Source organism: Agrococcus sp. AC640b (assembly GCF_979255995.1).
On sequence record NZ_CEEDMM010000043.1, the window covers coordinates 144,240 to 201,176 of the forward strand.

47 protein-coding genes, 2 tRNA genes and 1 other RNA gene (2 of these 50 running past the window's edge) are annotated in these 56,937 nt (G+C 72.0%); 31 read left to right on the forward strand and 19 right to left on the reverse strand.

Features of this window, described 5'->3' with window-relative positions; all coding sequences use genetic code 11:
• A protein-coding gene (locus ACZ6H8_RS14630) for a DUF998 domain-containing protein (protein ID WP_464147643.1) crosses the window boundary here: on the forward strand, positions 1-307 show its final stretch. It extends 395 nt beyond the left edge of the window; only the last 307 of its 702 coding nucleotides appear in the window; its start codon lies off the left edge, out of view; it ends in the stop codon at positions 305-307.
• A gap of 27 nt (positions 308-334) precedes the next feature.
• Here the strand turns inward: ACZ6H8_RS14630 and ACZ6H8_RS14635 are convergent, their stop codons facing one another.
• Entirely contained in the window at positions 335-1,075 is a 741-nt protein-coding gene (locus ACZ6H8_RS14635) for an alpha/beta hydrolase (RefSeq protein ID WP_464147644.1), read from the reverse strand.
• Positions 1,076-1,093: 18 nt separating this feature from the next.
• On the reverse strand, positions 1,094-1,705 hold the full coding sequence (locus ACZ6H8_RS14640) for a YqaJ viral recombinase family protein (protein ID WP_464147645.1): 612 nt from the start codon (positions 1,703-1,705) through the stop codon (positions 1,094-1,096).
• Positions 1,706-1,884: 179 nt separating this feature from the next.
• On the opposite strand from ACZ6H8_RS14640, the gene ACZ6H8_RS14645 reads away from it, so the two are divergent.
• From ACZ6H8_RS14645 to ACZ6H8_RS14690, 10 genes are all read left to right on the forward strand, one after another.
• The gene (locus tag ACZ6H8_RS14645) at positions 1,885-2,628 is read left to right on the forward strand and encodes a response regulator transcription factor (RefSeq protein ID WP_464147646.1); all 744 of its coding nucleotides are present in this window, start codon (positions 1,885-1,887) and stop codon (positions 2,626-2,628) included.
• 17 nt (positions 2,629-2,645) lie between these two features.
• A complete protein-coding gene (locus ACZ6H8_RS14650; protein ID WP_464147647.1) occupies positions 2,646-4,154 on the forward strand; it encodes a sensor histidine kinase in 1,509 nt (502 codons plus the stop codon).
• Between the two features lie 277 nt (positions 4,155-4,431).
• Positions 4,432-6,270 carry a cell wall-binding repeat-containing protein gene (locus ACZ6H8_RS14655; protein WP_464147649.1) on the forward strand — a complete coding sequence of 613 codons (1,839 nt, stop codon included), beginning with the start codon at positions 4,432-4,434 and terminating at the stop codon, positions 6,268-6,270.
• Positions 6,271-6,507: 237 nt separating this feature from the next.
• On the forward strand, positions 6,508-7,026 hold the full coding sequence (gene rplJ, locus ACZ6H8_RS14660) for a 50S ribosomal protein L10 (protein WP_464147650.1): 519 nt from the start codon (positions 6,508-6,510) through the stop codon (positions 7,024-7,026).
• Between the two features lie 30 nt (positions 7,027-7,056).
• Positions 7,057-7,440 (forward strand): 50S ribosomal protein L7/L12, encoded by a 384-nt coding sequence (rplL, locus tag ACZ6H8_RS14665; protein WP_464147651.1) that lies wholly within the window; start codon positions 7,057-7,059, stop codon positions 7,438-7,440.
• 100 nt (positions 7,441-7,540) lie between these two features.
• Entirely contained in the window at positions 7,541-8,155 is a 615-nt protein-coding gene (locus tag ACZ6H8_RS14670; protein WP_464147653.1) for a DUF1684 domain-containing protein, read from the forward strand.
• Positions 8,156-8,180: 25 nt separating this feature from the next.
• A complete protein-coding gene (locus ACZ6H8_RS14675) occupies positions 8,181-8,399 on the forward strand; it encodes a helix-hairpin-helix domain-containing protein (RefSeq protein WP_464147654.1) in 219 nt (72 codons plus the stop codon).
• Positions 8,396-9,154: an MBL fold metallo-hydrolase gene (locus ACZ6H8_RS14680; RefSeq protein ID WP_464147656.1), complete on the forward strand. Its 759-nt coding sequence runs from the start codon at positions 8,396-8,398 to the stop codon at positions 9,152-9,154. Before ACZ6H8_RS14675 ends, ACZ6H8_RS14680 begins: the two co-directional genes overlap by 4 nt.
• A gap of 35 nt (positions 9,155-9,189) precedes the next feature.
• A complete protein-coding gene (locus ACZ6H8_RS14685) occupies positions 9,190-10,440 on the forward strand; it encodes a kynureninase (RefSeq protein WP_464147657.1) in 1,251 nt (416 codons plus the stop codon).
• Positions 10,441-10,560: 120 nt separating this feature from the next.
• The gene (locus ACZ6H8_RS14690) at positions 10,561-12,018 is read left to right on the forward strand and encodes a cryptochrome/photolyase family protein (RefSeq protein ID WP_464147658.1); all 1,458 of its coding nucleotides are present in this window, start codon (positions 10,561-10,563) and stop codon (positions 12,016-12,018) included.
• Between the two features lie 97 nt (positions 12,019-12,115).
• Here the strand turns inward: ACZ6H8_RS14690 and ACZ6H8_RS14695 are convergent, their stop codons facing one another.
• The 4 genes from ACZ6H8_RS14695 to ACZ6H8_RS14710 are packed head-to-tail and all read right to left on the reverse strand — an operon-like array spanning position 12,116 to position 16,030.
• Complete coding sequence (locus ACZ6H8_RS14695) at positions 12,116-13,198, reverse strand: ABC transporter ATP-binding protein (protein WP_464147659.1); 1,083 nt, start codon at positions 13,196-13,198, stop codon at positions 12,116-12,118.
• The gene (locus tag ACZ6H8_RS14700; RefSeq protein WP_464147660.1) at positions 13,195-14,046 is read right to left on the reverse strand and encodes an ABC transporter permease; all 852 of its coding nucleotides are present in this window, start codon (positions 14,044-14,046) and stop codon (positions 13,195-13,197) included. The genes ACZ6H8_RS14695 and ACZ6H8_RS14700 overlap by 4 nt, the downstream gene beginning before the upstream one ends.
• Positions 14,043-14,927 (reverse strand): ABC transporter permease, encoded by an 885-nt coding sequence (locus tag ACZ6H8_RS14705; RefSeq protein ID WP_464147661.1) that lies wholly within the window; start codon positions 14,925-14,927, stop codon positions 14,043-14,045. The genes ACZ6H8_RS14700 and ACZ6H8_RS14705 overlap by 4 nt, the downstream gene beginning before the upstream one ends.
• Positions 14,906-16,030, reverse strand: a complete 1,125-nt coding sequence (locus ACZ6H8_RS14710; RefSeq protein ID WP_464147662.1) for an ABC transporter substrate-binding protein — start codon at positions 16,028-16,030, stop codon at positions 14,906-14,908. Before ACZ6H8_RS14710 ends, ACZ6H8_RS14705 begins: the two co-directional genes overlap by 22 nt.
• A 191-nt stretch (positions 16,031-16,221) precedes the next feature.
• Between ACZ6H8_RS14710 and ACZ6H8_RS14715 the strand changes: the two genes are divergently transcribed.
• The 7 genes from ACZ6H8_RS14715 (at position 16,222) to ACZ6H8_RS14745 (ending at position 26,038) form a co-directional block, all read left to right on the forward strand.
• Entirely contained in the window at positions 16,222-18,087 is a 1,866-nt protein-coding gene (locus ACZ6H8_RS14715) for an ABC transporter ATP-binding protein (protein ID WP_464147752.1), read from the forward strand.
• A 50-nt stretch (positions 18,088-18,137) separates the two neighbouring features.
• A complete protein-coding gene (locus ACZ6H8_RS14720) occupies positions 18,138-19,304 on the forward strand; it encodes an ROK family transcriptional regulator (RefSeq protein WP_464147663.1) in 1,167 nt (388 codons plus the stop codon).
• A 178-nt stretch (positions 19,305-19,482) separates the two neighbouring features.
• Positions 19,483-21,000: a multiple monosaccharide ABC transporter ATP-binding protein gene (gene mmsA, locus ACZ6H8_RS14725; protein WP_464147664.1), complete on the forward strand. Its 1,518-nt coding sequence runs from the start codon at positions 19,483-19,485 to the stop codon at positions 20,998-21,000.
• Positions 20,997-22,268, forward strand: coding sequence for a multiple monosaccharide ABC transporter permease (gene mmsB / locus ACZ6H8_RS14730; RefSeq protein WP_464147665.1), 1,272 nt, complete (start codon positions 20,997-20,999; stop codon positions 22,266-22,268). The genes mmsA and mmsB overlap by 4 nt, the downstream gene beginning before the upstream one ends.
• A gap of 25 nt (positions 22,269-22,293) precedes the next feature.
• Entirely contained in the window at positions 22,294-23,388 is a 1,095-nt protein-coding gene (locus ACZ6H8_RS14735; RefSeq protein ID WP_464147666.1) for a substrate-binding domain-containing protein, read from the forward strand.
• A 137-nt stretch (positions 23,389-23,525) separates the two neighbouring features.
• Entirely contained in the window at positions 23,526-24,896 is a 1,371-nt protein-coding gene (locus ACZ6H8_RS14740) for a cystathionine beta-synthase (RefSeq protein ID WP_464147667.1), read from the forward strand.
• On the forward strand, positions 24,893-26,038 hold the full coding sequence (locus ACZ6H8_RS14745) for a cystathionine gamma-synthase (RefSeq protein WP_464147668.1): 1,146 nt from the start codon (positions 24,893-24,895) through the stop codon (positions 26,036-26,038). The genes ACZ6H8_RS14740 and ACZ6H8_RS14745 overlap by 4 nt, the downstream gene beginning before the upstream one ends.
• A gap of 52 nt (positions 26,039-26,090) precedes the next feature.
• Here the strand turns inward: ACZ6H8_RS14745 and ACZ6H8_RS14750 are convergent, their stop codons facing one another.
• Positions 26,091-27,026, reverse strand: a complete 936-nt coding sequence (locus tag ACZ6H8_RS14750; RefSeq protein WP_464147669.1) for a hypothetical protein — start codon at positions 27,024-27,026, stop codon at positions 26,091-26,093.
• 152 nt (positions 27,027-27,178) lie between these two features.
• Positions 27,179-28,537: an MFS transporter gene (locus ACZ6H8_RS14755; RefSeq protein ID WP_464147670.1), complete on the reverse strand. Its 1,359-nt coding sequence runs from the start codon at positions 28,535-28,537 to the stop codon at positions 27,179-27,181.
• A 192-nt stretch (positions 28,538-28,729) separates the two neighbouring features.
• Between ACZ6H8_RS14755 and ACZ6H8_RS14760 the strand changes: the two genes are divergently transcribed.
• Positions 28,730-29,908: an amidohydrolase gene (locus ACZ6H8_RS14760; RefSeq protein ID WP_464147671.1), complete on the forward strand. Its 1,179-nt coding sequence runs from the start codon at positions 28,730-28,732 to the stop codon at positions 29,906-29,908.
• Complete coding sequence (locus tag ACZ6H8_RS14765; RefSeq protein WP_464147672.1) at positions 29,905-31,134, forward strand: multidrug effflux MFS transporter; 1,230 nt, start codon at positions 29,905-29,907, stop codon at positions 31,132-31,134. The genes ACZ6H8_RS14760 and ACZ6H8_RS14765 overlap by 4 nt, the downstream gene beginning before the upstream one ends.
• On the opposite strand, the gene ACZ6H8_RS14770 is transcribed toward ACZ6H8_RS14765, so the two are convergent.
• Entirely contained in the window at positions 31,124-33,412 is a 2,289-nt protein-coding gene (locus tag ACZ6H8_RS14770; RefSeq protein WP_464147673.1) for a hypothetical protein, read from the reverse strand. The two genes, ACZ6H8_RS14765 and ACZ6H8_RS14770, sit on opposite strands and share 11 nt — an antisense overlap.
• 273 nt (positions 33,413-33,685) lie before the next feature.
• Between ACZ6H8_RS14770 and ACZ6H8_RS14775 the strand changes: the two genes are divergently transcribed.
• The gene (locus tag ACZ6H8_RS14775) at positions 33,686-35,431 is read left to right on the forward strand and encodes a helicase HerA-like domain-containing protein (protein WP_464147674.1); all 1,746 of its coding nucleotides are present in this window, start codon (positions 33,686-33,688) and stop codon (positions 35,429-35,431) included.
• A gap of 52 nt (positions 35,432-35,483) precedes the next feature.
• On the opposite strand, the gene ACZ6H8_RS14780 is transcribed toward ACZ6H8_RS14775, so the two are convergent.
• Together ACZ6H8_RS14780 and ACZ6H8_RS14785 are read right to left on the reverse strand one after the other, a co-directional pair.
• Positions 35,484-35,571, reverse strand: a tRNA-Ser gene (locus ACZ6H8_RS14780).
• A gap of 100 nt (positions 35,572-35,671) precedes the next feature.
• Entirely contained in the window at positions 35,672-39,556 is a 3,885-nt protein-coding gene (locus ACZ6H8_RS14785; RefSeq protein WP_464147676.1) for a cell wall-binding repeat-containing protein, read from the reverse strand.
• A gap of 271 nt (positions 39,557-39,827) precedes the next feature.
• Between ACZ6H8_RS14785 and pta the strand changes: the two genes are divergently transcribed.
• From pta to ACZ6H8_RS14800, 3 genes are read left to right on the forward strand one after another with little or no spacing between them, the layout of a single operon-like run.
• Entirely contained in the window at positions 39,828-41,936 is a 2,109-nt protein-coding gene (gene pta / locus ACZ6H8_RS14790) for a phosphate acetyltransferase (RefSeq protein ID WP_464147677.1), read from the forward strand.
• On the forward strand, positions 41,933-43,120 hold the full coding sequence (locus ACZ6H8_RS14795; protein ID WP_464147678.1) for an acetate/propionate family kinase: 1,188 nt from the start codon (positions 41,933-41,935) through the stop codon (positions 43,118-43,120). The genes pta and ACZ6H8_RS14795 overlap by 4 nt, the downstream gene beginning before the upstream one ends.
• Before the next feature lie 9 nt (positions 43,121-43,129).
• Positions 43,130-43,303 (forward strand): hypothetical protein, encoded by a 174-nt coding sequence (locus ACZ6H8_RS14800; RefSeq protein WP_464147679.1) that lies wholly within the window; start codon positions 43,130-43,132, stop codon positions 43,301-43,303.
• Positions 43,304-43,306: 3 nt separating this feature from the next.
• Here ACZ6H8_RS14800 and ACZ6H8_RS14805 read toward each other — a convergent pair whose 3' ends face one another.
• From ACZ6H8_RS14805 to ACZ6H8_RS14820, 4 genes are all read right to left on the reverse strand, one after another.
• Positions 43,307-44,050, reverse strand: a complete 744-nt coding sequence (locus ACZ6H8_RS14805; protein WP_464147680.1) for a class I SAM-dependent methyltransferase — start codon at positions 44,048-44,050, stop codon at positions 43,307-43,309.
• On the reverse strand, positions 44,047-44,604 hold the full coding sequence (locus ACZ6H8_RS14810) for an isochorismatase family protein (protein ID WP_464147681.1): 558 nt from the start codon (positions 44,602-44,604) through the stop codon (positions 44,047-44,049). The genes ACZ6H8_RS14805 and ACZ6H8_RS14810 overlap by 4 nt, the downstream gene beginning before the upstream one ends.
• Before the next feature lie 97 nt (positions 44,605-44,701).
• An RNA gene (ffs, locus tag ACZ6H8_RS14815) (signal recognition particle sRNA small type) lies at positions 44,702-44,798 on the reverse strand.
• Between the two features lie 44 nt (positions 44,799-44,842).
• Entirely contained in the window at positions 44,843-45,751 is a 909-nt protein-coding gene (locus tag ACZ6H8_RS14820; protein WP_464147682.1) for an aldo/keto reductase, read from the reverse strand.
• 120 nt (positions 45,752-45,871) lie between these two features.
• Here ACZ6H8_RS14820 and ACZ6H8_RS14825 point away from each other — a divergent pair, with 120 nt between their 5' ends.
• The 4 genes from ACZ6H8_RS14825 to ACZ6H8_RS14840 all read left to right on the forward strand — a co-directional run bounded on the left by ACZ6H8_RS14825 (position 45,872) and on the right by ACZ6H8_RS14840 (position 51,247).
• Positions 45,872-48,262 carry a DNA polymerase III subunit gamma and tau gene (locus ACZ6H8_RS14825; RefSeq protein WP_464147683.1) on the forward strand — a complete coding sequence of 797 codons (2,391 nt, stop codon included), beginning with the start codon at positions 45,872-45,874 and terminating at the stop codon, positions 48,260-48,262.
• Positions 48,263-48,862, forward strand: coding sequence for a recombination mediator RecR (gene recR / locus ACZ6H8_RS14830; RefSeq protein ID WP_464147684.1), 600 nt, complete (start codon positions 48,263-48,265; stop codon positions 48,860-48,862). It begins immediately after the preceding gene.
• 73 nt (positions 48,863-48,935) lie between these two features.
• Positions 48,936-50,207, forward strand: coding sequence for an aspartate kinase (locus tag ACZ6H8_RS14835; RefSeq protein ID WP_464147685.1), 1,272 nt, complete (start codon positions 48,936-48,938; stop codon positions 50,205-50,207).
• Positions 50,204-51,247, forward strand: a complete 1,044-nt coding sequence (locus ACZ6H8_RS14840) for an aspartate-semialdehyde dehydrogenase (RefSeq protein WP_464147686.1) — start codon at positions 50,204-50,206, stop codon at positions 51,245-51,247. The genes ACZ6H8_RS14835 and ACZ6H8_RS14840 overlap by 4 nt, the downstream gene beginning before the upstream one ends.
• Before the next feature lie 45 nt (positions 51,248-51,292).
• On the opposite strand, the gene ACZ6H8_RS14845 is transcribed toward ACZ6H8_RS14840, so the two are convergent.
• A complete protein-coding gene (locus ACZ6H8_RS14845; protein WP_464147687.1) occupies positions 51,293-51,601 on the reverse strand; it encodes a hypothetical protein in 309 nt (102 codons plus the stop codon).
• A 113-nt stretch (positions 51,602-51,714) separates the two neighbouring features.
• Between ACZ6H8_RS14845 and ACZ6H8_RS14850 the strand changes: the two genes are divergently transcribed.
• From ACZ6H8_RS14850 to ACZ6H8_RS14860, 3 genes are all read left to right on the forward strand, one after another.
• Positions 51,715-53,217 (forward strand): malate:quinone oxidoreductase, encoded by a 1,503-nt coding sequence (locus ACZ6H8_RS14850; RefSeq protein ID WP_464147688.1) that lies wholly within the window; start codon positions 51,715-51,717, stop codon positions 53,215-53,217.
• Positions 53,218-53,394: 177 nt separating this feature from the next.
• Entirely contained in the window at positions 53,395-54,027 is a 633-nt protein-coding gene (locus tag ACZ6H8_RS14855; protein ID WP_464147689.1) for a sigma factor-like helix-turn-helix DNA-binding protein, read from the forward strand.
• Positions 54,028-54,038: 11 nt separating this feature from the next.
• Positions 54,039-54,638 carry a thymidine kinase gene (locus ACZ6H8_RS14860; protein ID WP_464147690.1) on the forward strand — a complete coding sequence of 200 codons (600 nt, stop codon included), beginning with the start codon at positions 54,039-54,041 and terminating at the stop codon, positions 54,636-54,638.
• Positions 54,639-54,690: 52 nt separating this feature from the next.
• Here ACZ6H8_RS14860 and ACZ6H8_RS14865 read toward each other — a convergent pair.
• The 3 genes from ACZ6H8_RS14865 to ACZ6H8_RS14875 form a co-directional block, all read right to left on the reverse strand.
• Positions 54,691-54,767, reverse strand: a tRNA-Pro gene (locus tag ACZ6H8_RS14865).
• A 31-nt stretch (positions 54,768-54,798) separates the two neighbouring features.
• Positions 54,799-55,695, reverse strand: coding sequence for a metallophosphoesterase (locus ACZ6H8_RS14870; RefSeq protein WP_464147691.1), 897 nt, complete (start codon positions 55,693-55,695; stop codon positions 54,799-54,801).
• Positions 55,696-55,750: 55 nt separating this feature from the next.
• Positions 55,751-56,937, reverse strand: the end of a protein-coding gene (locus ACZ6H8_RS14875) for a transglycosylase domain-containing protein (RefSeq protein WP_464147692.1). It continues 1,396 nt past the right edge of the window; 1,187 of the gene's 2,583 nt are visible here — the last part of the coding sequence; the start codon falls outside the window, past its right edge; the stop codon is at positions 55,751-55,753.

Sequence of the window (56,937 nt, forward strand, 5' to 3'; positions counted from 1 at the left end):
CGGCTTCGCCGCCGGGGCGTGGGCGATGCTGCAGCTCGCGACGGCGACCGACCGCTGGATGCGTCGCATCTCGGCGGTGGGCGGCCTGCTCGTGGCGGGCTTCGCTGCGACGGGCGGGCTCATCTCGCTCGCCCGCGGCAACACCGACGTGGGCTCGACGCTCGAGTACGTCGCGGCGGCGATCGGCGTCGCGTGGCTCGTGACGGTCACGATCGTGCACGTGGGTCAGGGAGCACACGTCGTGGTCGTCGAGGGCGCGCGAGCCGAGTCGGCACCCGACGCCGTCGCCGCCGGCCCGCGGCGCTGAGCCGACCCGCCCGCCGGCGAGCGCGCGTCAGAGTCCGGTGAGGAACGACGCGAGCTGCTCGCGGTACCAGGTCATCACGGCGGCTGCGCCGTCGTCGCGCGCAGGTGAGACGAGCATGCGGCAGCCGAGCCCGGCCCTCCACTCCTCTGCGACGTGCAGCGGGTGGATGGGGTCGCGGGGGCTCGCGAGCACGACCGACGGCGCCCGCAGCGCACCGAGCTCGCCCGGCACGTAGGCGCGGTTCCTGGGGATCTCGAGCAGGCGGATGCGACGCTCCCACGCGAGCGGCTGCGTCACCTGGGTCTCGAGGGCCTGCGCGCCGGCGTGGGAGATGCCGCGGATCGCGTCGTAGGAGCCGGAGTCGCGCAGCGCCGGGAGGGCGCGCTTGGGCCCGTGCCGTTCGAGCAGCTCGGCGATGACGGGGAAGACCGAGAGGTTCGCCGGCAGCGCCTGATGCGTGAACGACGGGCGCAGGAATGCGACGCGGTCGATGGGGAAGCGGCCGGAGAGCGCGATGCGCAGCCCGATGGCGGCGCCCATCGACACGCCGACGATCGCGACGGGCGAGCCGTCGTGCTCGGCGGCGAGCGCGTCTGCGCACTCGGCGGCGAGCGCCTCGAGCGCGAAGTCGTCGCCGTCGCCGACGAGGGGGCTCGCACCGTGGGCGCGCACGTCGGGCGCGACGACGTGGCTGCGCAGCTCCTGCGGCAGGTAGGCGAGCGCGTTGGCTCGGGTGCCGCCGAGGCCGTGGAGGGCGAGGATCGTCATGGTGACGGCGAAGGCGGGTCAGGCCGCGAGCAGCTCGAAGAGTCGATCCGCGGCGGCGACGAGGCGTGCGATCTCGGCCTCGTCGCGCTCGACCCACTGGTAGCGGGGCGGCCCGACGGGCACGTACTCGTCGTGCTGCTCCCACACGAAGAGCGTGCGCTCGGCGCCGAGCACGTGCTGCTGCCACCACATCTGCCGCAGGTAGGGCCTCGGGATGCGCGTGAGGGGCTTGACGGTGGTCTTGATCTCGGCGAGCAGGCGGCCGTCGTCGTCGACGCCGTCGGGCGTGGCGAGGTGCCTGCGGTCGACCTCGGCGTGGAAGAGCGCGTTCGAGGGGGCGATGGAGAAGTGGTCGGCGACCCATCGGCCGATGTGCGGCTCGCGATCCCTGCCGTACCTGGTCGCGGAGTTGCCGGAGAACCACGGGCCGCGCCCCTGCTTCTCGAGCACGACGGAGGCGATGGAGCGCTCCGAGACCATGCGGGCGACGTCGGTGGCCGTCACGCCCTGCGCGCGGGCGCGCAGCCAGGCGATGCGGTCGGTCGAGCTGCACAGGATGCGGTCGCGATGCGAGCGGGGCGGCAGCGGCGCGACGACCTCGTCGAAGAGGTCGAGCACCGGGTGGTCCATGGCATCCATCGTGGCACCGACGGCCGACGCCGACGAACGCACGCGCCGTGGATGCGGGTGAGCCGCACCGTGCAGGCGGCGCTGCGGGGCGCCTCCGCCCACCGCGCATCCGTTGCGCATAGGAACGGCATAGGATGGTGGATGTCCGCCGCATAGTCACCTCTGGCTGGATGGAGAGCATGATGGACACCGCTCAGCAGCAGCTCCGGGCGCAGCCGCGCCTCACGAGGCCCGATGGGTCTCCGATCCGCGTCCTCGTCGTCGACGACGAGCAGAGCCTCGCCGACCTCGTCGCCATGGGCCTCAAGTACGAGGGCTGGGAGATCAAGACGGCAGGCAACGGCCAGCAGGCGCTGCAGGCGGTGCGCGAGTTCCGACCCGATGCGGTCGTGCTCGACATCATGCTGCCCGACTTCGACGGCCTCACCGTGCTGCAGCGCATGCGCTCGGCGGGCTTCGACGTGCCCGTGCTGTTCCTCACGGCGAAGGACTCGCTCGACGACCGCGTCGCGGGCCTCACCGCGGGCGGCGACGACTACGTCACGAAGCCGTTCGGCCTCGAGGAGGTCGTGGCGCGTCTTCGCGGCCTCATCCGTCGCACCGCGACGACGGCGGAGGAGTCGAGCGTGCTCTGGGTGGGCGACCTCATGATGGACGAGGACTCGTACGAGGTGCAGCGCGGCGGCACCCCCGTCGAGCTCACCGCCACCGAGTTCGAGCTGCTGCGCTACCTCATGCGCAACCCGCGTCGCGTGCTGTCGAAGGCGCAGATCCTCGACCGCGTCTGGTCGTACGACTTCGGCGGCCGCGCGAGCGTCGTCGAGCTGTACATCTCGTACCTGCGCAAGAAGATCGACACGCTCGGCCCGTCGATGATCCACACGGTCCGCGGCGTGGGATACCAGCTGCGCGCAGCGCAGTGACCGTGGCGCCGGCGCGGATGGACGCGCAGGACGCGCCGGCACCCCGCACTCGCGTCACCTCCCGCTGGTCGCTGCGGCGACGGCTGCTCGTCGCGGTCGTCGCGGCCTTCGTGCTGCTGACCTCGTGCATCGCGCTCGCGAGCGTGCTCGCGATGCGCGGCGTCCTCACGAATCAGCTCGATGACCAGATCAAGGGTTCCATGCGAGCCGTGCTGCTCGGCTACGTGATCCCGAACGGCTACGTGCCCGATGCGCAGTCGAGCCCCGACTCGGGGCAGCTGTACGCGGGCACGAGCTTCGTGTTCCTCCAGGACGGCGAGCCGACGTCGGCGGCCACCCTCTTCAACGAAGGCCCCGAGCCGCTCTCCGACGCGAACGTCGACAGGCTCCTCGACGCGGCGACGCTCGGCTCGTGCCAGACGGCATCGCTCTCCGACGGCATGGGCGACCAGCGCGTCTGCGCGTTCACGGCCGTGTCGCAGAGCGGGCAGGATCTCGGCACCCTCCTCGTGAGCCTGCCCCTGCGCGGCACGTACCAGACCCTCCTCGCGCTCTCGTTCGTCATCGCCGTGTCGGTGTTCGTCGCGGCCCTCGCGCTCGTCGCCCTCGGCGACGTGCTCATCCGTCGCGCGCTGCGACCGCTCACGAGCGTCATCGCCACGACCGAGCGCATCTCGCAGCTGCCGCTCGACGCGGGGGAGGTGCAGCTGTCGAACCGCGTCGTCATCGCCGACCCGGCCTCCGAGGTCGGGCGCGTGAGCGAGAGCGTCAACCGCATGCTCGAGCACATCGAGACCTCGCTCGAGGCGCGCGCCGCCTCCGAGCGCAAGGTGCGCCAGTTCGTGGCGGATGCCTCGCACGAGCTGCGCACGCCACTCGCTGCGGTGCAGGGCTACGCCGAGATCACGCGCAAGCACGACGCGTCGCTCTCCGACGACGCCCGCGAGTCCCTCGGCCGCATCGAGGCCGCCGCGCACCGCATGTCGGCGCTCGTGAACGACCTGCTGCTGCTCGCGCGCCTCGACGAAGGCACCGAGATCGACCGCGTGCCCGTCGACCTCTCGCTGCTCGTCATCGACGCGGTCGCCGACGCGCAGGCGGCCGGGCCCGAGCATCCCGTGGCGCTCGAGCTGCCGGAGGAGCCCGTGGAGGTCGTGGGCGATCTCATGCGCCTGCAGCAGGTCGTGGCGAACCTGCTGGCGAACGCCCGCATCCACACGCCGCCTGGCACGCGCGTCGAGGCGCGCCTCGCCACGGACGGCGACGAGGCGGTGCTCGAGATCGTCGACGACGGCCCCGGCGTGCCGGACGAGCTGCAGGAGACGCTGTTCGAGCGCTTCGTGCGCGGCGACGCCTCCCGGTCGCGTGCGGCGGGCTCGAGCGGTCTGGGGCTCGCGATCGTGCGCGCCATCATGACGGCGCACGGCGGCAGCATCGCGATGCGCAGCGAGCCCGGCGAGACGATCTTCACGATCCGCCTGCCGCTCGTGCAGGCCGAGGCACCCTCGGGCGCCGAGCAGCCCTGACGCCTTCGCGAGCGCTCGGTCGCGGGAACGTGTGCGACGGGCGCTGCCCTGGTCGACGGCGTGCACCGGGGTACGCGACGCATCGCTGAGCCTTGCTCACCTCAGCGATCGCGCCCTAGGGTCGCGTCGAGCCGGATCGCGTCGGCGCCGCCCCGACAGCACCGGGGCGACACCGGCCGCCGGAGCCTTCGACGCCCGGTTCGCCCCGTGGCAGCGGCCCCTCAGGAACCGGTGCGATGCTCGGCGCATCCACCGTCCTGAGTCGAAGGAGATCGTCGTGCGCAGAGCCCTGGGAGTCGTCGGAGTCGGAGTCGTCGTCGCGGGGGTGCTCGCCGCACCCTCCGTCGCGTCCGCCGAGGTCGTCGACGGCGGCGTCATCGCCTACGGGGCCTCGGGCTCGATCACGATCGAGACCGCCGGGGCGACGGAGGTCGTCGCGACGTACGACCACGACGGCGGCGACGGCGAGCACCTCATGCAGCTCGCTCTGTCGGCAGACGGGGGCGTCGTCGCATTCCAGGTGATCGACTTCGGCAGCGGCAGCGGCGACTACCGCACCGTCGTCGTCGACACCGAGACGGGCGCAGTGCTCGCCGACCGCAGCGCCACGTGGGAGGCGGGCGGCTACCTGCAGGACATCTCGCCGGACGGCACGCGTCTGCTCATGGTGGCGGGCTCGGGCACGGCGCTGGAGTCGGTCGCGACGGGCGCGCGCACGCCGCTGCCCGGCCTCGGTGCCGACGAGGCCCGCTACCCCTCGGCCTTCACGCCCGACGGCCTCGGCATCGTCGCGTCGCGCAACGAGGCGCCCCGCTCGCTCGACGTCGTCGACGTGGCCACCGGCGTCGCACGCGTGCTCGTGGCTCCGACGGGCTCCGGATGGGTCACGCCCGAGACGGTCTCGTACGACGGCACCGTGCAGTACTCGACGGTCGCCGACTGCGGTGCGCCGCAGCCGTCGGCGATCGTCGACGTCGACGGCACGGGCGGTGCGCCCTTCGCGCAGCCCGCGACCGACCACTCGGGCGTCTTCTCGCCCGACGGCGCCGAGGTGCTCTTCGTGCGCGACCCGCAGCCGCGCATCCACCCGTGCGCAGGCGACGCCGCCGAGCAGCCGATCGACGTGCTGCGTGCCGACCGCGACGGGTCGAACGCGACCGTCGCCTTCAGCGCCGTCGACTGGGACTGGGCTGGAGAGGTCGTGCCGGACCCCGAGCCGCAGCAGCCGACGCGCATCGCGGGCGCCGACCGCTTCTCGACCGCCGTCGCGCTGTCGCAGTCGGCGTTCCCGACCGGCGCGCCCGTCGCGTACCTCGTGTCGGGCACGTCGTTCCCCGACGCGCTGTCTGCAGGGCCCGCCGCGGCGCACGAGGGTGGCCCCGTGCTGCTCACGGCGCGCGAGTCGCTGCCCGCCGTGGTCGCCTCCGAGCTCGCGCGCCTCGACCCTGCGCGCGTCGTGATCGTCGGCGGCGACCCGTCGGTGAGCATCCAGGTCGCCGCCCAGGTGGGCGCCATCGTCGGCGAGGAAGCCATCGACCGCATCGCAGGGGCGAACCGCTACGAGACGAGCGCGCTCGTCGCGACGACGGTGTTCGGCTCGGCCGACGTCGCCTACGTGGCGTCGGGGGAGAAGTTCCCGGATGCGCTCGCGGGCGGCGCGGCCGCCGGCGCGATCGGAGCGCCGCTGCTGCTCGTCTACGGCCAGGTGCTCGACCCCCAGGTCGCCGGAGCCGTCGCGACGCTCGGCATCACGCAGGCGCGCGTCGTGGGCAGCGACGCCTCGGTGTCTGCAGCCACGTTCGCCGCGATCGACGCGCGCGTGAGCACCGTGACACGCATCGCCGGGCCAGACCGGTTCGCCACCGCCGTGGCGATCAACCAGTCGTTCGATGACGCGGACGCCGCCTTCGTGGCGTCGGGGCTCACCTTCCCCGACGCGCTCGCCGGTGCGGCCGTCGCCGGCGCGCAGGGTGCCCCGATGTACCTCACCCGCCCGGAATGCCTGCCGCAGGTCGTCGTCGACGACCTCGGGCGACTCGGGTTCCCGAGCGTGACGATCCTCGGCGGCACGCCGTCGGTGTCGTCGGCCGTCGAGGCGTACGCGACCTGCGCCTGAGCTGCGCGGCATCGAGCCGGGCGACGCGAGTTGCGTCGCCCGGCCACGTCCGTCTATCCTGAGGCCATACCGAAGACCGCTGGTCATCGTCGTGCGCGCGAGCGCATGGCGGCGAAGGTGGATCCGAGAGGATCCCGGCCCGCGCAGGTGCGAATCCCGTGAGGGTCGAGCCCCGTGCGCATGCGCCGGGGCTCCTTCTGGTTCCGCCGTCGGATCAGCATCCAATCAAGGAGCACCATGGCGAACAAGGAGACTACGGTCGCCGAGCTCTCGAACCTGTTCGAGACCTCGACCGCCGTCCTGCTCACCGAGTACCGCGGGCTCTCGGTGGCGCAGCTGAAGACGCTGCGTCGATCGATCCAGGAGCACGCCACGTACGCCGTGGTGAAGAACACGCTCACGAAGATCGCCGCCAACAAGGCGGGGATCTCGGCCTTCGACGAGGGACTCAAGGGCCCCTCGGCGATCGCATTCGTGCACGGTGACCCCGTCACCGTCGCGAAGTCGCTGCGTGACTTCGCCAAGACCAACCCCCAGCTGGTGGTCAAGAACGGGTTCTTCGACGGGAACCCGCTCACCGCTGAGGACGTCACCAAGCTCGCCGACCTCGAGTCGCGGGAGGTGCTGCTGGGCAAGCTGGCCGGCGCCTTCAAGGCTTCGCTGTTCGGCGCGGCGTACATGTTCAACGCGCCCCTCGCGCAGGCGGTTCGCACCGTCGACGCGCTCCGGGCCAAGCAGGAGTCCGCAGCCGAGTAGGGCTGTGGCTGAGACACAGGAGAAGAACCGATGGCAAAGCTGTCCACCGAGGAGCTGCTCGAGCAGTTCAAGGAGCTCACGCTCATCGAGCTGAGCGAGTTCGTCAAGGCATTCGAGGAGACCTTCGAGGTCACCGCGGCTGCCCCCATCGCCGCAGCCGCAGCACCCGCTGCAGCAGGCGAGGCCGAGGTCGCCGAGGAGCAGACGGAGTTCGACGTCGTCCTCGAGTCCGCAGGCTCCGCGAAGATCCAGGTCATCAAGGTCGTGCGTTCGCTCACGTCCCTCGGCCTCGGCGAGGCCAAGGCTCTCGTCGACGGCGCTCCCGCCAACGTGCTCGAGGGCGCGAAGAAGGACGACGCCGAGAAGGCCAAGGCCGACCTCGAGGAGGCCGGCGCGACGGTGACCGTCAAGTAGTCACCTCGTTCCTCGCGAAGCCCCGCACCATCCGTGGTGCGGGGCTTCGTGCGTGTCCGCGGCGCTGACGACGCTGCCTCGCACGTCGTACGCTCGTCGCGTGCATGCCACCGAGGTCGTCGACTGGCGCCGTCGCGTGTTCGCGCTGTACGCGGACGTGCGGGCGGCGGCGACGCCCCAGGCCGGCCACGACCTCTGGCGACGCGAGCGCGACGCGCTGCTCCTGCGGCATCCCGCGTCGCCGGTGCCGGAGTCGGAGCGGGCGGCGGTCGTCGGCGCCGACGTGGCTCCCTACGACCCGGCGTGGCGCTTCGAGTGCGTCGTCGAGCCCGGCGACGACGTCGGCTGGGAGTTCGCGACCGGCACCGACGGCATCGTGCCCTTCTCGCGATGGGCGACCGTGGAGGTGCCTGGCGTCGGCACGCTCGACGTGTGGCGACTGCGCTCCTACGGCGGCGGGCTGTTCCTGCCGGTCCGCGACGCCCTCGCCGGAGCGGAGGGCGGCACGTACGGCGGCGGCCGCTACCTGCTCGACACGGCGAAGGGGGCCGACCTCGGCGGCTCGGAGCGCACGCTCGTGATCGATCTCAACTTCGCGTACGCGCCGTCGTGCGCCTACGATCCCGCGTGGGCGTGCCCGCTGCCGCCCGCGGGCAACCGCGTCGACGTCGCCATCCCGGTCGGCGAGCTGCATCCCCTGCGCCGTGCGTCCTGACACGCGCGCATGGCATGCTCTCGGCATGACGACGCGAGGGGCGCCGCGCACGGTCGGCGACCTGCCGTGGATGGGGCGGCCTGCCCTGTCGGCGCTGCTCGCCGAGGGCATCGACTCGCTCGCAGCCGCTGCCTCCCGTTCTCAGGCCGAGCTCGCGGCGTTGCACGGCATGGGGCCGAAGGCGTTGGCGATCCTCCGGGATGCGCTCGCGGAGGCCGGGCTCGCGCTGCGGACCGACGCGTGAGCGGCGCGGTGGGCCCCGCGGCCCCTCCTGCCATCGAGGTCGCGCGCGGCGTGCACGTCGTGACGCTGCCGGAGGCGGCGATGAACGCCGTGCTCGTCGTCGACGGCGGCGAGGTGCTCGTCGTCGACGCGGGTGCCACGCCCGCGCGCGGCGCCGAGCTCCGCACGCTCGCCGAGCTGCACGGCCGAGTCGTGGCCGTCGTCGTGACGCATCCGCACTGGGACCACGCGTTCGGGCTCGGTGCGTTCGGCGACGTGCCGAGCCACGCGCATCCGGCGACGATCGACGACCTCCGCGACACGGGTGCGATGCAGCGGGACGCGCTCGTCGCCGCCGGCGAGCCCGACGTGCCCGACTGGCTGCGCACGTTCGTGCCGCCGCTGCCCACGCATCCCGTGCATGCTCGTGCCACGGTGCGCGTCGGAGCCCTCGACGTCGTGCTCGATCCCGTCGGGCACGCGCACAGCGCCGGCGACCTCGCGCTGCACGTGCCCGGTCGCGGCGTGAGCGTGCTCGGCGACCTCGTCGAGGTCGGCGACCCGCCGCAGCTGCACGACGCGTCCCTCGCGGGCTGGGTCGCGGCGCTCGACCGCCTGGGCTCCGATCTGCAGCCGATCGTCGTGCCCGGTCACGGTGCCGTGACGACGCCGGACGGCGTGCGTGCGCAGCGCGACCTGCTCGCCGCAGGCCTCGCGCATCTGCATGGCGACGGCCCAGCCCCAGACGGGCTCGACCTGACGCAGCTGCCCGGCTGACGCATCCGACACCTCCGGACGGGCAGGATCGACGCATGGACCTCACGCTCGCGCACGCTCGATCGCTCGACGCCGCCGACCCGCTCGCGGCGCATCGGGATGCGTTCGTCGACGCCGGCGACGCCATCTACCTCGACGGCAACTCGCTCGGTCGCCTGCCGCGCGCGACCCCCGACGCGATCGCGCACGTCGTCGAGGAGCAGTGGGGCAGCGGGCTCATCCGCTTCTGGCCCGCGTGGCTCGACGAGGCCCGCGCCACCGCCGACCTGCTCGGCCGCGTCGTGCTCGACGTCGAGCCCGGCCAGGTGCACGTCGGCGACTCGACGACCGTGAGCCTCTACCGTCTCGCCGTCGCAGCCGTGCGCGCGCGGCCGGGACGCACGCGCATCCTCGTCGAGGCCGACGCGTTCCCCACCGACCTGTACGTGCTCGACGGCGTCGCCCGCGACCACGGGCTCGAGCTCACGCGCATCGACGCGCCCATCGACGACGGCGTGCGCGACGAGCACCTCGCAGCCCACCTCGACGAGACCGTCGCGCTCGTCTGCCTCAGCCAGGTGCACTACCGCTCCGGCGCGCTGCTCGACCTGCACGGGCTCACGCGGCTGGCGCACGACGTCGGCGCGCTCACGCTCTGGGACCTGTGCCACTCGGCGGGTGCCGTGCCCGTGCCGCTCGCCGCATCGGGTGCCGACCTCGCCGTCGGCTGCACGTACAAGTACCTGAACGCCGGACCCGGCGCCCCCGCGTTCTCGTACGTGCGCGCCGATCTGCTGCCGTCGGTGCGCTCGCCGATCCAGGGCTGGTTCGCGCAGGCCGACCAGTTCGCCATGGCATCCGAGTTCGATCCCGTCGCAGGCATCGGCCGCATCGCCGCAGGCACGCCCGACGTGCGCGGCATCGTCGCGGTGCGCGAGGGCGTCGCCACGATCGAGGCTGCTGGCGTGCCCGCGCTGCGCGCCAAGGGGGCCGCGCTGGGCGACTGGACGATCGCGCTCGCCGACGCCTGGCTCGCACCGCTCGGGTTCCGCGTCGCGAGCCCGCGCGACCCCGCACGACGCGGCGCGCACGTGGTGCTCGAGCATCCAGAGGCGTGGCAGGCGTGCCAGGCGTGGATCGACGCCGGGGTCATCCCCGACTTCCGCACGCCGGATCGACTGCGCATCGGCCTCGCAGCGCTCACGACGTCGTTCGAGGACGTGTGGATCGGCCTCGACCGGCTGCGCACGATCGTCGCCGCCGGCGAGCACCTCGCGTACCCGACGGAGCGCGGCCGTGTGACGTGAGCGCGGCGTGCGGCGGCAGCGGGTGGCGGAACGCGGCCGATCGCCGCGTGAGGTGGCCGATCGCAAGGCGTCGCGGCACTCGGCCCGGCCCCGCGAGGATGAGCGGATGACCTCGACGGCATGGCACCGACGATGAGGGCAGCGCTCGTGCTCGGCACGCAGCTGCTGCCGCACCATCCGCTCGTCGACGATCCCGGCACCGACGTCGTGCTCGTCGTCGAGTCGGCCGCGCTGTTCGAGCGGCTGCCGTACCACCAGATCAAGATCGCCTTCCTGCTCGCGGCCATGCGCCATCACGTGCGCGACCTGCGCGCCCGCGGGATCCGCGTGGAGACGATCGGGCTCGACGACGAGGTGTCGTTCGCCGCCGGCCTCGCAGCGCTCGTGCGCGAGCACGGCATCACCGAGCTCGCATGGATGCGCGCCGCAGACCGCGGCACCGACGACCGCATCCGCGCGACGTGCGAGCGCCTCGGCATCGGCCACGCCACGGTCGCCGACGCGATGTTCCTCACGCCGGAGGCCGACGTCGACGCCTGGTACGCGGAGCATCCGCACGCGCGCATGGAGGACTTCTACCGGTGGCAGCGGCAGCGCACCGGCATCCTCATGCACGGCGACGCACCGGCCGGCGGGCGATGGAACTACGACCACGACAACCGCGCGCCGCTGCCGAAGGGCGGCATCGCGATCCCGACGCTGCCCGAGCCGCGCCACGACGACCTCACGCGCTCGACGATCGACGAGGTGCGCGCCCGCTTCGCGCACCACCCCGGCGACGCCCGCGACCTCTGGCTGCCCGTGACGCGTCGCAGCGCCCTCCACTGGCTCCAGCGGTTCGTCGACGAACGGCTGCCCGACTTCGGCAGGTACGAGGATGCGATGCATCGCGACGAGCCCGTGCTGTTCCACTCGGTGCTCACGCCCATGCTCAACGTCGGCCTGCTCACGCCCGCGGAGGTCGTCGACGCCGCCCTCGCACGCGGCGGCGACGTGCCGCTGGCATCCCTCGAGGGCTTCGTGCGGCAGATCGTCGGCTGGCGCGAGCACATGCGCGGCATGTACCGCGGCCACCCGGAGCTCGAGCATGCGAACGCGCTCGAGCTCACGCGCGAGCTCGAGGACTGGTGGTACACGCTCGACGACGTGCCGCTGACGCTGCCCGAGCCGGTGCGCGTCGTGCTCCACCGCGTGCACGCCCTCGCCTACGCGCACCACATCGAGCGGCTCATGGTGCTCGGCAGCTGGATGCTCATGCAGGGCTACGCACCCGCATCCGTCAACCGATGGTTCCTGTCGCTGTTCGTCGACGCGTACCCGTGGGTCATGGTGCCGAACGTCTTCGGCATGAGCCAGTTCGCCGACGGTGGGCTCGTCGGCACGAAGCCGTACGTGTCGGGCGGCGCGTACCTGCAGCGCATGGGTCGCTGGTGGGGGTCGGAGCGGGCGGCGCGCGAGTCGGCGGTCACCGACGCCTACTGGTCCTTCCTCGAGCGCCACGAGGCCGTGCTCGACGGCAACCATCGGCTCGCACGGCCGCTCGCGCAGATGCGGCAGCGCCGGGCGGAGCGCGGCTGACGCAGCACCGCCGTCGCGATGCGGCTCGAGCGTCGCCCCGAGGGTGCATTCCCCTCGGCGGCTCGCTCAGGCCGCATCCCCACGGGGCGGGGGTGCCTCAGGCAGCTGACGCGTCGACCGCGGCAGGCTCGGCGCCGTCGACGCCAGCCTCCACGACGACGGGCGCACCCGAGAACGTCACGTGCACGGCGTCACCGGGCCCGTGCACCTCGGCGGCATCGTGCTGCACCGCCACGATCGTGCCGTCGCCGAGGTCGACCGTCGTGCGACGGATCGAGCCGAGGAACGCGCTCGTCACGACGGTCGCCGCGATCCCCGACGCCGCGAGCCGCACGTGCTCGGGGCGCACGAGTGCGACGCCCGCGCCGTGTGCAGGGGTGCCGAGCACCGGCAGCCGTTCGCCGCGCACCAGGAAGCCGTCGGCATCCACGGTGCCGGCGACGCGGTTCGACAGTCCCACGAAGTCGGCGACGAAGGGGCTCGCCGGTGACCGGTACAGGTCCTCGGGGCTGCCGATCTGCTCGATGCGGCCCTCCCGCATGACGGCGACGCGGTCGGCGACCGCGAGAGCCTCCTCCTGGTCGTGCGTCACGAACACGGTCGTGATGCCGAGCTCCTGCTGGATGCGGCGGATCTCGTCGCGCAGGCTCACCCGCACCTTCGCGTCCAGCGCCGAGAGCGGCTCGTCGAGCAGCAGCAGGCGCGGCCGCGTCACGATCGCACGGGCGAGCGCCACGCGCTGCTGCTGCCCGCCCGAGAGCTCGTGCGCGAACCGCTCGCCGAGGTGCCCGAGGCCGACGAGCTCGAGCCCCTCCGCGACGCGTGCGTCGCGCTGGGATCTCGCGACCTTGCGCATCCGCAGGCCGTAGCCCACGTTCTGCGCCGCGGTCATGTGCGGGAACAGCGAGTACGCCTGGAAGACGATCCCGATGTCGCGGCGCTCGATGGGCGTCGACGACACGTCGACGCCGTCCATGCGGATCTCGCCCGCCTGGATGTCCTCGAGCCCGGCCAGGCACCGCAGCGCCGTCGTCTTGCCGCAGCCGGAGGGGCCCAGCAGCGCGACGAGCTCCCCGGGTGCAAGCGCGAGGTCGACCCGGTCGAGCGCGGTGTGGCTGCCGTAGCGCTTCACGACCCCCTCGAGCTCGATGGTGCTCGCGTGCGTGGCGGTGGGGTTCATGCGCGGCGTCCGATCGTCTTCTGGGTCTTCTGCGGCTTCGGGGTCTTCGAGCGCGGCTGCCCGCCGCCTGCGATCGCGATGACGAGCAGCAGCGCGAACGCGAACGCGAGGGCGACGAGCGACACGATGACGGATGCGTACGCATCCGCCTGCTGGATCTGCACGAGCGCCGTCTGCAGCACGATCCTGTTCAGGAGCGCCGCGATCGTGTACTCGCCGAGCACGATCGCGACCGTGAGGATGCACGCGGTGAGGATGCCGCGGCGGATGTTCGGCACGACGATCTCGACGAGCGTGCGCGCGAAGCCCGCACCGAGGGAACGGCCCGCCTCCGTGAGGGTGCCGACGTCGACGAGCCGCAGCTCGGCCTGGATCGACCGGTACGCGAACGGCAGCGCGACGACGGCGTATGCGAGCGCGAGCGGCCACGCAGAGGAGCCGACGACGCGGGCGATCGACGAGTACACGGGTGCGAGCCCCACGACGAGCACGATGGCGGGGATCGAGATCGGCAGGATCGAGATCAGCTCGAGCCAACGCTGCAGCCGCGGCGCGCGCAGGCGCACGAGCACCATCGTCGGCACGAGGATCGCCACGATGAGCACGGCCGTCACGACCGACAGGCCCAGCGACACCGCGATGCCCTCGCCCAGCATGCGGTACGTGCGCGAGCCGGAGGCGAGGCCCTCTGCCAGCGCCGTCCAGCGGTCGAGCGTGAACCCGTCGCGCGTGCGCACCGTGAACTCGACCATCGCGACGATCGGGATCGCGAACAGCGCACCCACGACGCCGAGGATCGTCCACCGCGCCCACGGAGCTGGGGCGACGTCGCTCGCGCGGCGGCTCACCGCTGCCACCGCTCGGTGCGGCGCTGCAGCAGCGAGTAGCCCCACATGAGCACGGTCATGATGAGGATCATCGCGAGCGCGAGCGCACCGGCGAGCCCCTCCTGGCCCAGCACCGTCTCGGAGACCAGGGCGCCGCGGATCTGCAACGTCACGATCTGCCCGCCCTGGCTGATGAGCGCCGCAGCGGTCGCGAACGACGAGAACGCGTTCGCGAACAGCAGCACGAGGCTGCCGAGGAACGCGGGCGCGAGGATCGGCCCGCCGACGTGCACCCAGTACGCGGCCCGCGAGCCGCCGAGCGATGCGTTCGCCTCCGCCCACTGCGTGCGCAGGCCGTCGATGGCCGGCATGAACGTGATGACCATGAGGGGCACCTGGAAGTAGAGGTAGGGGAGGATGAGGCCGGGCACCTGGTACAGCCAGACGCCGCCTGCGTAGATGTCGATGCCGAGGGCGTCGCGCATCCACACGGTGACGAGGCCCTGGATGCCGATGGTCGCGATGAACGCGAATGCGAGCATGACGCCGCCGAACTGCGCGAGGGTGCCGGATGCGGCGTCGACGACGCGGCGCAGGAGGCTCGTCGGGGACAGCCCGAGCAGGGCGAGGCAGACGAGTGCGCCGACGACCGCGCCGAGCGACGCGGTGAGGGCGGAGACCCAGATGGACGCCCAGAGGGAGCCGAGGACCGACGGTGAGAGGATCGCGGCGATCGCGTCGAGCGTGATGCCGTCGTCGCCGACGAACGCGGATGCGACGGCGATCGCCGTCGGGATCGCGAGGAAGCAGAGGGTGAGGAGGGCGAAGGGGGTGAGGCCGAGCGCGGTGCCGAGCAGCTGCCCGGCACCGCGACCCGTGCCTACTGGATGGCGCTTGCCCACTGCTCGGCGACGAGCGCCGATGCGGCCTCCGCCTGCTCCGAGGTGAGCTGCACGAGGTCGGCCGGCGGGGTGCCGACGGCGTCGAGCGCCTCCTGGTCGACGGTGCCCTCGTCGATCATCGACTGGAGACGCACAGGGAAGGCGCCGGCTTCGAGCCAGATGCTCTGCGCCTCGTCGGAGTACAGGAACTCCTGCCACAGGCGGGCTGCAGCCGGGTGGGGTGCGTCGGCGTTGATGGCCTGGTTGTAGTACGACCCGAGCGCCTGACCCTCGGGGATCCAGATCTGCCAGTCGCGCTGGCCCTCGAGCGCGACCTGGTTCGCGGCCTCGATGTACGACCAGTTGATGACGACGGGCGTCTCGCCCGATGCGACGGTCGCGTTCGTCGCGTTGAGCGGCAGGAAGTTGCCTGCTGCGGCGAGCTCGGCGAAGAAGTCGATGCCAGGCTGCATGTCGTCGGGCGAGCCGCCCGACTGCAGTGCGGCGAGCTCGACGCCCGCGAGCGCGGCGCCCGCCTGCGTCGGGTCGCCGTTCAGCGCGACGGAGCCGGAGTAGTCGGGCCCGAGCAGGTCCTCCCACGACTCGGGCGCAGGCACGGCATCCGCGTCGTACGCGACCGACATGATGCCGGTGTAGTCGTTGACCCAGAGGCCCTCGGGGTGCTTGTTCTCGTCGGGGATCGTGTCCCACGTCTCCACCTGGTACGGGGCGAAGAGGTCCTCGTTGGCGAGGGCGACGGCGGCGCCGAGGTCGAAGACGTCGGGGGCGGTGTCCTGCCCTGCGAGGTCCTGCGCGGCCGTGATCTCCTCGGCGCTCGAGGCCTCGGGGTTCGCGGAGACGATCTCGATGTCGTACGTCTCCTCGAAGAGGTCGAGGATCGCGCCGTAGTTCGCCCAGTCCTCCGGCAGGGCGATGACGTTGAGGGTGCCCTCGGCCTCGGCGGCTGCGATGAGACCCTCCATGCCGCCGAAGTCCTCGGCGCTCGTGGCGGTCGCCGCGTCGACGTCGGGGACGTCCGCGTCGGCGTCGGCCGTCGAGCAGCCCGCGAGCGCGAGGGCGGCGATGGTGAGCGCGGCGGGTGCCGCGAGGTGCTTGAGACGCATGGTGCTCCTTGAGTCAGGGCGCGCCCGAGGGGCGCCTGGGGAACCGTGGCAGCGGGCGGTGTCGCGCCGGTGAACGCGTCGTGGACGGTGAGCGACCCTCACCTTGCGAGGCGGAGCACGCTCCGAGCCGAGCGCCCGGGGCGAACGCAGCCGAGGCCGCCACCGCGCGGGCGTAGCGTGAGCACATGAGCATGGGCATGGGCGGCGGCATGGGCGGACCGCGCGGCGGGATGCGGGTCGCGGGCCGCGACGAGGCGGCGCAGCGCGCTGCGAACGCCGACGCACCGCGCATCCCGAACCTGCTGGGCCGCATCGCCGACCTCTTCCGACCGCACCGGCCGCAGATCGCGCTCACGATCGTGCTCGTGCTCATCGTCGCCGCGATCGGCGTCTTCCCGCCGCTGCTCACCCAGCGGGTGTTCGACGACGCGCTGTTCCCGGAGACGGGCGGCGTCGACATGCCGCTGCTGTGGACGCTCGTGGGCATCATGGTGGCGCTGTGGGTGGGGTCGAGCCTGCTGGGCATCTGGCAGGCGTTCCTCACCGCACGCGTCGGCAACCGCGTCATGGGGGCGCTGCGCACGCGGCTGTTCGACCATCTGCAGCGCATGGAGCTCGCCTTCTTCACCCACACGAAGACCGGCGTCATCCAGTCCCGCCTGCAGAACGACGTCGGCGGCGTCGCCAACGTGCTCTCGAACACGGTGTCGTCGGTCGTCGGCAACACCGTCACCGTCATCTCGAGCCTCGTGACGATGCTCATCCTGTCGTGGCAGCTGACGATCGTCGCCGTGCTGCTCACCCCGATCCTCGTCATCGCGCAGCGCCGCGTCGGCCAGGTCCGCGCCCGCATCGCGACGAAGACGCAGGAGTCGCTGTCGGAGATGACGGCCATCACGCAGGAGTCGCTGTCGGTGTCGGGCATCCTGCTCGCGAAGGCGTTCGGCAGGCAGCGCGACGAGTCGCAGCGCTACGCAGACGAGAACGCGCGCCAGATCGACCTGCAGGTGCGGCAGCAGATGACGGGGCAGACGTTCTTCGCCGTCGTGTCGATCTTCGTGTCGGTGCTGCCCGCCGTCGTCTACGTCATCACGGCCTTCCTCATCACCGGTGGCACGCAGGACGTCACGGCGGGCACGCTCGTCGCCTTCACGACCGTGCAGGCGAGGCTGCTCATGCCGCTCATGGGCCTGCTGCGCGTCGCGCTCGACCTGCAGACCTCCGGCGCGCTGTTCGCGCGCATCTTCGAGTACCTCGACCTGCGGCCGCAGATCGTCGACCGGCCGGACGCGCTGCCCGTGCCGGCAGACCGGCTCGGCGCGATCGCGTTCGACGAGGTCGTGTTCCGCTACCCCGACGCCGCCGAGTCCGAGCCGCCCACGCTCGACCGCGTGTCGTTCGACGTCGAGCCCGGCACGTTCGTCGCGTTCGTGGGCGCCTCGGGTGCGGGCAAGACCACGATCGGCTACCTCGTGCCCAGGCTCTACGAGGCCACGGCGGGCACGGTGCGCTTCGCGGGCGTCGACGTGCGCGACCTCGACCACGCCTCGCTCGTCGACGCGATCGGCATCGTGAGCCAGGACGCGTACCTGTTCCACGCGACCATCGCCGAGAACCTGCGATACGCCAAGCCGGAGGCGACCGATGCGGAGCTCGAGGCGGCGGCACGCGGTGCCAACATCCTGGACACCATCCACTCGTTCCCGCTCGGGTTCGACACCGTCGTGGGGGAGCGCGGCTATCGGCTCTCCGGCGGCGAGCAGCAGCGCATCGCCATCGCGCGCGTGCTGCTGAAGGATCCCGCGGTGCTGATCCTCGACGAGGCGACGAGCGCGCTCGACACCGTGTCGGAGCGCATCGTGCAGCAGGCGCTCGACGCGGCGTCGCGTGGGCGGACCGTGCTGGCCATCGCGCACCGACTGTCGACCATTCGCGACGCGGACGTGATCGTCGTGCTCGACCACGGTCGGATCGTCGAGCGCGGCACGCACGACGAGCTGCTCGCGGCGGGTGGCGCGTACGCGACGCTGCACTCCGAGCAGCGCGCGAACGCCTGATCTAGCGTTCACTTCTTGACAACAAGCCGCGCGCTCGACACCATCGAGTCATGACGAGGCGACGCCCCGGCTCCCAGGGGGCGCTCCGAGCAGCGAACGAGTCCCGGGTCGCCGACGCCCTGCGCGATGGCCCCGCGACGCAGTCCGAGCTCGCCGACCGCACGGGACTGGCGAACGCCACCGTGTCGAACATCGTGCGCGACCTGCGCCTGCGCGGCGCCGTCTCCACCGAGCCCACCGTGCACGGGGGCAGGCGCGCGACCCTCGTGACCCTCGAGGCCTCCGACGGCCCCACGGTCATCGGCGTCGACTTCGGTCGCAGGCACGTCCGCATCGCCATCGCGGGCACCGACCTGCAGCCCGTCGCCGAGGACGCCGTCGTGCTGCCGGCCGGGCACCACGCATCCGAGAGCCTCGCGATCGCCGCGACCCACCTGCACGAGCTGCTCGATGCCTCCGGCATCGACCGCGACCGCATCGCAGGCATGTGCGTGGGGGTGCCGGGCCCCATCGACATGCGCACGGGCACGATCGCGGGCCACACGATCCTGCCCGAGTGGGTCGGCGTCTCGCAGGATCGCGTCTCGGAGGCGTTCGGCATGCCGGTCGAGGTGGCCAACGACGCGGATCTCGGCGCGATCGCCGAGCGCACCGCCGGGTCGCATCGCGGCGTCGACGACCTCATGTTCGTCAAGGTCGGCACCGGCATCGGCACGGGTCTCGTGCTCGGCGGCCGCCTCCACCGCGGCGCGATCGGCATCGCAGGCGAGCTCGGCCACGTGCAGGTCGACCCGCAGGGGCCGCTGTGCGTGTGCGGCAACCGCGGCTGCCTCGAGACCCTCGCGTCGGTGCGCGTCATGACGCAGGAGCTCTCGGCGGCGTTGCGCAGGCCCATCGCGACGGCCGACATCGTCGAGGGCGCCCTCGCAGGCGACCCGGTCACGCGACGCGTGATCGAGGATGCCGGCGCCGCGATCGGCAGGGCCACCGCGAATGCCGCGAACCTGCTCGCGCCCGCCGTCATCGTCGTCGGCGGGCCGCTCGTGGTCGTCGGCGATCTGCTGCTCGAGCCCATCCGCGACGGCTTCCGTCGCTTCGCGATCCACGCGCTGTCGGAGTCGACCGACATCGTCGCGTCGTCGCTCGGGGAGCGCGCGGAGGTGCTGGGAGCGCTCGCGCTCGCCCGCGACGGCGCACGCATCCCCACCCTTCGCTGAGCGGCGCGCGGGCCGTCGTTATCACATCGTTGCGTTCAGGCAGCGACACGGTTGGCCGCTACTGCGTTCAGGACTTGACGACAAGGCCCGATTGTTCGTATCGTGATCCTCGGTCCGCCGCCGGTGCTGGACCAGCGAGGGAGCGAAGGTGGAGCAGGCGAGGCCGACCATCCTGTCGATGCGCCACATCACCAAGGAGTTCCCAGGGGTGCGCGCCCTCGACGACGTGACCCTCGAGGTGCGCGCCGGCACGATCCATGCGATCTGCGGCGAGAACGGCGCCGGCAAGTCGACGCTCATGAAGGTGCTCTCGGGCGTCTACCCGCACGGCTCCTTCGACGGCGAGATCGTCTACCAGGGCGAGCCCGTCGCCTTCGGCCGCATCAACGACTCCGAGCGCGCGGGCATCGTCATCATCCACCAGGAGCTCGCGCTCATCCCCGAGCTCTCGATCGCCGAGAACATCTTCCTCGGCAACGAGCCCCGCAAGGGCCTCGGCATCGACTGGGACACCGTGCGCATGCGCGCGACCGAGCTCCTCGCCCGCGTCGGGCTCGAGGAGGACCCCGACACCCAGATCAAGGACATCGGCGTCGGCAAGCAGCAGCTCGTCGAGATCGCGAAGGCCCTCGAGAAGGACGTGCGCCTGCTCATCCTCGACGAGCCCACCGCCGCCCTCAACGAAGGCGACTCGCGCCACCTGCTCGACCTCATCGTCGGCCTGCGCTCCAAGGGCGTCACGTCGATCATGATCAGCCACAAGCTCAACGAGATCGAGGCCGTCTCCGACGCCATCACGATCATCCGCGACGGCAAGGCGATCGAGACGCTCGACATCGCCGACGGTGCCGTCGACGAGGACCGCATCATCCGCGGCATGGTCGGTCGCACGCTCGGCAACCGGTTCCCGGACCGTGCAGGACACGCGGGCGAGGTCTTCTTCGAGGTGCGCGACTGGACGGTGCAGCACCCGCTCTCCGCCGATCGCCTCGTCGCGAAGCAGTCGTCGTTCACCGTGCGGCGCGGCGAGATCGTCGGCTTCGCAGGCCTCATGGGAGCCGGACGCACCGAGCTCGCGATGAGCATCTTCGGCAGGCAGTACGGCACGTGGCTCGGCGGCACGATCGTCAAGGACGGGCAGGAGATCCAGCTGCGCTCGGTCTCCGAGGCGATCGCCCACGGCCTCGCCTACGTGAGCGAGGATCGCAAGGCCCTCGGCCTCAACATGCTCGACAGCATCCAGCGCTCCATCGTCTCGGCCAAGCTCGGCAAGATCTCGCGCGGCGTCGTCGTCGACGCGCTCGAGGAGAACCGCGTCGCCGAGGAGTACCGGCAGTCGATGCGCATCAAGGCACCGAGCGTCGAGATGGGGGTCGACACCCTCTCGGGCGGCAACCAGCAGAAGGTCGTCCTGTCGAAGTGGATGTTCACCGACCCCGACCTGCTGATCCTCGACGAGCCGACGCGCGGCATCGACGTGGGCGCGAAGACCGAGATCTACCAGATCGTGCGCGAGCTGGCAGACGCAGGCAAGGGCGTCATCCTCATCTCCAGCGAGCTGCCCGAGCTGCTCGGGCTCGCCGACCGCATCTACACGATCTTCGAGGGGCGCATCACGGGCGAGGTCCGTGCAGCAGACGCCGACCAAGAGACGCTCATGCGCCGGATGGCGCCGACGAAGGGTGAAGCCGCATGACCAACGACGTGCAGGAGCGGAGGGGCTTCCGGCCCTCCGACATCTCGATGCTCTTCGGCAAGAAGGGCTCGGTCAAGGAGTTCGGCATCCTCGGCGCGCTCGTCGTCATCGTGCTCGTGTTCCAGTTCGCCACCGACGGCACGACGCTGTCGTCCGGCAACCTCATCAACCTCGTCCAGTCGTACTCGTACATCCTGATCCTCGCGATCGGCATGGTCATGGTGATCATCACGGGCCACATCGACCTCTCGGTCGGCTCCGTCGCCGCCTTCGTCGGCGTCATGGTCGCGATGTCGATGAACGACTGGGGCTGGCCCTGGTACCTGAGCCTCGTGTTCGGCATCGCGCTCGGCATCCTGATCGGCACGTGGCAGGGCTTCTGGGTCGCCTTCATCGGCGTGCCCGCCTTCATCGTGACCCTCGCGGGCATGCTCATCTTCCGCGGCCTCAACCAGCTCGCCGGCCAGCAGCGCGGCATCGGCGTCGACCGTGAGTTCGTCGACGCGCTCGCCGGCTTCCTGCCCGAGTGGGGCCCTCAGACCGGCTACAACAACTCGACGCTGCTGCTGGGCGTCGTCGCGATCGTCGCCGTCGTGCTGCTCGAGCTGCGCGCCCGCGCCCGTCGCCGTCGCACCGGCGCGGAGCTGGCGCCGCAGTGGGTCCTCGTCACGCGCCTCGTGCTCGTGATCGGCGTGCTCGTCGCTGCGACGCTGCTGTTCGCCAGCGGACGCCCCGGCACCTCGTTCCCGCTCGCCGGCGTCATCCTCGTGGTCTTCACGCTCGGCTACGGCTTCCTCACGAACAACACGAGCATCGGCCGCCACATCTACGCCGTCGGCGGCAACCGCCGTGCTGCGGAGCTGTCGGGCGTGCGCTCGCGCTGGACCGACTTCTTCGTCATGGCGAACATGTCGACCCTCGCTGCCATCGCAGGCATGATGTTCGTCGCTCGATCGCAGGCTGCAGGCCCGCAGGACGGCACGGGCTGGGAGCTCGACGCCATCGCAGCCGTCTTCATCGGCGGCGCAGCCGTCGCCGGCGGCATCGGCACCGTCGCAGGCTCCATCATCGGTGGCCTCGTCATGGCCGTGCTCACGAACGGCCTCTTCGCGATCGGCACGGGCTCCGACTGGATCCAGGTCATCAAGGGCGTCGTCCTGCTGATCGCCGTGGCCATCGACGTCATCAACAAGCAGCAGGGCAGGTTCTCGTTCATCGGCCTCATGCTGCGCAGCCTCCGCCGCGACCGCACCAACGACCTTTCCTGACGCACCACCCATCCAAGGAGAACCCATGAAGAAGTCCGCCATCGTGGCGCTCGCCGGCATCGCTGCCGTGAGCGTCGCGCTCACCGGCTGCGGCCGTACCGACCCGGGCGCGGAGGGTGGCGACGACGCCGCCGGCTTCGCCTCCGACGCCTCCATCGGCGTCGCCCTGCCCGACCGCACCAGCGAGAACTGGGTGCTGGCAGGCGACCTGTTCACCGACGGCCTCGAGGAGGCCGGCTTCGACGGCAACGTGCAGTACGCGGGCTCGTCGAACGCCGTCGGCGACCAGCAGCAGCAGATCCAGACGATGATCGACGCAGGCGTCGAGGTGCTCGTCATCGGCGCCGCCGACACGAACCAGCTCGCCACGCAGCTCGAGGCTGCCGACGCCGCCGGCATCACCGTCATCGCCTACGACCGCCTCATCCAGAACTCCGACCTCGTCGACTACTACGTCGCGTTCGACAACTACAACGTCGGCGTGCTGCAGGCGGAGTCGCTGCTCGAGGGCCTCGAGGCGAAGTTCCCCGACGCAGAGCCGTGGAACGTCGAGCTCTTCTCGGGCTCGGGCGACGACTCGAACTCGGCCGTGTTCTTCGACGGCGCGATGAGCGTCCTCCAGCCGGCGATCGACGACGGCCGCATCACGGTCGTCTCCGAGCAGACGACCGTGCAGCAGACGGCGACCGACGACTGGGCTGCGGAGAACGCGCAGAACCGCATGGACACGATCCTGCAGGCGTCCTACCAGGGCATCGACCTGCACGGCGTGCTCTCGCCGAACGACAACCTCGCTCGTGCCATCCTCACGTCGGCGGCGAACGACGGTCGCGAGACGCCCGTCGTCACCGGCCAGGACTCCGAGGTCGAGTCGGTCGAGTCGATCGTCGCAGGCAACCAGTACTCGACCATCTACAAGGACACGCGCGCGCTCGTCGCCGAGACCATCTCCATGGTCGAGTCCCTGCAGGCTGGCGAGGAGGTCGCGACGACCGGTGAAGAGGACAACGGTGCTGCGGAGATCCCGTCGAACCTCCTCGACCCCGTGATCGTCACGCAGGAGAACGCCGCCGAGGCGTACGCCGAGAACCCGGACCTCGAGCCGCTCACGCAGCCGTAGTCCACGCATCGCACGCCGACGGGCGGCTCCCCTGCCGGGGAGTCGCCCGTCGTCGTTCGCGGGCGGCGGACGCCTCCGTCATCACCCGTCGCACACGCACCCGCCGCGATAGCGTGGACGGTCTAGGAAGGGGAGCCATGCGCTTCGCAGAGACCATCCTCGACACCATCGGGGACACGCCGCTCGTTCGGCTCAACCACGTCACGGCGGGGCTCGCGGCGACCGTGCTCGCGAAGGTCGAGTTCCTGAACCCCGGCGGCTCGGTGAAGGACCGCATCGCGCAGTCGATGATCGACGACGCCGAGCGTCGCGGCGCCCTGCAGCCAGGAGGCACGATCGTCGAGCCGACGAGCGGCAACACGGGCGTCGGTCTCGCGCTCGTCGCGCAGCAGCGCGGCTACCGCTGCGTCTTCGTCTGCCCAGACAAGGTCTCGGACGACAAGCGCGCGACCCTGCGCGCGTACGGCGCCGAGGTCGTCGTGACGCCGACGTCCGTGCCGCCGGACAGCCCCGAGTCGTACTACGGCGTCGCGAACCGGCTCACGGAGGAGATCGAGGGCGCGTTCCAGCCGAACCAGTTCTTCAACCCCGCGGCGCCGGCAGCGCACGAGGCGACGACGGGTCCGGAGATCTGGCGCGACACCGACGGCCGCATCACCCACCTCGTCGCAGGCGTCGGTACCGGCGGCACCATCACCGGCACGGCGCGCTTCCTCAAGCGCGTCTCCGGCGGTGCCGTGCAGGTCGTCGGCGCCGACCCCGAGGGGTCCATCTACTCGGGCGGCACCGGACGCCCCTACCTCGTCGAGGGCGTCGGCGAGGACATGATGCCCGGCAACTACGACCCGTCGGTCATCGACGAGATCGTCGCCGTCGACGATGCCGCATCGTTCGCGATGACGCGCAGGCTCGCCCGCGAGGAGGGGCTGCTCGTCGGCGGGTCGAGCGGCATGGCCGTCGTCGTCGCACTGCAGGTGGCGCGCACGCTGCCCGCCGACGCCGTCGTCGTCGTCGTGCTGCCCGACTCCGGTCGCGGCTACCTGCAGAAGGTCTACTCCGACGCGTGGATGCGATCCCACGGCTTCGCCGACCCCGCCGAGGGCACGACGGTGCGCGACGTGCTCACGGCCAAGGACGGCGCCGCTCCCGCGCTCGTGCACGCGCATCCCACCGACACCGTGCACGACGCGATCGAGATCATGCGCGAGTACGGCGTCAGCCAGCTGCCGGTGCTGCGCGCAGAGCCGCCCGTCGTGCTCGGCGAGGTCGCAGGATCCGTCGACGAGCGCCAGCTGCTCGACGCCGTGTTCGCAGGCGGCGCGCGCCTTGGCGACTCCGTCGGCGATCACGTCGGCCCCCAGCTGCCGCGGATCGGCGCCGGCGAGAGCGCCGACGACCTGCGCGCCGCGCTGCGCGACGCCGACGCGATCCTCGTCCTCGACGAGGCGCGCCCCATCGGCGTCGTCACGCGCGCCGACCTGCTCACGTACCTCTCGAAGGAGGCATGATGCCCGGGTTCTCCACGAGGGCCATCCACGACGGCCAGCCGTTCGACCCGCGCACCGGCGCGGTCGTGCCTCCCGTCTTCCTCACGTCGACGTTCGTGCAGACGCACGTCGGCGGGTTCCGCGACGGCTACGAGTACGCGCGCGGCGGCAATCCCTCGCGCGACCAGCTGCAGGAGCAGCTCTCGTCGCTCGAGGGCGGCACCCACGCGTTCGCCTTCGGCTCGGGCCTCGCGGCCGAGGACTCGCTGCTGCGCGCCGTGCTGCGCCCCGACGACCACATCCTCATGGCGAACGACGTCTACGGCGGCACGCACCGCCTCGTCGACCAGGTGTGGGCGCCGTGGGGCATCGAGCTGTCGACGACCGACTTCGCCGACCTCGACGCCGTGCGCGCCGCGATCCGTCCGACGACGAAGGTGCTGTGGGTCGAGACGCCCTCGAACCCGCTCATGAAGATCACCGACCTCGCGGCGCTCGCCGAGATCGGGCACGCGGCCGGCGCGATCGTCGTCGCCGACAACACGTTCGCGTCGCCGTTCCTGCAGCAGCCGCTGTCGCTCGGCGCCGACGTCGTCGTGCATTCGACGACGAAGTACGTCGGCGGGCACTCCGACCTCGTCGGCGGCGCCGTCGTGACGGCGGATGCCGAGCTCGCCGAGCGCGTGGGCTTCATGCAGTTCGCGGTCGGGGCCATCAACTCGCCCTTCGACGCGTGGCTGACGACGCGATCGCTGAAGACGCTCGCGGTGCGCATGGAGCGGCACTCGGCCAACGCGCAGGCGGTGGCCGAGGCGCTCGTGGGGCATCCGGCGCTCGAGGCCGTGCACTACCCGGGCCTGCTGACGCATCCCGGCCACGAGATCGCGGCGCGGCAGATGTCGGGCTTCGGCGGCATGGTGTCGATCCAGCTGCGCGGTGGCGCCGAGCAGGCGTTCGAGGTCGTCAAGCGCACCGAGCTGTTCCAGCTCGCGGAGTCGCTCGGCGGGGTCGAGAGCCTCATCTGCTACCCCTCCGAGATGACCCACGCATCGGTGAAGGGCACCGAGCTCGCCGTGCCGACGAACCTGCTGCGCCTGTCGGTCGGCATCGAGGATGCCGCCGACCTCATCGCCGACATCGAGCACGCCCTCCGCCCGGCCTGACCCGACTTCTGAGGTTTTCGGCCCAATCTGACACCAGATTGGGCCGAAAACCTCAGAACGGTCGGACGGGAGGCGGTGGAGGCGTGGCAAGGAGCGCTCCGATGTCGGCAGCGAGTCGCTCCGGGTGCTCGAGGGTCGCGTGGGTGACGTGCACGACTCGCCACCCGGCCGCACGGAGACGGCCGTCGCGCATGACGTCCCGCTGCCACTGACGCCGGTCCGCGCGATGGCCGTCGCCGTCGTACTCGATCGCGATGCGCTCCGTTCGATAGAGCAGGTCGGCGCGCGCGACGAGCACCTCGTCGATCCAGATCTCCCCGTTGATCTCCGGCTCCGGCAGGCCCGCGTCGACGAGCGCGAGGCGGGTCGGCGTCTCCATCGGGGACTCGACGCCCGCCCTGGCGAGAGGAGCCGCGAGTCGCAGCCTGCCGATCCCCGGCATGCCGCTCCAGGATGCGACAGCGCGCTCGATGTCGGCACGCAGCGCGAAGGGCCGTGCGCCACGAAGGCCCGGGTAGTTGTCGGCAGCCGTGACGAGCGCGTCGGCCATCATCACCAGTGCAGGCACGTCGAGCGTGCGACCCAGCAGGAGCCAGGTCAGGACGGGATCGGTGACGGGCACGCCAGCGACCTCGACACCGCGAATGCGGCTCCGCGCGATCGCGCGACTCGTCACACCCCGCGTCGACGGCCGGTAGGCGCCCTCCGGGACGAGGACCTGGATGCCTTCCGGTGCCCCGACGGGCAGGGGGAGCCCATGGATGCGCGCGGCCGATGCCTCGGAGATCCACTGCTCGGGCCGCAGTCTCGGCGCGTACATCTGCGCGAGCTCGATCGGGTCCCGTGGTCGCTCCAGCGATCGGACGCCCCAGAACGGGCGGTGCAGCGAGCCGTGCCGCAGCACCTTCTGCGAGATGCCCGCTCGCTGTGCGCGGCCGACGCCGATGGCACCGGGCTCGTCGAGCTCGGGTATCTCATCCTCACGCATCGCTGCAGCATCCCTGCACCGACCCGAGGTGCGAGTCCGCTCCCGCCCACCTGTGGACGAGCAGAGGCTGTGGAGACAGACCTTTTGAGGTTTTCGGCCCAATCTGGCATCAGATTGGGCCGAAAACCTCAGGAGTTGAGTCAGGAGTTGGGTCAGGAGAGGGGCTGGTTGCGCTGCTCGGGGAGGAGGAAGGCCGCAGCCGCCCCCAGCACGAACGCCGCCGCGAACACCGCGAACAGCAGCGGGGTGCCGCCGAGCATCACGAGCGGCGGCACGATGAGCGGCGCGATGATCGACGCGATGCGGCCGAAGCCCGCCGCAGCACCCGTGCCCGTGCCCCGCACCGACGTCGGGTACAGCTCGGGCCCGATCGCGTACAGCGCACCCCACGCGCCCAGGTTGCAGAACGACAGCGCGCACCCGGCCGCGATGATCTGCCAGTCCGCCGACGCGAACCCGTAGCACGCCGCCGCGACCGCCGATCCGCCGAGGAACAGCGCGAGCGTCGTGCGCCGCCCGATGACCTCGACGAGCCACGCCGCCACCGCGTAGCCGGGCAGCTGCGCGAGCGTGATGACGAGCGTGAACTGGAACGAGCGCACGAGGTCGAAGCCCTGCGCGACCAGCAGCGACGGGATCCAGATGAACGCGCCGTAGTACGACAGGTTGATGCAGAACCAGACGATCCACAGCCCCGCCGTGCGTCGACGCATCGCCGGGCTCCAGATCGACTGCGCCGCCTCCGCCGCGCGCGGTGCCGCAGGCGGCAGCTCGACGCGCGCATCGCCGGCGGCAGCCTCGAAGTCGCGCACGATCCGCTCGGCCTCGTCGACGCGGCCGCGCGACTCGAGGAATCGCACCGACTCCGGCAGCCCCATGCGCACGACGACGGCGTAGAGCGTCGGCACGATGCCGACGGCGAGCGCCCAGCGCCACCCGTCGTCCGACAGCGGGATGACGAACGTGCCGATGGCCGCCGCGGCGATCCACCCCACTGCCCAGAACGACTCGAGCCAGACGACGACGCGGGCGCGGATGCGGCGCGGCGCGAACTCCGACACGAGCGTCGACGCGACGGGCAGCTCGGCACCGAGCCCGAGCCCGATGACGAAGCGCAGCGCGATGAGCATCGCGACGCCCGTCGACAGCGCGGCAGCGCCCGTGGCGATGCCGTAGACGAGCAGCGTGACCGCGAACACCTGACGGCGGCCGAGCCGGTCGGCGAGGAGCCCGCCGAGCGTCGCACCGATCGCCATGCCGACGAAGCCGATGGAGCCGATCCACCCGAGCGTCGTGCCGTCGAGCTGCCACTGCACGGCGAGCGCGGCCATGACGAACGAGATGAGACCGACGTCCATCGCGTCGAGCGCCCAGCCGATGCCGGAGCCGACCAGCAGCCTGCCGTGCCTGCGCGTGAACGGCAGCCGGTCGAGCCGCTCGGTGCGCGACAGCGAGGCCGTCGGGGTCGACGACGTCGACGCGGCGGCGGATGCGGATGCGTGCTCTGGCATGCGAGCGCCTGTCTGTGCGGGCGTCGGCGTGCGGTGCACGACGCCTGGATGCGAGGTCGATCCACCCTAGACCGGGCCCGCGCGGCGACGCCGAGGATGGCGCGGGCGAGCCATCGGGGGACTCGCAGTGCCCCGCGCGGCGTCGGTGGACGGTCGTAGGCTGGAGGCACCGCCACGAAACCGAGGAGCATCATGCTGCGCGCCGTCGTCAACGCCCACGTCATCCCCGTCGAGGGTGACCCGTTCGACGGCACCATCGTCATCCGCGACGGCCGCATCGAGGCGCTCGGCGCCGACGTGCAGGTGCCGGAGGGTGCAGAGACGATCGACGTGCAGGGCGCGCAGGTGACGCCGGGGCTCGTCGACGCGCACGTGCACCTGGGCGTGCACCCCGAGGGCGACGGCAGCGGCGCGAGCGACACGAACGAGATGACGGGCGTGAACCAGGCCGCGGTGCGCACGATCGACGCGATCGACCCGTTCGACGAGGGCTTCGACGTCGCGCTGGCGGGCGGCGTGACCACCGTGAACGTCAACCCGGGCTCCGGCAACCCCATCGGCGGCCTCGCGACGACGCTGCACACGCACGGCCGCATCGTCGACCGCATGGTGCTGCGCGAGCCCGCCGGGCTCAAGTCGGCGCTCGGCGAGAACCCGAAGCGCGTCTACGGCGAGCGCAAGCAGACGCCCTCGACGCGACTGGGCACGGCGAAGGTCATCCGCGAGGCGTTCGTCGCCGCGCAGAACTACCTGCGCAAGCACGCCGACCCGGACTCGACCGCCGACCTCGACCTCACGCACGAGGCGATCGCGAAGGTGCTGCGCCGCGAGATCCCGTGGCGGCAGCACGCGCACCGAGCCGACGACATCGTCACGGCCGTGCGCATCGCCGAGGAGTTCGGCTACGACCTGGTCATCGACCACGGCACCGAGGCGCACGTCGTGGCCGACCTGCTCGCCGAGCGCGGCATCCCCGTGCTGATCGGGCCGCTGTTCACGACGAAGTCGAAGATGGAGCTGCGTGGTCGCTCGATCGCGAACCCGGGCCTGCTCGCGAAGGCGGGCGTCGAGATCTCGATCATCACCGACCACCCCGTCATCCCGATCTCGTTCCTCGTGCACCAGGCCTCGCTCGCCGTCCGCGAGGGTCTCGATCGCGAGACGGCGCTGCGCTCGATCACGATCAACCCGTCGAAGGTGCTCGGCGTCGCCGGCGAGGTGGGCTCGCTCGAGGTCGGCAAGCGCGCCGACGTCGTCGTGTGGGATGGCGACTGGATGGACCCCATGGCCCGCCCCTCGCTCGTGCTCATCGATGGCGCAGAGGTCTACCGCCGCGAGGCCGGCGTCGAGACGATCGCTCCCCGCTCGTGACGGCCGTCACGCATCCGGGAGACCTCCTCACGCGCCGCAGGCGCGTCGGCACGATCGTCGTCCTCGGGCTCCTGACGGCGCTCGGTCCGTTCACGATCGACCTGTACCTGCCCGCCTTCCCCGTGCTCGCCGACGACCTGTCGGCCACGGACGGGCAGGTGCAGCTGACGCTCGCGGCGACGACGCTCGGGTTCGCGCTCGGGCAGCTGCTGCTGGGCCCGTTGAGCGACCGTCTCGGGCGTCGGTGGCCGCTCGTGGCGACGTCGTCGCTGCACGTGCTGACGTCGATCGGGATCGCGGTCGCACCCGACATCGAGGTGCTCACGGTGCTGCGGGTGCTGCAGGGCGTGGGTGCCGCGGGCGGTGCCGTCGTGGCGATGGCGATGGTGCGCGACCTCTTCTCGGGCCGTCCGCTCGTGCGCAACCTGTCGCGGCTCGCGCTCATCATGGGCCTCGCGCCCATCCTCGCCCCCGTCATCGGCTCGTGGCTGCTCGAGGTCACGCAGTGGCGCGGCATCTTCTGGGTGCTCGCGATCTACGGCGCCGGCGTCATCCTGCTGGTGTCGACGCTGCTGCGCGAGACGCTGCCGCCCGAGCGTCGACTGCGCATGGGAGGCGCGGGCACGCTCGCGAGCTACCGCCGCGTGCTCGGCGATCGCCGGTTCATCGGCGTCGCGATCATCGGCTCGTCCGGCTTCGCGGGCATCTTCTCGTACCTGTCGACGTCGCCGTTGCTGCTGCAGGACGTCTACGGCCTCAGCGCGACGGAGTTCGGCGGCGTGTTCGCGCTGTGCTCCGTCGGCGTCTTCGTGGGCGTGCAGTCGGCGTCGCGGCTCGCGACGCGCTTCGGCCCGCAGTGGGTGCTCGCGGGATCGACGGCGGGCATGGTGGTCGCGGGCATCGCCATGCTGGTGCTCGATCGCTCCGGCGCCGGCCTCGCCGGGTTCATCCCTGCGATGGCGGCCTTCACCCTGTCGTTCGGCCTGACGATGCCGTGCGTGCAGGTGCTGGCCCTCGCCGAGCACGGCAGCGAGGCTGGCACGGCGGCCTCGCTCATCGGCGCGTCGAACATGCTGCTCGCGAGCGTCGTGGGTGGCGTGCTCGGCGGCTTCGCGGTGCACGACGCGGTGCCGATGGGCTCGGTGATGCTGGGCGGGGGCGTGCTGGCGACGCTGAGCCTGTGGCTGCTCGTGCGGCCGCGGACGGTGCCCGCGCTCAGCGACTGACCGCGAGCCCGTCGCGGTCGGGGATGCCGAGCTCGGACATCACGGCCCGCGAACGGGTGCGGACGGTGCCCAGCGGCAGGTCGAGCAGCTGCGAGATCTGCAGGTCGGTGAGTCCAGCGCTCGCGAGGCCGAGGATGTCGCGATCGATCCACGATCGGCTGCCTCGGAGGGCGCGGCGCGATGCGACGAGGCTCGCCTCGAGGCCGTCGGCGAGGCGGGCGGCCGCTGCGTCGCCGCCGAGGCTGGCGGAGGCGTCGAGCAGGAGTCGGGTGAGCGCGGCGTGCCGTGCCGAGACGATGCCGGCTGCGGCGTCGACGAGCGCACCCGCATCCTGCATCCTGCCTGCGGATGCGAGCGCGTGCAGCGCGCGCAGCACGGGGGAGAGTCGCCGCTGGTCGATGTCGGAGATGTCCGGCACCGCATCGCCGAGACGCGCGTGGAGCGCGGCGGCGGCGACGCGCAGGGGCACGTGGGCAGGCACGCCGGCGTCGGCGAGGGCTGCGACGCGGCCGAGCGCGGCCCGAGCGGCGGTGCCGGAGACGTGCTCGGCGGATGCCACGATCTCGGCGACGTGGCCGGAGACCACGAGCGTCGTGGCCCCTGCTGCGTCGAGCACGGCCTCGGGGCCTCGGTGGAGCGCGTCGATCGCGGCGAGCGCGACCCTTCGCGGTCCTTCGTCCGGCAGCTCGAGGAGCATGGTCTCGGCGACGCGAGCGTGCTCGGGGAGCCCGTCCTCGGCGATGCGCGACAGCAGTCCGTAGGCGATGGCGGCCGTGTCGTCGGTGGTGGCGGCGATCTCGACGATGCGGTCGAGTGCGGAGTCGAGCAGCGGCAGGGGTGGCAGTGCGATGGCGCGGGCCGCCATGCGCGTCTCGGCGATCGCGCGTCCGGCCGCGGCGAGCATCGTGCGCGTCCAGTCCTGCACGTGCCCGACGACGCCGTGCACGCCGTCGGCGGCGATGAGCACGCCTTCGGCGTCGCCGCGGAACGCGGCGTCGGTCGCGAGGATGCCGTAGGCGCGCACGCTCACGAGCGGGTCGCCGCCGACGAGCGCAGCCTGCGCGGCGAGCGCGACGGTGGCGTGGTCGCCGACGTCGAGTGCCGCCTGGGCGCGTGCGAGCTCGCCGATGCGACGCAGTCGTGCTCCGGCCTCGGCGTGCGGCGGCAGCAGGTGGGCGAGCTCGTGACCCGAGACGTCGGGTGCGAGCACGGAGGCGGTGATCGTGAAGGCGACGAGCCTCGTCGAGAAGTCGTCGAAGCCGGCGGCGTGGGCGTCGCGCAGCAGCGGTGCGGCGACCGCGGTCTCGCCGTCGGCGATCGCGGCGAGCATCGTCGGCAGCGTGTCCGGGTCGAGCTCGCGTGCGACGGCGGCGGCATCGGCTGCGCAGGTGGCGAGGGTTCGGCCGACGAGCGTGCAGGCGGCGATCGCCGCGATGCGTGCTCTCGTGGCGGGGGAGGCGGCGACGATGCCGCGCTCGATGGCCGCGTGGGCGGCGATGTACTCGCTGGCGGTGCCCGCGTCGCGTCGCGACCATCCCTGCACGATGTCGGCGAGCATGCGGATGCTGCGGTCGTCGGGACGCTGCGCGAGGGGGGTGCGAAGGATGGCGGGCACGACGAGCGCGCCTGCGATCTCGTCGACGATGCCGACGTGGAGCAGCGCGTCGACGACGTCGCGTCCGAGGTGCTCGACGGCGCGGGTCGCGCGCACGCCGGGGATGGCGGCGATGGCTTCGGCGGCGCCGCGCAGCTCGGGTTCGAGCGCGCGGACGATGGCTGCCGCTGCGCTGGCCCCTCGGCGGGGGCGCTCGGGGCGGAGTCGGTCGTCGAGGAGCGCTGCGGCGAGCAGCGGGTAGCCGCGGGACTGCGCGTGGATGATGCTGCGGCCGATGGCGCCGAGCCAGTCGGGTCGTAGCCCTGCGCGGGCGAGCCGGTCGTCGGCGAGGCGGTCGAACTGCCTGCGGGTGAGGCGGCCGAGGCGCACGACCATGACGCCGCACTCGTCGGCCTCGGTGAGGCTGATGGGTCGGCGGGTGTCGAGGGAGTCGTCGTCGGAGAGCACGGTGTGCAGGTCGCCGTCGGGTCCGGCGGTGCGCAGCGGCAGGAACGCGATCGCGCCCGCGCCCGGCGTGCGCAGCACGGTGTGGGTCACGCGACGTCGTACGGCCTCGGAGCCCAGCAGCGGGTGTCCGACGAGCACGACGCGCCTGCCTGCGTCGACCGCGTCGAGGATGCGCGTGCAGTCGTCATGCCGCCCGAGTGGGTCCACCGTGCGCATGCCTGCTCCCGTCACGTGCGCTCGCTCGACGAGGTCGATGGTCGTGCTGCGTCAGGGTCGTCGACGCATCGCTCCCAGCTCTCGCCAGCCGAAGAATCTTCGACAGGGGCAGGATACCCCGGTCGCCGTCTTCAGCCCGTCGAACGCTGCAGGCCTTCGCAGGTGGGGTACAACGTCGACGGCGCTCGGGCTCGTCGCTCGTGCCCCCGCGCGCGCGGCGTCCGTGCTCGACGAGTGCGTGCGCACGCGCGATCCGCGCGACAGGATGGGGACATGAGCGACGAGCTGGAGGCCGCGCGCAAGGCGGTCGAGGATGCGAGACGAGCGCAGGCCGAGGCCGAGGAGCGCCTTCGTGAGATGGAGTCGAGCGCAGCGGCGTCGCCTGCGGCGACCGTGGCTGCCGCCGCCGAGCACATGTCGGCCGCTCCGTCGCCCACCGCGCCGGGCCCGCTGTCGGCCGAGGCCGTCGCCGCCGTGCGTGCGGCCTACGCGTTCGAGGGTGCGGCGCTCGAGCTCGGCGCGCTCGTCAACGGCGAGGCCGACCCGTCGACCCCCATCCGCATCCCGCTGGCGATGCTCGGCCGCCACGGACTCGTCGCCGGCGCGACGGGCACGGGCAAGACGAAGACCCTGCAGGTGCTCGTCGAGCAGCTGTCGGCGGCGGGCGTGCCCGTGTTCGCGGCCGACATCAAGGGCGACCTCTCGGGCATCGCGACGCCCGGCGCGTCGAGCCCGAGGCTCGTCGAGCGCACCGCGGGGATCGGGCAGGACTGGCAGCCGCTCGCCGCGCCCGTCGAGTTCTACTCGCTCGGTGGCGCCGGCATCGGCGTGCCCATCCGCGCGACCGTGACGGGCTTCGGTCCCACGATGCTCTCGAAGGTGCTCAGCCTCAACGACACGCAGGAGTCGAGCCTCGGCATCCTGTTCGCCTACGCCGACCGGCAGGGCCTGCCGCTGCTCGACCTCAAGGACATCCGCGAGCTGCTGCTGTGGCTCACGAGCGACGAGGGCAAGGGAGAGCTGCGCGAGCTCGGCGGCATCTCGCCGCAGACCGCGGGCGTCATCCTGCGCGAGCTGACCGCGTTCGCGCAGGCCGGCGCCGAGCAGTTCTTCGGCGAGCCCGAGATCGACGTCGCCGAGCTGCTGCGCACGACGCCGGACGGCCGCGGCATCGTGAGCCTGCTCGAGGTGCCCGGCGTCGCCGACCGCCCCGAGCTCTTCTCCACCTTCCTCATGTGGCTGCTCGCCGAGCTCTTCGAGACGCTGCCAGAGGTCGGCGACCCCGAGCGGCCGCGGCTCGTGTTCTTCTTCGACGAGGCGCATCTGCTCTTCGCGGACGCCTCGAAGGCGTTCCTCTCCGCCATCACGCAGACCGTGCGCCTCATCCGCTCGAAGGGCGTGGGCATCGTGTTCGTGACGCAGACGCCGAAGGACGTGCCCTCCGACGTGCTCGCGCAGCTCGGCTCGCGCGTGCAGCATCAGCTGCGCGCGCACACCCCCGACGACGAGAAGGCGCTGCGCGCCACGGTGCGCACGTACCCGAAGAGCGAGTACGACCTGCAGCAGGTGCTCACGAGCCTCGGCACCGGCGAGGCGATCGTCACCGTCATGGACGAGCGCGGTGCGCCCACGCCGGTCGCCTGGACGCGGCTGCGGGCGCCGCAGGGGTCGATGGATCCGACGCCGGAGCAGCAGATGCGCGAAGCGGTCGCGGCGTCGCCGTTGCAGGCGCGCTACGGCACCGCCGTCGACGGGGAGTCGGCGTACGAGATCCTCGCGCGGCGCCTGGAGGCGACCGCTGCGGAGTCGTCGAGGGCGGCTGCCGAGGCGGCGGCGGCCGAGGAGGCGAAGCAGCGCGAGGCGGAGGCGCGCAGGCTCGAGCGCGAGGCGGCCAGCAACCGGAAGGCCTCAGAGCGCGCTGCACGCGACAACCCCGTCGTGCAGGCCATCCGCTCCCGCACGGGCCAGACCGTCATCCGCGAGATCGTGCGGGGCATCTTCGGCACGAGACGACGCTGACGCGGGAACGACGATGCGCGGCGACCCGAGGGCCGCCGCGCATCGCGACATCTGGCGGAGGATGGGGGATTCGAACCCCCGAGGGCTTGCACCCAACACGCTTTCCAAGCGTGCGCCATAGGCCACTAGGCGAATCCTCCAGCTGGCCGCGAGGACCAACCCGACAAGTCTAGCCCGACGGATGCCGTGCACACGACGACGGGGGTGGAGCGTGCGCTCCACCCCCGTCGTCGGCTGCGACTAGCTGCAGACGGTGTAGCTCTCCGCACCTGCTCCCAGCGTCGCCTCGTCGCCCATGAAGTAGACGTCGGGCTGGCCGAGGCGCAGGCTCTCGCTGATGAGCTCCGACGGCACGCACTCGGGGCGCACCACGTACAGCGGTGCGTCGATCGAACCGGCGAGCGCCGATGCCGAGAGCGCGTCGGGGAACTTCAGGCCGCTCGCCACGAACATCGCGTCAGCCGAGCCGAAGACGGCCTGGTTGATGTAGACGCCCGTGAGGAAGCGGTCTGCGCCTGCTGCGCGGTAGGGGTTCATCAGGTTGTCGATGAGGTCGCGGTAGATCCCATCGGTGACGGCTGCCGAGCTGCCGGCGACGAGCGTCTGGGTGACGCCCAGGCCCTGCAGCGTCGACAGCGTCGCCGCGTCGAGGGCCGCCAGCTGGCCGTCGACGAGGATCACCGGAGCGTCCATCGAGCCCGCTGCCGCGCCTGCCGTGAGCGCGTCGGGGAAGTTGCGCCCCGTCGCGAGGAAGGCGGTGCCCGCACCCTCGCCGAACGCGTACTCCGCGATCAGGCGAGAGGTCTCGAACCGGTCGGCGCCGCCGAGGCGGTCGACGGTCTCGACCGACTCGATGTCGCCGATCGCCGTCTCGACCGCTGCCGAGACCGACGGCGTGCCGCCGACGATCACGACGCGCGACGGGGACAGACGCTCGATCTCGGCGAGGATCGACTCGGGCAGGGACTCGGGGCGCGTGAGGAGCAGCGGGCCGCCCTCGTACGCCGCGGCGGGCCCTGCGGCCAGGCCGTCGGGGTAGTTCACGCCGCTCGCGACGTAGACGACGTCAGCGCCGTCCGGGTAGCCGAGCTCGGACGCCGCGACGGCCGTCTCGAATCGGTCGCCGCCTGCGATGCGCTCCGGCGCGGGGATGCTCGCAGCCCCGGTCGTCACGCGCAGGTAGGTGCGCACGTCCTCGGTCGTCGAGTAGGTGACGACGCCGACGTACGCCTCGTCGACCGCCAGGTCGCGCCAGGACACCTCGTACTCGGCGTCCGCGGCAGCCGTGACGGGGAGCGTCGACGGCGTGACGGTGAGGTCGCCCTCGGCCGCGCCGGGCACGATCGTCGCGACGTCGAGCGTGAACGCTGCCGTCGCGTTCGCCGAGGAGTAGACGTCCACGAGCGCGACCCACTGCCCGGGCGTCGGGTCCTCGACCAGCAGGGTCTCGTCGCCCGCTGCCGTGGCAGCGGAGTACGACTCGACGATGCGGTTGTCGACGACGCGTCCGACGGTGAGGTCGAGGTCGTCGGCGTCGTTGGCTGCATCGAGCGAGAAGTGACGAGCGAGCTCGCCCTCGCCGACGGTGAAGAACGACGACTGAGCCGTTCCGCCCACCGCCTCCTCGCCCGAGAAGACCTCGGCGTACGGGTAGAGGCCAGAGGCGCTGAGGTCGATCGAGCCGGTGATGCCCGAGCGCACGGTGACGGGCGCCTCGCCGCGCACGCCGGTGGCGTCGATCCACTCCGGAGCCGCGACGCTCGCCGGGTACACGGCGATCGGCGACCGCGCGGTGTGCTCGGAGCTCGTCCACGTGAGCGAACCCATCGCCCACGCCTCGGTCGCCGTCGTCGGCAGCACGTCGAACTGCACCGTGTAGGACAGCTCCTGGCCTGCCTCGGTGAAGTCGAGGGTCGTCGGCGACACGGTGGTCGTCACGCCCTCGGGTGCGTCGACCGACACCGCGTACGAGCCGGGCTCGAGCGCCGTCAGCGTCCTCGTGATCGTCTGCGTCGACGTGAGGCTGCCGATGCCGATCGAGGGGATGTTGAGGTCGCTCGGGTCGATGCTCGCGCCGATCCAGTCGCTCGGCAGCTCGTAGCCGATGCCACGCAGGTAGCCGTACCAGTCGTCGAGGTCGTTCGCGTAGTAGACGCCGGGGTCGAGGAAGTCCGCCGTGTTGACGAAGCCCGCACCCTGCGCGAACCAGTCCTGGCTCACGGTGCCGTCGGGGTTGACCGTGTCGGTCGCCGTCGTCATGAGCGCGGACTTGATCTCGGCGGGCGTGGCGAGCGGGTGCTCGCCGAGGTACACGGCTGCGAGGCCCGCGACGTGCGGCGCTGCCATGGACGTGCCGGACAGGAAGACGAACGAGGGGTCCTCGCCCTCGCCGTTCGGACCGGCGGCGATGATGCCGGTGCCGGGTGCGGCGATGTCGGGCTTGATGACGTCGTTGCCGTCGGCGATGACCGGGCCGCGCGACGACGAGGCCGCGACGACCGGTGCCGGCGTCACGATCTCGGTCGTGTTGCCGTAGGTGAACGTCACCGTCTCGCCAGCCTGCGCCGCTGCGAGCGCCTGCGGGTACGACGGGGCGTCGATGTGCACCGTCGGCACCGCGTGGTCGTCGAGGTCGACGGACTGCGGCGTCGGGTTGCCGAGGATCATGCCGATGCCACCTGCGGCCTCGACGACCTCCGACTTCTCGGCGCGCGCGTTGTTGCCGCGGTCGCAGAGCACGATGAGGCCCTCTGCCGCTGCCGGGTCGATCGTGCCGGGGAGGCAGAGCGCCGCGTCCGCGGCCGTCGCCGGTGCGAGCGGGATGTCGCCCGCGTACACGAGCTCGCCGCTCAGCGGCGGCTCGAGCTCCGGGTCGACCGTGACGGACGCGCCCGGCACGGCGGAGCCGTCCTCGTACGTGATCGTCGCCTCGTAGTTCTCGATCGTCGTGTTGGCGACGGTCGTGTACCAGGGGGAGGCGTGGTCGAGGGTCGTCGGGTTGGGGCCCGAGTTGCCTGCCGAGGCCGACGTGAAGATGCCGGCTGCCGCCGCACCCAGGAAGGCCTGGTCGTAGGGCTCGAACACCGACTCGGCAGCGCCGCCGCCGATGGAGAAGTTGATGACGTCGACGCCGTCGGCGGTCGCTGCCTCGATGCCCTGCATGAGGTCGGCGCCGGAGCAGCCGTCGTCGGTCGTCACGGCCGGGTCGGGGTTGTTGCCCGACCAGCAGACCTTGTAGACCGCGATGCGCGCCTCGGGTGCGACGCCCGACATCGTGCCGATGTCGAGGCCGCCCTGCGTCGTCACGGGGACGTCGAAGTTGCCGGCTGCGGTCGAGGCGGTGTGCGAGCCGTGGCCGTCGAGGTCACGGGGAGATGCAGCCTCCACGCCCTCGCCGCCGATCCGCGAGGCGCCGAAGCCGTCGAGGAAGAACTGCGCGCCGACGATCTTCGTCGAGCACATGTCGGCCGTGAACTGCGGGCCCGTCTCGCAGGTGCCGGTGAACGTGCTGCCGTCGCCCTTGACGAACAGGATCTCGTCGCCGGAGAGGTACGGCTCGGCGCCCGCGGTCGTGCCGAGGGCCTCGCCCTCGAAGAGGGGGTTCTCGGGTGCGATGCCGGTGTCGAGCACGCCGACGACGACGCCGGTGCCTGCGTCGGCCTCGCCGCCCACCTGCTCCCACATGCCCTCGACGTCGAGGTAGTCGTTGGAGGGCGAGCCCTGCAGCTGCAGGATCTCGTCCGGGTAGACGCCCGCGACGCGGGGGTCGGTGACGAGGTCGAGCGCCTGGTCGGCCGAGAGGTCGGCGACGAAGCCGTTGGTCGTGAGGGTGAGGCTCGCAGCCACGTCGGCGCCGACGGACGCGGCGACCGCATCCTGCTCGGTGGCGAGGTAGTCGGCGTAGGCGACGACGGCCGGGTCCTGATCGTCGAGGCTCTCGGTGCCGGAGGGCGCCGTGCGCTGGAGGTTCGCGACGCCGCCCGTGTAGAGCGCTGCTGCGTCGTCCTCGAGGAGGACGACGTAGCGGCCGTCGTCGAAGTTGCTGGTGTCGACCGGGATCGCGGGGCTGTCGGCTGCGGACGCGACCGTCGTGCCTACCAGAGCGCCGCCGAGACCGATGGTCACGGCGGCGACAGTGGCGAGACAGCGACGGAGCGCGACACGACCGGAGGTGGTGGTGCTCACAGGATGATGTCCTTCGTCACAAGGGTTCCCCGCTCGATCGGCGGAGAGGTTGTGCTTCAACCTAGGTCGCTCCTGTCGGACCCATTGCGAAGCGTTACCCGTTCGTGACCTCAGGCGACGCGACGCGGCGTGTCGTGAGCGATGCTCACGAGTTGGGCGTTCGGGCGTCAAGGCCATCGCACCCGCGAGGCGGCATCCCTAGGCTTGGTCCGTGACCTCACGGATGATGATCGCCTCCCCCGAGGGGCACGCGGGCAAGTCGATCGTGGCGCTCGGACTCGTCGACGCGCTCTCGAGGCGCGTCGGACGCGTCGGCGTGTTCCGACCCGTCGCGCGCACCACGACCGAGCGCGACAGCGTGCTCGAGCTGCTGCTCGCGCACGACGCCGTGCACGTCGCCTACGACGACGCCGTCGGCACCACCTACGAGGCCGTGCACGACGACCCCGAGGCTGCGCTCGCGACGATCGTCGCCCGCTTCCACCTCCTCGAGGACCGCTTCGACGCCATCGTCATCGTCGGCTCCGACTACACCGACGTCGGCAGCCCCACCGAGCTCGGCTTCAACGCACGCGTCGCCGCCAACCTCGGCGCACCTGTCGTGCTCGTGCTCGGAGGCCGCGACCCAGAGACGGGCGAGGCCAGGAGCGTCGAGGCGCTCGGGCAGCTCGGCGAGCTGACGCTGCCGGAGCTGCGCGCCGGCCACGCGCGCCTCGCGGCGCTCGTGGTGAACCGCAGCGACGTCGACACCGCCGCCGTGGAGGCCGTCGCGCGCACGGCGGGCATCGACGTGCCGGTCTGGGCCATCCCGGAGGACCCCATCCTCGGCGCGCCCACCGTGCAGCAGCTGTTCGACGCCACCGACGCCGAGATCGTCGGAGGGGACGCCGCGCTCACGCAGCGGGAGTCGCTCGGCACCGTCGTGGCCGGCATGTCGATGGAGCACGTGCTCGACCGGCTCATCGACGGTGGCATCGTCGTCGTCCCCGGCGACCGCTCGGACGTCGTCGTCGCGACGCTGCTCGCGCAGCGCTCCGAGTCGTTCCCGACCGTCGCGGGCATCATCCTCAACGGCGGCTTCGACCTCGCACCTGGCGTTCAGCGGCTCATCGACGGCCTCGACCTGACGATGCCCATCGCACGGTCGCCGCACGGCACCTACGAGACGGCGAGGCGCATCGCAGGCACGCGCGGCGCGATCTCGACGGGGACGCAGCGCAAGCGCGACACCGCGCTCGCGCTGTTCGAGCAGCACGTCGACGTCGACGCGCTGCTCGACCTCCTCGAGCTGCAGGACTCGACCGTCGTGACGCCGCTCATGTTCGAGCAGGGCCTCATCGAGCGCGCTCGAGCCGACGTGCGGCACATCGTGCTGCCCGAGGGCGACGACGACCGCATCCTGCAGGCGGCGTCGACCATCCTGCAGCGCGGCCTCGCGCGCCTCACGATCCTCGGCGACGAGGGCGCCGTGCGCGCTCGCGCCGCAGAGCTCGGCCTCGACGTCGCCGACGCGCGCATCGTCGCCACCACCGACGACGAGCTGCGTCGCCGCTACGCCCAGGCGTACGCCGAGGCCCGCGCGCACAAGGGCGTCACCTTCGAGGATGCGTGGGACACGGTCGCCGACGTCTCCTACTTCGGCACGATGATGGTGCATCTCGGCGACGCCGACGGCATGGTGTCGGGGGCTGCGCACACCACGGCCCACACCATCCGGCCCTCGTTCGAGGTCGTGAAGACGAAGCCGGGCGTCTCGGTGGTCTCGAGCGTCTTCCTCATGGCGCTCGCCGACCGCGTGCTCGTCTACGGCGACTGCGCGGTCGTGCCAGAGCCCACCGACACCGAGCTCGCCGACATCGCCATCTCCTCGTCGCAGACCGCCCGCGACTTCGGCATCGACCCGCGCGTGGCGATGCTGTCGTACTCGACGGGGGAGTCGGGCTCCGGCGCCGACGTCGAGAAGGTGCGGGCCGCGACGGCGCTCGTGCGCGAGCGGGCCCCCGAGCTGCTCGTCGAGGGCCCCATCCAGTACGACGCCGCAGCCGATCCCGTGGTCGCTGCGAAGAAGATGCCAGAGAGCGCGGTCGCCGGCCGCGCCACCGTGTTCGTCTTCCCCGACCTCAACACCGGCAACAACACGTACAAGGCGGTGCAGCGCTCGGCGGGCGCGCTCGCGATCGGCCCCGTGCTGCAGGGCCTCAACAAGCCGGTCAACGACCTCTCCAGAGGAGCCCTCGTGCAGGACATCGTCAACACGGTCGCGATCACGGCCATCCAGGCGCAGGGCCAGGCTGCGGCCGCGGCGGAGGCGCGGGCGTGAGCTGCGTCTTCGTCGTCAACGCCGGTTCGTCGAGCCTGAAGTACCAGCTCGTCGACCTCGCGTCGGGGTCGGCGCTCGCCTCCGGCCTCGTCGAGCGGATCGGCGAGGCGCGCTCGAGCGCCAAGCACGTCGCCGGCGATGCCCGCACCGACGTCGAGCTGCACGTCGGCGACCACGAGCGGGCGTTCCAGTGGGTGCTCGACGCGTTCGCCGAGCACGGACCCGCGCTCGACGGCGCGAGCATCGTCGCCGTCGGGCACCGCGTCGTGCAGGGGGGCGCGCGCTTCGACGGCGCCGTCGTCATCGACGATCGCATCGAGGCGCAGATCGACGATCTCGCGCCGCTGGCACCGCTGCACAACCCGGCCAACCTGCTCGGCATCCGCGCGGCGCGCGTCGCGTTCCCGACCCTGCCGCACGTCGCCGTGTTCGACACCGCGTTCCACCGCACGCTGCCGCGCGCCGCATGGCGGTACGCGATCGACCGCTCGGTGGCCGACGAGCACCGCGTGCGCAAGTACGGCTTCCACGGCACGAGCCACCAGTTCGTCTCGCGGCGCGTCGCCGAGCTCGTCGGTCGCCCACTCGACGACACGCGCTCGATCGTGCTGCACCTCGGCAACGGCGCGAGCGCATGCGCCGTCGACGGCGGCCGCTCCGTCGAGACGTCGATGGGGATGACGCCGCTCGCGGGTCTCGTCATGGGCACGCGCTCCGGCGACGTCGACGCGGGCGTGCTCGTGCACCTGCATCGCGTCGCTGGGCTCGACGTCGACGAGCTCGACCAGCTGCTCAACAAGCGATCCGGGCTCCTCGGCCTCACGGGATCGGGTGACATGCGCGACGTGCAGCGTGCAGCCGCCGCGGGCGTCGATCACGCCGTCGAGGCCCTCGAGGTGCTCGCCCATCGCCTCCGCTCGACGGTCGGCGCCTACCTGGCGGTGCTCGGCGGCGCCCACGCGATCGCGTTCACGGCAGGCGTGGGCGAGAACGTGCCGCAGGTTCGGGCTGCGGCCCTCGCGGGGCTCGAGGAGCTCGGCATCCGCATCGATCCCGACCGCAACGCGTCGGGTCCGAGCGAGCGGCGCATCTCGACCGACGACTCCCGCATCGAGGTGTGGATCGTGCCGACCGACGAGGAGCTCGAGATCGCGACGCAGTCGGCGGCGGTCGTGGGCGCATAGCCTGGACGCATGCGCAACGTCTGGACCATCGTCGGCGTCGTCGTCGCCGTCGTCATCGCGTGGCTCGTCGTCGACCTCGCCCTCCGGGTGCTCGCGTTCGGTTTCCGCCTCGCGCTCGTCGCCATCGTCGCGGTGATCGTCTTCGCCGTGCTGCGGATGCTGCTGCGCAAGCCCGCCGAGTAGGCGTCAGTCGACGCGTTCGGCGACGACGACCCACTCGCGGCCGGGCCGGTCTGGGGCGTCGCGCACCTCGCGGACGGCGAAGCCCGCATGCTCGAGGTCGCGCACGATCGCCGAGAGCCTGCGGAACCGCAGCGTCGAGGTGGACTCGATGCGCACGCCGTCTGCACGGAAGATCGTCGGCGACTCGAAGGTGACGAGCTCGCCCTCGACGTGCGTCACCTCGACCCAGTCCTCCACCTCGCCGACGCCGGGCACGTCGACCACCTGATGCGTCGCAGCCTTCGTCCAGCCTTCCCACGCTCGCACGTGAGGTCTGCGCGTCTCGAACGCGAGCGTGCCCGCCGGTCGCAGCGCCGCGTGCGCGGCGCGCAGCACCTCGTGCCATGCATCGTCGTCGACGAAGACCTGCGCGACGTTCGCCGTCATGGTGACGACGTCGACGGCGAGCGGCGGCAGGGCGGCAGCGGTGCCGACGATCCACGTGACGGCCCCGGCGCCCGGCTTGCCGCGGGCGACGTCGATGGAGGCGGCCGCGGGGTCGACGCCGACGACGTCGACCCCGTGCCTGGCGAGCCGCAGGGCGAGCTCGCCCGTGCCGCAGCCGACGTCGAGCGCGCTGCGGGCTCCGAGCTCGTCGACGACGAGCCGTTCGTACGCATCGAGGTCGCTGCGATCGGGGTCGAGCGGGTCGTAGATGGCGGCGAGCCGCGGGTCGGCGAAGATCGGGTCGGCGGCGGCGTCGCTCACGCGAAGGCCACGTCGTCGGCGGCGATCACGGCGGCCTCGCGCCCCGGTGCCGTCTGGAACGACCAGTACAGGTTCGTGTGGGCGACGACCTGCGCGGGTCCCGGTGCCTCGGGCTCCCATTCGCGCAGGTCGTCGGTGGTGTGGGCGTCGCCGACGAGCGTCACGTCGTAGCCGCGGGCGAAGCCGCCGTGGATGGTCGAGCGGATGCACGCGTCGGTCTGGCCGCCCGTGACCACGAGCTGGTCGGCGCCGATGCCGGCGAGCACGTCGTCGAGATCGGTGGCCTCGAACGCGTCGCCGAACGTCTTCTCGACGACGGCCTCGTCGTCGGCGGGCACGAGCTCGTCGACGATGCGCCACTGCGGGCTCTGGATGGGAAGCTCGTCGCTCGAGTGGCGCACCCACACGACGGGCGTGCCGGCGCCGCGGGCCCGCTCGACGAGCGCGCCGATGCGGGCGATGACGCCCTCGCGATCGTGCGCCGCCTCGAACACGCCCTGCTGCACGTCGATCACGAGCAGCGCCTGGCTGCCGCGGCCGGAGATGGTGGACATCGTGCTCTCCCCTCGTGTGCAGCCGACGCTACGCCGCACCACCGACGTGCGCGAGCGCAGCGAGCCTCGAGGGAGCGGCACGACCAGCGCGTCGAGACGAGAAGACTCCCCGCGCACCCGCCAGAGCCCGGTTACCCTTGCTGCGTCTCCGCCCTGGGGGAGTTGGCCTGGATGGCGCCACGCGGGGAGCCGTCGACCATCGTACCCGCTTCGCGCGCGGGTCGCGACGGCAGGATCGCTACGCCGACAGGCGAGCGAGCTCGTCTGCGGTGAGCTCGACGTCGACCGACGCGAGCAGCTCGGCGAGCTGCTGCGGCGTGCGTGCGCTCGCGAGCGGGGCGACGACGAGGGGCTGCTGGCGCAGCCACGCGAGCGACACGGCCGCGACGGTCGTGCGGTGGGCGGCTGCGACGTCGTCGAGCACGTCCAGCAGCGCGACGTTGCGCGGCTCGTCGAGGTACGCGGCCGCGGCTCCCGCGCGCTGCGAGTCGACGGCGACGCCCGGACGGTACTTGCCGGTGAGGAACCCCGATGCGAGCGACGGATAGGGCACCTCGACGAGTCCGAGGTCCGCGAGCGTCGGCAGCAGCGCGGCCTCGGCGTCGCGGGAGACGAGGTTGTAGCGGTCCTGGCTCGTGGTGGGACGCGCGAGGCCTGCGGCGTCCGCGGCGGCGACGAGGGAGCGCACGCGCTCGGGCTCGAACGTGGAGACGCCGACCTCGCGCACCTTGCCTGCCTGCACGAGCTCGTCGAACACGGCGGCGACGTCCTCCTGCGGCACGTCCGGGTCGTCGCGGTGCGCGTAGTAGAGGTCGACGTGGTCGGTCTGCAGCCTGCGGAGGGAGTCGTCGAGCGCTGCGCGGACGTTCTCGGGGGAGAGGCCCTGGCGCTCGGGGTGCTGGAAGACCTTCGTGGCCACGACGACGCGGTCGCGCACGCCGCGCGAGGCGATCCACTCGCCGAGGATCGCCTCGGACTCGCCGCCGACGTTGCCCTCGACCCACGCGGAGTAGACGTCGGCGGTGTCGATGGAGCGGCCGCCGGCGGCGAGGAAGGCGTCGAGCACGGCGAACGACTCGTCGCGGTCGCTCGTCCAGCCGAAGGCGTTGCCACCGAGGATCAGGGGTCCGTGGTCGAGTGCAGTCATGCACGGGCGAACGTGCTCGCGGCGTGCGCATTCCCCGTGCGCCGACGCGTGAGCCGGCCCGGGCGCGTCGTCCGCTGCTGGCGTCGCCCGGCGTGGGTGGCCGCCGGTAGCCTGGCCTGCATGGTCGCAGCGCTCTACCGCCGGTATCGGCCGGAGTCGTTCGCCGAGCTCATCGGGCAGGCGCACGTCTCCGATCCCCTGAGCGCCGCCATCCGCGGCGACCGGGTGGGGCACGCCTACCTCTTCTCGGGTCCGCGCGGCTGCGGCAAGACGACGAGCGCGCGCATCCTCGCCCGCTGCCTCAACTGCGCGACCGGCCCCACGCCCACGCCGTGCGGCACGTGCGACTCGTGCGTCGAGCTCGGCCGTGACGGCGGCGGCTCGCTCGACGTCGTCGAGATCGACGCGGCGAGCCACGGCGGCGTCGACGACGCCCGCGACCTGCGCGAGCGCGCCGCGTTCGCCCCGGCGCGCGACCGATTCAAGATCTTCATCATCGACGAGGCGCACATGGTGACCTCCGGCGGCTTCAACGCGCTGCTGAAGATCGTCGAGGAGCCGCCACCGCACGTGAAGTTCATCTTCGCGACGACCGAGCCCGACAAGGTCATCGGCACGATCCGCTCGCGCACGCACCACTACCCGTTCCGGCTCATCCCTCCCGCTCCCATGCTCGAGTACGTCTCGCGCCTCACCGACGAGGAGGGCGTGCAGGCCGAGCCCGGCGTGCTGCCGCTCGTCATCCGAGCGGGTGGCGGCTCCGCACGCGACACGCTGTCGATCCTCGACCAGCTGATCGCGGGCTCCGAGACGCCGACGGTCGCGTACGCGCAGGCGGTCGCGCTGCTGGGATTCACGCACGCCGAGCTGCTCGACGACGCGGTCGAAGCGTTGGGCGCGCACGACGCGTCGGCGATGTTCGGCGCCGTCGACCGCGTCATCCAGTCGGGGCAGGACCCGCGACGCTTCGTGGAGGATCTGCTCGAGCGGCTGCGCGACCTCATCGTCGTGCGGGCGGCCCACGACCCGGCGTCGCTCCTGCACGGCGTGCCGCAGGAGGAGCTCGACGCCATGCTGCGGCAGGTGCGCGCGTTCGGTCCTGTCGAGCTGTCGCGCTCCGCCGACGTCGTGGCCAAGGCCCTCACCGACATGACGGGCGCGACGAGCCCCAAGGTGCACCTCGAGCTCATGGCAGCGCGTCTGCTCGTGCCCGCCGCCGGCGACCAGGAGCTCGGCACGCTCGCTCGGGTCGAACGGCTCGAGCGCCGCATCGGCGTCACGGGGGCGACGGCCGATGCCGCTGCGGCCGAGGCTCCCGCGCAGGCCGTCGCTGCGGCGGCCCCCGCGCGCGCCACCGTTCCCGCGCAGGCCACGGCGGCTCCGCAGGCCACGGCGCCGACCTCCGCAGCCGCACCCGAGACGCCGGTGCCGCCGACCGCCGCAGAGGCTGCGACGCCGAGCGAGCGGCCCGCAGCGCAGGACGCGCCCGCGCACGACGCTCCGCCCGCCGTCGTGACGCCCGCGGCGGTCGGGACGGTCCGCGTCGAGCAGCTGCGCGACGCGTGGGACGAGGTGCTCACCCACCTCGGCGACGCGAGCCGTCCCGCGTGGCTGCTCGTCTCGCAGGCCGAGGTGCTCGAGCTCGACGGCGACGTCCTGCGCATGGGGTTCCGCAACCAAGGCGACTTCGAGGCGTTCCCCGCCAAGCCAGGCGGGGTCACGAGCCCCGCCGAGCACCTGCGCGCATCGATCGAGCACGTGCTCGGGCTGTCGGTGAAGTACCGTCGCAACCTCATCGACGCGCCGGAGGGCGGGCGCCCGCGGTCTCGCACGGCGCAGCCGTCGTCCGACGACGTCGATGCGGAGCCCGCTCCGACGGCGCAGGCAGGCCCCGCGCCGGTCCCGGCCGCCTCCCGGCCGACCGAGCCCGCGAGCGCACCGGCACCGGCAGACGGACCCGCGTCGGCGAGCGCGCCGTCCGCCTCGACGCGACCGGCGCCGACGAGCGCGCCGCAGCCGCGCGGCGGCGCGGCATCGACGCCGCGCTCCTCCGCGTCCGCGTCGGCCGCGGGGTGGGCGGTCGCCGCGATCCCCAGCGCCCACCCGGAGCCGGACGCGCGACCCGACGCGGTCGTCACCCCCATCCGCGCCACGCAGACGGCACCGGCGCCCGTCGCCGATCCGGCGCAGGCGCCGGCTCGCCCGTCGTCGGCGCCGGCATCCGACGACGTGCCAGACGGCGACGCGCCCGACGACCCGTGGGGTCCTGAGGAGCAGGTCGTCGACCACGCCACGGCCGCGGCCGCCGTCGAGGCGACGGCGCAGGCCGTGCAGGCCCACGCCGTGACCGAGCCCGAGACCCAGCGGCAGCAGGCGACCGGCCGGGCACCCGCCGTCGATCCGCGTCGCAGCGCGCTCGACGACGCCAGGTACGGCGAGGCCGTCGTGCGCGAGGAGCTCGGTGCCGAGTTCATCGAGGAGATCGCGCTCGATGGCATGGAGGGTCGATAGATGTACGACGGCATCGTGCAGGAGCTCATCGACGAGCTGGGCAGGTTGCCGGGCGTCGGCCCGAAGTCCGCGCAGCGCATCGCGTTCCACATCATCCAGACCGAGTCGTTCGACGTGTCGAGGCTGTCGCGCGTGCTCGCGGAGGTGCGCGACCGGGTGCGGTTCTGCGAGGTCTGCGGCAACGTCGGCGAGCAGGAGCGCTGCATCATCTGCCGCGACCCGCGGCGCGTGCCCACGACGATCTGCGTCGTGGAGGAGCCGAAGGACGTCGTCGCGATCGAGCGCACCCGCGAGTTCCGCGGGCTCTACCACGTGCTCGGGGGCGCCTTGAACCCCATGCAGGGCGTCGGCCCCGACCAGCTGCGCATCTCGCAGCTGCTGCGGCGCCTGCAGGACGACACGGTGCAGGAGATCATCATCGCCACCGACCCGAACGTCGAGGGCGAGGCCACGGCGACGTACCTCATCCGCACGCTCGCGCCGCTGGGCATCGCGGTGTCGAGGCTCGCGAGCGGACTGCCCGTCGGCGGCGACCTCGAGTTCGCCGACGAGATGACGCTCGGGCGTGCGTTCGAGGGGCGCCGTCAGGTCACCTCGTAGCGTCGTCGCACGGCCGAGCCAGGCATGCGAGCGACCATAGGATGAGGGTTCGCCCATCCCCACAGGAGTCGTCATGAGCCTCATCGTGCAGAAGTACGGCGGCTCGAGCGTCGCCGACGCCGAGAGCATCAAGCGCGTGGCGAAGCGCATCGTCGAGACGCGCAAGCGCGGCTCCGACGTCGTCGTGGTCGTCTCGGCGATGGGCGACACGACCGACGAGCTGCTCGACCTCGCCCACGAGGTCGTGCCCGGGCTGCCCGCCCACGGCCGCGAGCTCGACATGCTGCTCACCGCGGGCGAGCGCATCTCGATGGCGCTGCTCGCCATGGCGATCACGTCGATGGGTGGCGAGGCGCTGTCGCTCACCGGCAGCCAGGCGGGCATGCTCACGGATGCGACCCACGGCTCCGCGCGCATCGTCTCGGTGACCCCCGGCCGGGTTCGCGCCGCGCTCGACGACGGCAAGATCGTGATCGTGCAGGGCTTCGCAGGCTTCAACAAGGTCACGGGCGACATCACGACCCTCGGCCGTGGTGGCTCGGACACGAGCGCAGTCGCCCTCGCCGCCGCGCTCGATGCCGACGTGTGCGAGATCTACACCGACGTCGACGGCGTGTTCACCACCGATCCCCGCATCGTGCCGCGCGCCCGCAAGGTCGACAGGATCACGAGCGAGGAGATGCTCGAGCTCGCCTCGGCGGGCGCGAAGGTGCTGCACATCCGCAGCGTCGAGTACGCGAGGCGCCACGGCGTCACGCTGCACGTGCGCTCCTCGTTCACGAACCAGGAGGGCACGATCGTGTACGACCCCGAGAAGGAGGGGACGATGGAAGAGGCTCAGATCGTCGGCGTCGCGAGCGACCTCGGCGAGGCGAAGATCACGATCGTCGGCGTGCCGGACGTGCCTGGGACGGCGGCGCGCATCTTCACGATCGTCGCCGAGGCGGAGGCGAACGTCGACATGATCGTGCAGAACGTGTCGGCGGCGTCCACCGGTCGCACCGACATCACGTTCACCCTGCCGAAGGAGGACGCGGCGCGTGCCCTCGCGGCCCTCGAGGCCGCGAAGGACGAGGTCGGCTTCGAGCAGGTGCTCCATGACGACCAGATCGGCAAGCTCGCGCTCGTCGGCGCGGGCATGCGCACGAACGTCGGCGTCTCGGCGAAGCTGTTCCGCGCCCTGTCGGACGCGGGCATCAACCTCGAGCTCATCTCGACGAGCGAGATCCGCATCTCGGTCGTGACGAGCGCGGCGCAGCTGCACGACGCCGTCCGCGTCGTGCACTCGGCGTTCGGGCTCGACGCGGACACCGACGCGGTCGTGCACGCAGGGACGGGCCGATGAGCCTCCGGCTCGGCATCGTCGGCGCCACCGGGCAGGTCGGCGGCAAGGTCATCGAGCTCATCGAGCAGCGCGGGCTCGCGTACGACGAGCTGCGACTGTTCGCGTCGGCGCGCTCCGCGGGCTCGCACCTCACGGTGCGCGGCGAGGCCATCACGGTCGAGGATGCCGCGACCGCGGACCCCGCGGGTCTCGACGTCGCGATCTTCTCGGCGGGGGCGACGACGTCGCGTGCGCAGGCGGAGCGCTTCGCCGCCGCAGGCGTCACGGTCGTCGACAACTCGTCGGCATGGCGCATGGATCCCGAGGTGCCGCTCGTCGTCTCCGAGGTGAACGCGCACGCGCTCGAGACGATCCCCAAGGGCATCGTCGCGAACCCGAACTGCACGACGATGGCGGCGATGCCCGTGCTGAAGCCGCTCGACGCCGAGGCCGGGCTCACGCGGCTCGTCGTCTCGACGTACCAGGCGGTCTCCGGCTCCGGGCTCGCGGGGGTCGAGGAGCTGCGCGGGCAGCTGGCGTCGGCCGTCGAGCAGCAGCCCGAGCGCCTCACGCACGACGGCCACGCGCTCTCGCTGCCCCAGCCGGTGTCCTACGTCGCGCCCATCGCGATGAACGTGCTGCCGCTCGCCGGCTCGATCGTCGACGACGGCGAGGGCGAGACCGACGAGGAGAAGAAGCTCCGCAACGAGAGCCGCAAGATCCTCGAGCTCCCGGACCTGCTCGTCGCGGGCACGTGCGTGCGCGTGCCCGTCTTCACGGGGCACTCGTTGTCGATCCACGCCGAGTTCGACCGCCCCATCAGCCCGGAGCGGGCGCGAGCGCTGCTCGCCGACGCAGCCGGAGTGGTGCTCGCCGACGTGCCGACGCCGCTCGACGCGGCAGGCACCGACCCGACGATCGTCGGCCGCATCCGCGCCGACCAGTCGGCACCTGCCGGCCGTGGCCTCGTGCTCTTCCTCTCGAGCGACAACCTCCGCAAGGGCGCCGCGCTCAACGCGCTGCAGATCGCCGAGCTGCTCGCCGCGCGCATCGCGGCGTAGCAGGCGACGGGGCGGGGCCGTGCGGCTCCGCCCCGTCGTGGTGCGCTACGGCTGCTCGGGCGTCGCGTCCGCTTCGCCGTCGCCGCCGCCGCGAACGCCGTCGACCTTGTCCTCGACCCATTCGCGCGCATCCTGAGCGCGCTCGCCGAGCGTCTCGCCGACGCCCTGCGCCCGCTCACCCACGTCGCCTGCGACGTCCTTGGCCTTGTCTGCCACGTCGCCTGCGACGTCCTTGGCCTTCTCGGCCACGTCGCCTGCGACGTCCTTGGCCTTCGCGCCGACGTCCTGCGCCGTGTCCTTCGCCCACTCGGCGGCGTCGCCGAGCCTGTCCTTCGCGTCGTCGAGGAATCCCATGTCGACGCCTCCTCTCGTGTGGTGGTCCGACACTATGCCGGTGGACGTCGCGCGTCCTGTGCGCGGCGGATGCGTGACGCGGACGCCGCCGCACGCGAGTACCATGGGAGCCGATGAAGACGATCGATGTGGCCCTCATCGGCGGTGGGATCATGAGCGCCACGCTCGGTGCCCTCCTGCAGAGGCTCGAGCCCGACTGGTCCATCGAGGTGTTCGAGCGCCTCGGCGGGGTCGCCCAGGAGTCCTCGAACCCGTGGAACAACGCCGGCACGGGCCACGCTGCGCTCTGCGAGCTCAACTACACGCCCGAGGGGCCCGACGGGTCGATCTCGCCTGCGAAGGCCGTCGACATCAACGAGCAGTTCCAGGTGTCGCGCCAGCTGTGGTCGACGCTCGTCGAGGACGGCTTCCTGCCCGACCCGAGCGCGTTCATCTCGGCGACGCCGCACATGAGCTTCGTCTGGGGCGAGGCGAACGTCGACTACCTGCGTCGACGCTACGAGGCGCTCAAGGACGAGCCGCTGTTCGAGGGCCTCGAGTTCTCGACCGACGTGCGGCAGATCCGGCAGTGGGCGCCGCTGCTCGTGCCCGGTCGCCGCAAGGATCAGCCGATCGCGGCGACGCGCATCACCTCGGGCACCGACGTCGACTTCGGTGCGCTGTCGAGGCTGCTGTTCGCGGGCATGGAGCGCGGCGGTGCGCGCGTGCGCACCGGCAAGGACGTGCAGGGGCTCAAGCGCGGCAAGGACGGTCTGTGGACCATCCGGCTGCGCGACGAGGTGGGCCGCACGCCCTCGCGCATCCGTGCGCGCTTCGTGTTCGTCGGCGCAGGTGGCGGCGCGCTGCGCCTGCTGCAGAAGTCGGGCATCCCCGAGGCGCACGGCTTCGGCGGCTTCCCCATCACGGGCGAGTTCCTGCGCACCGACGATCCCGCGATCGTCGAGCGGCATCTGGCGAAGGTCTACGGCAAGGCGAGCGTGGGCGCACCGCCCATGTCGGTGCCGCACCTCGACACGCGCGTCGTCGACGGTCGGGCGAGCCTGCTGTTCGGCCCCTACGCGGGATTCAGCCCGAAGTACCTGAAGACCGGGTCGAACCTCGACCTGTTCTCGTCGATCCGGCCGCACAACCTGTACCCGATGATCCGCGCGGGGCTGGCGAACCTCGGGCTCGTGAAGTACCTGGCAGGCGAGGTGCTGTCGACCAAGGCGAAGCAGATGGAGGCGCTGCGCGAGTTCGTGCCGAACGCGCGCGCGGCCGACTGGCACCTCATCACCGCCGGCCAGCGCGTGCAGGTCATGAAGAAGGATCCCGAGAAGGGCGGCGTGCTGCAGTTCGGCACCGAGATCGTCACGGGTGCCGATGGCACGATCGCAGGGCTCCTCGGGGCGTCGCCAGGCGCGTCGACGGCCGCGCCCATCATGCTGACGATCCTCGAGCGCTGCTTCCCCGAGCGCTTCCCCGCATGGCGCGGCGAGGTCGAGCGGCTCGTGCCGTCGTTCGGCACGAGGCTCAACGACGACCGCGACGCGGCACGTGCGAGCATCGCCCGCACGGCGCGCGTGCTCGGCATCGACGGTCTCTCGAGCGACGCCGCGCTGGAGCGGTCGGCGTAGCGCGTCCCGCGCGCGACCGGCGAACGCCGACGACGCGGGACGCTTCGAAGCGTCGAGGTGTCTCGCAGCACGCACGAGCGTTGCGTCCAGATGCGCGCGGATGCGGTCTTCGAGCGTCACAGGCTGCGATCTGGATACCTTGTGACGCTTGCTCAGTTCTTGGGGTACGATCCGACCATGGTGTCCGATGCAGCGCGAACCAGGGGACAGATCACCCTTGGGATCATCGATGACTTCGCGATCCTGCTCGAGTCCCTGCGCGTCTGGCTCGAGCGAAACGCTCCCGACATCGACGTCGTGATCAGCGCCTCCACGTTTCGCGAGTTCGCCATGGACGGGTCGTTTCCGCCCGACGTGACGCTCATCGGTGAGCTGCGGCACGAGTCCACGACGATCGCGTCGCGCATCAAGGCGTGCGTCGCCGCCGGGTCGCAGGTCGTGATCGTCGCCGACGATCGCGCCGTCGACCACCATCAGGCGCTGCAGGCGGGCGCGGCCGAGGCGCTGCCGCGCAAGACTCCCATGCTCGAGATCGTGCAGGCGATCCGGCGTGCGAGCCAACGGCAGATGCCCGCCGTGCGCCGCAGCGCGCCCCTCGAGCGTCCTCGTCTGAGCCCCGGCGAGCGGCAGGCCCTGACGTACTACGTGCAGGGCTACTCGACGCAGCAGGTCGCGACGGCGATGAACGTGAAGTACGAGACGGCGAAGACGTTCCTGCGGCGCGTGCGCCAGAAGTACGCGGCCGTCGATCGCGCCGCTGGCAAGCGCGCGGATCTCATCGTGCGCGCGACGGAGGACGGCATCCTCTAGCCTGGTTCCTCGTGGCAAAGCTCTACTTCCGCTACGGGGCGATGAACTCGGGCAAGTCGACCGCGCTGCTGCAGGCGGCGTTCAACTACGAGGAGCGCGGGCAGCGGGTGCTGCTGGCGAAGCCGACGACCGACACGAAGGGCGATCTCGCCATCGTGTCGCGGCTCGGCGTCACGCGCGACGCCGACTTCGTCGTCTCGCCGACCGACGCGATGCTCGGTGCGTTCGTGCACGCGGCGGGCGGAGCGCCCGGCGGCGACGCGATCGCGTGCCTGCTCGTCGACGAGGCGCAGTTCCTCACCTCCGAGCAGGTCGACGATCTGCTGCGCATCGCGGTGCTCCACGACGTGCCGGTGCTCGCGTACGGCATCCGCACCGACTTCCGCACGCACGCGTTCCCCGGCTCCGCGCGCCTCATGGAGATCGCGCACTCGCTGGAGGAGCTCAAGACCATCTGCCGCTGCGGCCGCAAGGCGCTCTTCAACGGCAGGCGCGTGGGGGACCGGTTCGTGTTCGAGGGCGACCAGGTGGCGATCGACGGCGAGGCTGTCGCCTACGAGTCGCTGTGCGCGACGTGCTACCTGCGCGAGTCGGGCGGCGCGCTGGCGTAGCCGCGTGTACGAAGATGCAGGAAGCCCCCTCCGCGTGGAGGGGGCTTCGACGTGGTCGGGGTGACAGGATTTGAACCTGCGGCCTCGTCGTCCCGAACGACGCGCGCTACCAAGCTGCGCCACACCCCGTTGTCGCCGCTTGCGCAGCAACCTGTCCATGCTAGCCGATCCGGCGGGCCTCCAGCGACACCAGCACGGCCTCGGGCGGGGTGCCGAGCCGGAACGGCGCGTAGATCGACGTGCCGATGCCCTGCGACACCTGCAGCGCGACGCTGCGATCGGCGTGCCGCCACGTGGTGAGGCCCGATGCCTGCTCGCGCGGCACGTCGCAGTTCGCGACGATCGCGTGGCCCCCGGGGATGCGCACCTGCCCGCCGTGCGTGTGGCCGGCGAACACCACGTCGGCGCCCTCGCGCGCGTATGCGTCGAGGATGCGCCGGTAGGGCGAGTGGGTGACGCCGATCGTGACGGGGCCGAGCGTGTCCGCGCTCCAGGCGGCCTCGTCGCGCAGGGTCGCGAGCTCGTCGAGGGCGACGTCGAGTCGATCCCATCCGTGGTGCGCGTCGTGCACGCCGACGAGCGCGAGCCGCGTGCCTGCGATCTCGAGGCCGCGCGCGTGGTTGTCGAGGTCGAGCCAGCCGAGGTCGGCGTAGACGGCTTCGAGCGCTGCCGTGTCGAGGTCGGACGCGTGCGCGGCGCCCCCCTTCGAGGAGGGGCCGCGCAGGTACCGCAGCGGATTCTTGAGCATGGGGCCGACGTAGTCGTTCGAGCCGTGCACGAAGACGCCGGGGATGCCGCGCAGCGGCTCGAGCGACGCCGCGACGGCCGGGATGGCGTCGCGATGCCCGAGCGCGTCGCCCGTCGAGATCACGAGGTCGGGCTCGAGCGCGGCGAGGGAGCGGATCCACTCGATGCGGCCCCGCTGCCACGGCGCGAGGTGCTGGTCGGCGAGGTGCAGCACGCGGATGGGCGCGCTGCCTGCGGGGAGCACGCGGATCGTCTCGTGACGAACGCGGTAGGCGGTGCGCTCGACGAGCGTCGCGTACGCGGTGGTCACGACCCCCAGGCCGACGAGCGCGCCCGCGGCGATGCCGAGGGCGCGCCCGGAGGCGTCAGCAGCCAGGGTCCTGGCCGTCCTGGTTCGACCCGACGACGATCGACACGGGCGAGTCGGGAGCTCCCTCGGTGCCGGCGTCGGGGTTCTGGTCGAGCACCTCGCAGCGCTGGTTGCCAGGTGCCTGGCTCCAGGTGATCTGCAACGCGCCCGGGTCGAGACCGCTGTCGGTCATCGTCGATCTCGCGTCGGCGAGGGATTGCCCCTCGAGCGTCGGGATGGCCACCCCGGGCGGCGCATACTGCGAGCCGTCGCTGATGAGCAGCGTGATCGACGTCTCCGGCAGCACGAGCGCCCCCGCGCCCGGCGCCGTGTACTCGACGCGCCCGCTCTCCTGCGCACCGGCGACGGTCGAGCCGACGACGACCGTGAAGCCGGCGCCCTCGAGCGCCGCGCGGGCATCGTCGGGCGTCTGCCCGGCCACGTTCGGCAGGGCGACGGCGTTGCCCTGCAGCGTCTCGGCGTCCGGCTGCAGGAACTCGCCGCCGGGGTAGCGGGCGAGGGCATCGGCCATGACGTTGGTGAACACGGTCGATCGGACGTTCCACATCGATCTGCCGCCGAGGCCGAAGATGCCGACCTGGCCGCGGATGTTGCCGACCCACACGCTCGTCGCGATCGACGACGACGCGCCGTTGACCCACGTCTGCACGACGTTGTCGTTCGTGCCCGTCTTCGAGATCACGGGGGCGTTGCCAGGGGGGTTGTTGAGCGGGTTGCGGTTCGTGACCTGCTGCAGCACGAACTGCATCACCGACGCCACCTCCGGCGTGATGACCTGCTCGCACTCGCCCTCGGGGGCCGGGATCGCGGCGCCGTCGCGTGCGACGATGCTGTCGATCGCGGTCGGCTCGCAGTGCACGCCGCCGTTGGCGATCGTCTGGAACGCTTGCGCCATGCCGAGCGGCGTCACGTTGGCTGCACCACCGATGAGCGCGGACGCGCCGCGGTCGTTGGCGTACGCCTCGTCACGGTACGAGCCGCCCATCGCCGGGCTGGCACCCATGTCCTCCGCGATGTCGAGCACGTCGCAGGTGTTGAGGCGCGTGCCCATCTCGATCGTGCCCGTGTTGAGGGAGTTCACGAAGATGTCGGTGACCGTCGAGCGGCTGGAGTTCAGGCCCTCGTTGTTCTGCGGGTCGAAGCGCGACGGTCCGTCGCAGGTCGGCACGGTGCGCTCGCGCC

Excerpts from the sequence above, each read along its gene's own strand:
- ACZ6H8_RS14635 (WP_464147644.1), bottom strand. The coding sequence starts at position 1,075 with ATGACGATCCTCGCCCTCCACGGCCTCGGCGGCACCCGAGCCAACGCG.
- ACZ6H8_RS14640 (WP_464147645.1), bottom strand. The coding sequence starts at position 1,705 with ATGGACCACCCGGTGCTCGACCTCTTCGACGAGGTCGTCGCGCCGCTG.
- ACZ6H8_RS14645 (WP_464147646.1), top strand. The coding sequence starts at position 1,885 with ATGATGGACACCGCTCAGCAGCAGCTCCGGGCGCAGCCGCGCCTCACG.
- ACZ6H8_RS14650 (WP_464147647.1), top strand. The coding sequence starts at position 2,646 with ATGGACGCGCAGGACGCGCCGGCACCCCGCACTCGCGTCACCTCCCGC.
- rplJ (WP_464147650.1), top strand. The coding sequence starts at position 6,508 with ATGGCGAACAAGGAGACTACGGTCGCCGAGCTCTCGAACCTGTTCGAG.
- rplL (WP_464147651.1), top strand. The coding sequence starts at position 7,057 with ATGGCAAAGCTGTCCACCGAGGAGCTGCTCGAGCAGTTCAAGGAGCTC.
- ACZ6H8_RS14675 (WP_464147654.1), top strand. The coding sequence starts at position 8,181 with ATGACGACGCGAGGGGCGCCGCGCACGGTCGGCGACCTGCCGTGGATG.
- ACZ6H8_RS14685 (WP_464147657.1), top strand. The coding sequence starts at position 9,190 with ATGGACCTCACGCTCGCGCACGCTCGATCGCTCGACGCCGCCGACCCG.
- ACZ6H8_RS14690 (WP_464147658.1), top strand. The coding sequence starts at position 10,561 with ATGGCACCGACGATGAGGGCAGCGCTCGTGCTCGGCACGCAGCTGCTG.
- ACZ6H8_RS14695 (WP_464147659.1), bottom strand. The coding sequence starts at position 13,198 with ATGAACCCCACCGCCACGCACGCGAGCACCATCGAGCTCGAGGGGGTC.
- ACZ6H8_RS14710 (WP_464147662.1), bottom strand. The coding sequence starts at position 16,030 with ATGCGTCTCAAGCACCTCGCGGCACCCGCCGCGCTCACCATCGCCGCC.
- ACZ6H8_RS14715 (WP_464147752.1), top strand. The coding sequence starts at position 16,222 with ATGGGCATGGGCGGCGGCATGGGCGGACCGCGCGGCGGGATGCGGGTC.
- ACZ6H8_RS14720 (WP_464147663.1), top strand. The coding sequence starts at position 18,138 with ATGACGAGGCGACGCCCCGGCTCCCAGGGGGCGCTCCGAGCAGCGAAC.
- mmsA (WP_464147664.1), top strand. The coding sequence starts at position 19,483 with ATGCGCCACATCACCAAGGAGTTCCCAGGGGTGCGCGCCCTCGACGAC.
- mmsB (WP_464147665.1), top strand. The coding sequence starts at position 20,997 with ATGACCAACGACGTGCAGGAGCGGAGGGGCTTCCGGCCCTCCGACATC.
- ACZ6H8_RS14735 (WP_464147666.1), top strand. The coding sequence starts at position 22,294 with ATGAAGAAGTCCGCCATCGTGGCGCTCGCCGGCATCGCTGCCGTGAGC.
- ACZ6H8_RS14740 (WP_464147667.1), top strand. The coding sequence starts at position 23,526 with ATGCGCTTCGCAGAGACCATCCTCGACACCATCGGGGACACGCCGCTC.
- ACZ6H8_RS14745 (WP_464147668.1), top strand. The coding sequence starts at position 24,893 with ATGATGCCCGGGTTCTCCACGAGGGCCATCCACGACGGCCAGCCGTTC.
- ACZ6H8_RS14750 (WP_464147669.1), bottom strand. The coding sequence starts at position 27,026 with ATGCGTGAGGATGAGATACCCGAGCTCGACGAGCCCGGTGCCATCGGC.
- ACZ6H8_RS14755 (WP_464147670.1), bottom strand. The coding sequence starts at position 28,537 with ATGCCAGAGCACGCATCCGCATCCGCCGCCGCGTCGACGTCGTCGACC.
- ACZ6H8_RS14760 (WP_464147671.1), top strand. The coding sequence starts at position 28,730 with ATGCTGCGCGCCGTCGTCAACGCCCACGTCATCCCCGTCGAGGGTGAC.
- ACZ6H8_RS14770 (WP_464147673.1), bottom strand. The coding sequence starts at position 33,412 with ATGCGCACGGTGGACCCACTCGGGCGGCATGACGACTGCACGCGCATC.
- ACZ6H8_RS14775 (WP_464147674.1), top strand. The coding sequence starts at position 33,686 with ATGAGCGACGAGCTGGAGGCCGCGCGCAAGGCGGTCGAGGATGCGAGA.
- ACZ6H8_RS14800 (WP_464147679.1), top strand. The coding sequence starts at position 43,130 with ATGCGCAACGTCTGGACCATCGTCGGCGTCGTCGTCGCCGTCGTCATC.
- ACZ6H8_RS14810 (WP_464147681.1), bottom strand. The coding sequence starts at position 44,604 with ATGTCCACCATCTCCGGCCGCGGCAGCCAGGCGCTGCTCGTGATCGAC.
- ACZ6H8_RS14820 (WP_464147682.1), bottom strand. The coding sequence starts at position 45,751 with ATGACTGCACTCGACCACGGACCCCTGATCCTCGGTGGCAACGCCTTC.
- ACZ6H8_RS14825 (WP_464147683.1), top strand. The coding sequence starts at position 45,872 with ATGGTCGCAGCGCTCTACCGCCGGTATCGGCCGGAGTCGTTCGCCGAG.
- recR (WP_464147684.1), top strand. The coding sequence starts at position 48,263 with ATGTACGACGGCATCGTGCAGGAGCTCATCGACGAGCTGGGCAGGTTG.
- ACZ6H8_RS14835 (WP_464147685.1), top strand. The coding sequence starts at position 48,936 with ATGAGCCTCATCGTGCAGAAGTACGGCGGCTCGAGCGTCGCCGACGCC.
- ACZ6H8_RS14840 (WP_464147686.1), top strand. The coding sequence starts at position 50,204 with ATGAGCCTCCGGCTCGGCATCGTCGGCGCCACCGGGCAGGTCGGCGGC.
- ACZ6H8_RS14845 (WP_464147687.1), bottom strand. The coding sequence starts at position 51,601 with ATGGGATTCCTCGACGACGCGAAGGACAGGCTCGGCGACGCCGCCGAG.
- ACZ6H8_RS14850 (WP_464147688.1), top strand. The coding sequence starts at position 51,715 with ATGAAGACGATCGATGTGGCCCTCATCGGCGGTGGGATCATGAGCGCC.
- ACZ6H8_RS14855 (WP_464147689.1), top strand. The coding sequence starts at position 53,395 with ATGGTGTCCGATGCAGCGCGAACCAGGGGACAGATCACCCTTGGGATC.